55 protein-coding genes (1 of these 55 running past the window's edge) are annotated in these 55,486 nt (G+C 71.7%); 32 read left to right on the forward strand and 23 right to left on the reverse strand.

Going from position 1 to position 55,486, the window contains the following annotated elements:
- Nucleotides 1–50: 50 nt before the first annotated feature.
- Together ACFY1H_RS06730 and ACFY1H_RS06735 are read right to left on the reverse strand one after the other, a co-directional pair.
- A complete protein-coding gene (locus tag ACFY1H_RS06730) occupies nt 51–1,100 on the reverse strand; it encodes an FAD-binding oxidoreductase (RefSeq protein WP_366576674.1) in 1,050 nt (349 codons plus the stop codon).
- 89 nt (nt 1,101–1,189) lie between these two features.
- Nucleotides 1,190–2,827 (reverse strand): aromatic/alkene/methane monooxygenase hydroxylase/oxygenase subunit alpha, encoded by a 1,638-nt coding sequence (locus ACFY1H_RS06735; protein ID WP_285966586.1) that lies wholly within the window; start codon nt 2,825–2,827, stop codon nt 1,190–1,192.
- A gap of 340 nt (nt 2,828–3,167) precedes the next feature.
- Here ACFY1H_RS06735 and ACFY1H_RS06740 point away from each other — a divergent pair, with 340 nt between their 5' ends.
- Nucleotides 3,168–4,886 (forward strand): helix-turn-helix domain-containing protein, encoded by a 1,719-nt coding sequence (locus ACFY1H_RS06740; RefSeq protein WP_366576671.1) that lies wholly within the window; start codon nt 3,168–3,170, stop codon nt 4,884–4,886.
- A 46-nt stretch (nt 4,887–4,932) separates the two neighbouring features.
- Entirely contained in the window at nt 4,933–5,475 is a 543-nt protein-coding gene (locus ACFY1H_RS06745; RefSeq protein ID WP_386945111.1) for an enoyl-CoA hydratase-related protein, read from the forward strand.
- A 21-nt stretch (nt 5,476–5,496) separates the two neighbouring features.
- On the opposite strand, the gene ACFY1H_RS06750 is transcribed toward ACFY1H_RS06745, so the two are convergent.
- Nucleotides 5,497–6,528, reverse strand: coding sequence for an LLM class flavin-dependent oxidoreductase (locus tag ACFY1H_RS06750; protein ID WP_366576667.1), 1,032 nt, complete (start codon nt 6,526–6,528; stop codon nt 5,497–5,499).
- A gap of 147 nt (nt 6,529–6,675) precedes the next feature.
- On the opposite strand from ACFY1H_RS06750, the gene ACFY1H_RS06755 reads away from it, so the two are divergent.
- Nucleotides 6,676–7,200 carry a L,D-transpeptidase gene (locus ACFY1H_RS06755; RefSeq protein WP_386945113.1) on the forward strand — a complete coding sequence of 175 codons (525 nt, stop codon included), beginning with the start codon at nt 6,676–6,678 and terminating at the stop codon, nt 7,198–7,200.
- A 16-nt stretch (nt 7,201–7,216) separates the two neighbouring features.
- Here the strand turns inward: ACFY1H_RS06755 and ACFY1H_RS06760 are convergent, their stop codons facing one another.
- The 4 genes from ACFY1H_RS06760 to ACFY1H_RS06775 form a co-directional block, all read right to left on the reverse strand.
- Nucleotides 7,217–8,512: an NAD(P)/FAD-dependent oxidoreductase gene (locus tag ACFY1H_RS06760; protein ID WP_386945115.1), complete on the reverse strand. Its 1,296-nt coding sequence runs from the start codon at nt 8,510–8,512 to the stop codon at nt 7,217–7,219.
- 87 nt (nt 8,513–8,599) lie between these two features.
- Entirely contained in the window at nt 8,600–9,013 is a 414-nt protein-coding gene (locus ACFY1H_RS06765; RefSeq protein WP_386945117.1) for a VOC family protein, read from the reverse strand.
- A gap of 188 nt (nt 9,014–9,201) precedes the next feature.
- Nucleotides 9,202–9,987 (reverse strand): SigB/SigF/SigG family RNA polymerase sigma factor, encoded by a 786-nt coding sequence (locus ACFY1H_RS06770; protein WP_366576659.1) that lies wholly within the window; start codon nt 9,985–9,987, stop codon nt 9,202–9,204.
- Nucleotides 9,984–10,436, reverse strand: coding sequence for an ATP-binding protein (locus tag ACFY1H_RS06775; RefSeq protein ID WP_386945119.1), 453 nt, complete (start codon nt 10,434–10,436; stop codon nt 9,984–9,986). Before ACFY1H_RS06775 ends, ACFY1H_RS06770 begins: the two co-directional genes overlap by 4 nt.
- 218 nt (nt 10,437–10,654) lie before the next feature.
- On the opposite strand from ACFY1H_RS06775, the gene ACFY1H_RS06780 reads away from it, so the two are divergent.
- Nucleotides 10,655–11,386 (forward strand): GAF and ANTAR domain-containing protein, encoded by a 732-nt coding sequence (locus ACFY1H_RS06780; protein WP_366576655.1) that lies wholly within the window; start codon nt 10,655–10,657, stop codon nt 11,384–11,386.
- 85 nt (nt 11,387–11,471) lie between these two features.
- Nucleotides 11,472–12,005 (forward strand): bifunctional nuclease family protein, encoded by a 534-nt coding sequence (locus ACFY1H_RS06785; protein WP_366576653.1) that lies wholly within the window; start codon nt 11,472–11,474, stop codon nt 12,003–12,005.
- A 229-nt stretch (nt 12,006–12,234) separates the two neighbouring features.
- On the opposite strand, the gene ACFY1H_RS06790 is transcribed toward ACFY1H_RS06785, so the two are convergent.
- The 6 genes from ACFY1H_RS06790 to ACFY1H_RS06815 all read right to left on the reverse strand — a co-directional run bounded on the left by ACFY1H_RS06790 (nt 12,235) and on the right by ACFY1H_RS06815 (nt 16,162).
- Entirely contained in the window at nt 12,235–12,420 is a 186-nt protein-coding gene (locus ACFY1H_RS06790; protein ID WP_366576651.1) for a hypothetical protein, read from the reverse strand.
- Between the two features lie 55 nt (nt 12,421–12,475).
- Nucleotides 12,476–13,378: a TIGR03619 family F420-dependent LLM class oxidoreductase gene (locus ACFY1H_RS06795; protein WP_366576649.1), complete on the reverse strand. Its 903-nt coding sequence runs from the start codon at nt 13,376–13,378 to the stop codon at nt 12,476–12,478.
- A gap of 85 nt (nt 13,379–13,463) precedes the next feature.
- Nucleotides 13,464–13,889, reverse strand: coding sequence for an STAS domain-containing protein (locus ACFY1H_RS06800; RefSeq protein ID WP_366576647.1), 426 nt, complete (start codon nt 13,887–13,889; stop codon nt 13,464–13,466).
- 179 nt (nt 13,890–14,068) lie between these two features.
- A complete protein-coding gene (locus tag ACFY1H_RS06805) occupies nt 14,069–14,566 on the reverse strand; it encodes a hypothetical protein (RefSeq protein WP_366576645.1) in 498 nt (165 codons plus the stop codon).
- Nucleotides 14,567–14,600: 34 nt separating this feature from the next.
- Nucleotides 14,601–14,972, reverse strand: a complete 372-nt coding sequence (locus tag ACFY1H_RS06810) for an STAS domain-containing protein (RefSeq protein ID WP_366576643.1) — start codon at nt 14,970–14,972, stop codon at nt 14,601–14,603.
- Nucleotides 14,973–15,349: 377 nt separating this feature from the next.
- On the reverse strand, nt 15,350–16,162 hold the full coding sequence (locus tag ACFY1H_RS06815) for an LLM class flavin-dependent oxidoreductase (protein WP_386945122.1): 813 nt from the start codon (nt 16,160–16,162) through the stop codon (nt 15,350–15,352).
- Nucleotides 16,163–16,470: 308 nt separating this feature from the next.
- Between ACFY1H_RS06815 and ACFY1H_RS06820 the strand changes: the two genes are divergently transcribed.
- The 5 genes from ACFY1H_RS06820 to ACFY1H_RS06840 all read left to right on the forward strand — a co-directional run bounded on the left by ACFY1H_RS06820 (nt 16,471) and on the right by ACFY1H_RS06840 (nt 21,704).
- Nucleotides 16,471–17,979 carry a glycoside hydrolase family 30 beta sandwich domain-containing protein gene (locus ACFY1H_RS06820; RefSeq protein ID WP_366576639.1) on the forward strand — a complete coding sequence of 503 codons (1,509 nt, stop codon included), beginning with the start codon at nt 16,471–16,473 and terminating at the stop codon, nt 17,977–17,979.
- Nucleotides 17,980–18,084: 105 nt separating this feature from the next.
- Nucleotides 18,085–19,080 (forward strand): zinc-binding alcohol dehydrogenase family protein, encoded by a 996-nt coding sequence (locus ACFY1H_RS06825; protein WP_386945937.1) that lies wholly within the window; start codon nt 18,085–18,087, stop codon nt 19,078–19,080.
- 71 nt (nt 19,081–19,151) lie between these two features.
- A complete protein-coding gene (locus ACFY1H_RS06830; protein ID WP_366576637.1) occupies nt 19,152–19,679 on the forward strand; it encodes a PadR family transcriptional regulator in 528 nt (175 codons plus the stop codon).
- Entirely contained in the window at nt 19,676–20,890 is a 1,215-nt protein-coding gene (locus ACFY1H_RS06835; protein ID WP_386945125.1) for a cytochrome P450, read from the forward strand. Before ACFY1H_RS06830 ends, ACFY1H_RS06835 begins: the two co-directional genes overlap by 4 nt.
- A 121-nt stretch (nt 20,891–21,011) precedes the next feature.
- Entirely contained in the window at nt 21,012–21,704 is a 693-nt protein-coding gene (locus tag ACFY1H_RS06840) for a TetR/AcrR family transcriptional regulator (protein WP_386945127.1), read from the forward strand.
- 33 nt (nt 21,705–21,737) lie between these two features.
- Here ACFY1H_RS06840 and ACFY1H_RS06845 read toward each other — a convergent pair whose 3' ends face one another.
- From ACFY1H_RS06845 to ACFY1H_RS06855, 3 genes are all read right to left on the reverse strand, one after another.
- On the reverse strand, nt 21,738–22,046 hold the full coding sequence (locus ACFY1H_RS06845) for a helix-turn-helix transcriptional regulator (RefSeq protein WP_220241202.1): 309 nt from the start codon (nt 22,044–22,046) through the stop codon (nt 21,738–21,740).
- A 67-nt stretch (nt 22,047–22,113) separates the two neighbouring features.
- Nucleotides 22,114–24,519, reverse strand: a complete 2,406-nt coding sequence (locus ACFY1H_RS06850; protein WP_386945129.1) for a glycoside hydrolase family 2 protein — start codon at nt 24,517–24,519, stop codon at nt 22,114–22,116.
- A 2-nt stretch (nt 24,520–24,521) separates the two neighbouring features.
- Entirely contained in the window at nt 24,522–24,932 is a 411-nt protein-coding gene (locus ACFY1H_RS06855) for a helix-turn-helix domain-containing protein (protein ID WP_366576629.1), read from the reverse strand.
- A gap of 93 nt (nt 24,933–25,025) precedes the next feature.
- Here ACFY1H_RS06855 and ACFY1H_RS06860 point away from each other — a divergent pair, with 93 nt between their 5' ends.
- Both ACFY1H_RS06860 and ACFY1H_RS06865 read left to right on the forward strand, forming a co-directional pair.
- Entirely contained in the window at nt 25,026–25,844 is an 819-nt protein-coding gene (locus ACFY1H_RS06860) for an NAD(P)H-binding protein (protein WP_386945131.1), read from the forward strand.
- A 13-nt stretch (nt 25,845–25,857) separates the two neighbouring features.
- Nucleotides 25,858–26,718 (forward strand): haloalkane dehalogenase, encoded by an 861-nt coding sequence (locus ACFY1H_RS06865; RefSeq protein ID WP_386945133.1) that lies wholly within the window; start codon nt 25,858–25,860, stop codon nt 26,716–26,718.
- A gap of 7 nt (nt 26,719–26,725) precedes the next feature.
- Here ACFY1H_RS06865 and ACFY1H_RS06870 read toward each other — a convergent pair whose 3' ends face one another.
- Both ACFY1H_RS06870 and ACFY1H_RS06875 read right to left on the reverse strand, forming a co-directional pair.
- Nucleotides 26,726–27,625 (reverse strand): NAD-dependent protein deacetylase, encoded by a 900-nt coding sequence (locus ACFY1H_RS06870; protein ID WP_366576623.1) that lies wholly within the window; start codon nt 27,623–27,625, stop codon nt 26,726–26,728.
- Nucleotides 27,626–27,634: 9 nt separating this feature from the next.
- Complete coding sequence (locus tag ACFY1H_RS06875; RefSeq protein ID WP_366576621.1) at nt 27,635–28,993, reverse strand: sugar porter family MFS transporter; 1,359 nt, start codon at nt 28,991–28,993, stop codon at nt 27,635–27,637.
- Between the two features lie 127 nt (nt 28,994–29,120).
- Here ACFY1H_RS06875 and ACFY1H_RS06880 point away from each other — a divergent pair, with 127 nt between their 5' ends.
- The gene (locus ACFY1H_RS06880) at nt 29,121–29,333 is read left to right on the forward strand and encodes a hypothetical protein (RefSeq protein ID WP_386945135.1); all 213 of its coding nucleotides are present in this window, start codon (nt 29,121–29,123) and stop codon (nt 29,331–29,333) included.
- A 183-nt stretch (nt 29,334–29,516) separates the two neighbouring features.
- Here the strand turns inward: ACFY1H_RS06880 and ACFY1H_RS06885 are convergent, their stop codons facing one another.
- Entirely contained in the window at nt 29,517–30,914 is a 1,398-nt protein-coding gene (locus ACFY1H_RS06885; RefSeq protein WP_386945137.1) for a hypothetical protein, read from the reverse strand.
- A 79-nt stretch (nt 30,915–30,993) separates the two neighbouring features.
- Here ACFY1H_RS06885 and ACFY1H_RS06890 point away from each other — a divergent pair, with 79 nt between their 5' ends.
- The 7 genes from ACFY1H_RS06890 (at nt 30,994) to ACFY1H_RS06920 (ending at nt 37,594) form a co-directional block, all read left to right on the forward strand.
- Nucleotides 30,994–31,743 carry a nucleotidyltransferase domain-containing protein gene (locus ACFY1H_RS06890; protein WP_386945139.1) on the forward strand — a complete coding sequence of 250 codons (750 nt, stop codon included), beginning with the start codon at nt 30,994–30,996 and terminating at the stop codon, nt 31,741–31,743.
- 310 nt (nt 31,744–32,053) lie between these two features.
- Nucleotides 32,054–33,007, forward strand: coding sequence for an ABC transporter ATP-binding protein (locus tag ACFY1H_RS06895; RefSeq protein WP_366576613.1), 954 nt, complete (start codon nt 32,054–32,056; stop codon nt 33,005–33,007).
- A gap of 37 nt (nt 33,008–33,044) precedes the next feature.
- Nucleotides 33,045–33,749 (forward strand): ABC transporter permease, encoded by a 705-nt coding sequence (locus tag ACFY1H_RS06900; protein WP_386945141.1) that lies wholly within the window; start codon nt 33,045–33,047, stop codon nt 33,747–33,749.
- Entirely contained in the window at nt 33,746–34,729 is a 984-nt protein-coding gene (locus tag ACFY1H_RS06905) for an ABC transporter substrate-binding protein (RefSeq protein ID WP_366576609.1), read from the forward strand. Before ACFY1H_RS06900 ends, ACFY1H_RS06905 begins: the two co-directional genes overlap by 4 nt.
- A complete protein-coding gene (locus tag ACFY1H_RS06910) occupies nt 34,726–35,457 on the forward strand; it encodes a cysteine hydrolase family protein (protein WP_386945144.1) in 732 nt (243 codons plus the stop codon). The genes ACFY1H_RS06905 and ACFY1H_RS06910 overlap by 4 nt, the downstream gene beginning before the upstream one ends.
- Nucleotides 35,454–36,890 (forward strand): UbiD family decarboxylase, encoded by a 1,437-nt coding sequence (locus tag ACFY1H_RS06915; RefSeq protein WP_366576605.1) that lies wholly within the window; start codon nt 35,454–35,456, stop codon nt 36,888–36,890. The genes ACFY1H_RS06910 and ACFY1H_RS06915 overlap by 4 nt, the downstream gene beginning before the upstream one ends.
- Nucleotides 36,890–37,594 carry a GntR family transcriptional regulator gene (locus ACFY1H_RS06920; protein ID WP_220241180.1) on the forward strand — a complete coding sequence of 235 codons (705 nt, stop codon included), beginning with the start codon at nt 36,890–36,892 and terminating at the stop codon, nt 37,592–37,594. Before ACFY1H_RS06915 ends, ACFY1H_RS06920 begins: the two co-directional genes overlap by 1 nt.
- 115 nt (nt 37,595–37,709) lie before the next feature.
- Here the strand turns inward: ACFY1H_RS06920 and ACFY1H_RS06925 are convergent, their stop codons facing one another.
- From ACFY1H_RS06925 to ACFY1H_RS06935, 3 genes are read right to left on the reverse strand one after another with little or no spacing between them, the layout of a single operon-like run.
- Nucleotides 37,710–38,456, reverse strand: a complete 747-nt coding sequence (locus ACFY1H_RS06925) for a GntR family transcriptional regulator (RefSeq protein ID WP_366576603.1) — start codon at nt 38,454–38,456, stop codon at nt 37,710–37,712.
- Nucleotides 38,453–39,361, reverse strand: coding sequence for a LysR family transcriptional regulator (locus ACFY1H_RS06930; protein ID WP_366576601.1), 909 nt, complete (start codon nt 39,359–39,361; stop codon nt 38,453–38,455). The genes ACFY1H_RS06925 and ACFY1H_RS06930 overlap by 4 nt, the downstream gene beginning before the upstream one ends.
- A 36-nt stretch (nt 39,362–39,397) precedes the next feature.
- Nucleotides 39,398–40,018 (reverse strand): UbiX family flavin prenyltransferase, encoded by a 621-nt coding sequence (locus ACFY1H_RS06935; protein ID WP_366576599.1) that lies wholly within the window; start codon nt 40,016–40,018, stop codon nt 39,398–39,400.
- Between the two features lie 200 nt (nt 40,019–40,218).
- Between ACFY1H_RS06935 and ACFY1H_RS06940 the strand changes: the two genes are divergently transcribed.
- From ACFY1H_RS06940 to ACFY1H_RS06970, 7 genes are all read left to right on the forward strand, one after another.
- The gene (locus tag ACFY1H_RS06940) at nt 40,219–41,253 is read left to right on the forward strand and encodes an amidohydrolase family protein (RefSeq protein WP_386945147.1); all 1,035 of its coding nucleotides are present in this window, start codon (nt 40,219–40,221) and stop codon (nt 41,251–41,253) included.
- Complete coding sequence (locus tag ACFY1H_RS06945; RefSeq protein WP_366576595.1) at nt 41,250–42,044, forward strand: alpha/beta fold hydrolase; 795 nt, start codon at nt 41,250–41,252, stop codon at nt 42,042–42,044. The genes ACFY1H_RS06940 and ACFY1H_RS06945 overlap by 4 nt, the downstream gene beginning before the upstream one ends.
- Nucleotides 42,041–42,922 carry an FAD binding domain-containing protein gene (locus ACFY1H_RS06950; protein ID WP_386945149.1) on the forward strand — a complete coding sequence of 294 codons (882 nt, stop codon included), beginning with the start codon at nt 42,041–42,043 and terminating at the stop codon, nt 42,920–42,922. Before ACFY1H_RS06945 ends, ACFY1H_RS06950 begins: the two co-directional genes overlap by 4 nt.
- Nucleotides 42,915–43,433 (forward strand): (2Fe-2S)-binding protein, encoded by a 519-nt coding sequence (locus ACFY1H_RS06955; protein ID WP_386945151.1) that lies wholly within the window; start codon nt 42,915–42,917, stop codon nt 43,431–43,433. The genes ACFY1H_RS06950 and ACFY1H_RS06955 overlap by 8 nt, the downstream gene beginning before the upstream one ends.
- Nucleotides 43,430–45,778 (forward strand): xanthine dehydrogenase family protein molybdopterin-binding subunit, encoded by a 2,349-nt coding sequence (locus ACFY1H_RS06960; protein WP_366576591.1) that lies wholly within the window; start codon nt 43,430–43,432, stop codon nt 45,776–45,778. The genes ACFY1H_RS06955 and ACFY1H_RS06960 overlap by 4 nt, the downstream gene beginning before the upstream one ends.
- Nucleotides 45,779–45,788: 10 nt before the next feature.
- Nucleotides 45,789–46,469, forward strand: coding sequence for an SRPBCC family protein (locus ACFY1H_RS06965; RefSeq protein WP_386945153.1), 681 nt, complete (start codon nt 45,789–45,791; stop codon nt 46,467–46,469).
- Between the two features lie 91 nt (nt 46,470–46,560).
- Nucleotides 46,561–47,928, forward strand: coding sequence for a uracil-xanthine permease family protein (locus ACFY1H_RS06970; RefSeq protein ID WP_386945155.1), 1,368 nt, complete (start codon nt 46,561–46,563; stop codon nt 47,926–47,928).
- A 7-nt stretch (nt 47,929–47,935) separates the two neighbouring features.
- On the opposite strand, the gene ACFY1H_RS06975 is transcribed toward ACFY1H_RS06970, so the two are convergent.
- Nucleotides 47,936–49,285 carry a tannase/feruloyl esterase family alpha/beta hydrolase gene (locus ACFY1H_RS06975; RefSeq protein ID WP_386945157.1) on the reverse strand — a complete coding sequence of 450 codons (1,350 nt, stop codon included), beginning with the start codon at nt 49,283–49,285 and terminating at the stop codon, nt 47,936–47,938.
- Between the two features lie 155 nt (nt 49,286–49,440).
- Between ACFY1H_RS06975 and ACFY1H_RS06980 the strand changes: the two genes are divergently transcribed.
- The 5 genes from ACFY1H_RS06980 to ACFY1H_RS07000 form a co-directional block, all read left to right on the forward strand.
- A complete protein-coding gene (locus tag ACFY1H_RS06980) occupies nt 49,441–50,394 on the forward strand; it encodes an alpha/beta hydrolase family esterase (RefSeq protein ID WP_386945159.1) in 954 nt (317 codons plus the stop codon).
- Between the two features lie 121 nt (nt 50,395–50,515).
- Nucleotides 50,516–51,241 (forward strand): IclR family transcriptional regulator, encoded by a 726-nt coding sequence (locus tag ACFY1H_RS06985; RefSeq protein WP_386945161.1) that lies wholly within the window; start codon nt 50,516–50,518, stop codon nt 51,239–51,241.
- Between the two features lie 84 nt (nt 51,242–51,325).
- Nucleotides 51,326–52,930 (forward strand): thiamine pyrophosphate-dependent enzyme, encoded by a 1,605-nt coding sequence (locus ACFY1H_RS06990; RefSeq protein WP_386945163.1) that lies wholly within the window; start codon nt 51,326–51,328, stop codon nt 52,928–52,930.
- Nucleotides 52,927–54,405 (forward strand): aldehyde dehydrogenase family protein, encoded by a 1,479-nt coding sequence (locus ACFY1H_RS06995; protein WP_386945165.1) that lies wholly within the window; start codon nt 52,927–52,929, stop codon nt 54,403–54,405. Before ACFY1H_RS06990 ends, ACFY1H_RS06995 begins: the two co-directional genes overlap by 4 nt.
- Nucleotides 54,406–54,447: 42 nt before the next feature.
- Nucleotides 54,448–55,486, forward strand: the 5' portion of a protein-coding gene (locus ACFY1H_RS07000; protein ID WP_386945167.1) for an MFS transporter. 239 nt of this gene lie beyond the right edge of the window; 1,039 of the gene's 1,278 nt are visible here — the first part of the coding sequence; the start codon lies at nt 54,448–54,450; the stop codon falls past the right edge of the window.

Raw genomic sequence — 55,486 nt, forward strand, 5'->3', positions numbered from 1 at the left:
CACCTCTCTGTGTGTGGTGGCCTGCTTCGGGTGGGATCGGCGCGCGGTGGTCAGTCCTCCGCCGCGGCCGTGATCGTGAACTTGTCGTAGAAGACCTGATCTGACGGCACGCCCAGGCTTTCCAGCAGGGGCAGGGCCGCGTCGATCATCGGCGGCGGGCCGCACAGGTACACGTCGCACTCGGCGAGGTTGTCCTCCCGCCGTTCGAGCACCTGGGTCACGAGCCCGAGCTCGCCTTCGCCGTCACCCGGCCAGCCTTCGGGAGCGGTGTCGGACAGGCACGGCACGAACCGGAACTTCGGCAGCTGCCGGGCGAGCTCCGCCATCTCTTCGAGGTGGAAGAGGTCCCGCTCGGTGCGGGCGCCGTAGTAGTACACGACGTCGCGCTCGTTGCCGCTTTCCGCCATCTGCCGCAGCAGCGCCAGGATGGGGGACATCCCGGCCCCGCCGCCGACGAAGACCAGCCGCCGGTCGGAGCTGACCCGCAGCGTGAACGTGCCGTACGGCCCGGTCACCTCCAGCGGGTCGCCGGCGGACAGGGATCCTTCGAGCAGTGAGGAGAACTTGCCGCCGGGGTAGCGCTTGATGATGAACTCGAGGATCCCGTCGGCCACCGTGACGTTGGCCATGGAGAACGAACGGTGCTCGTCCGTTCCCGGGATCTTGATGTCCACGTACTGCCCCGGGTGGAACCGGATGCCCGCGTCCTCGTCCACCTTCAGGCGGACGAGCGAGATGTCGTGGGTCAGGTCGGTGATGGACTCCACCGTGGTTCCCGCCGTGACGACCGGCAGGCCGGACCGGATCATGTCCTCGTCGTAGTTGGTCAGCTCGATCTCGAGGTCGGAGTACGCGTGCCCTCGGCAGAGCAGCACGAACCCTTCTTCGCTTTCGTAGTCGGCCAACGCGAACGTGGAGTACCGGTCCATCTGCAGGTCGCCCTCGAGCAAGAAGGACTTGCACGCCGAGCACTGCCCCTCCTTGCAGCCGTGCATGAGCATGACGCCCTGCCGGAAGGCCGCATCGAGGATGGTCTCGTCCTCGTCGGCCTCGATGTCGATGCCGACCGGTTCGAACCGGATCTTGTGCTTGTCGCCCATGGACGCCGCTCCTGGGGATGGGGGCACCCACCGGGGCACCCGGGATTCGAACCCGGGCACCCCGGCGGGAACCGTTTCGGGGTGCGGCCTCAGGCCACCGTGACGTTCGGGTTCGCCTTGTACGCGGCGATGTGCGCCTCGCGCTCGGCGTCCGACATCTTGTTGAGGGCGATGTTCGGGCTGCCGAAGGTGATCCCGCGGACGTCGTTGAGGGTCCACAGCTTCTTCGGGTCGTCGAGGTCGAGGTGCGGCTGCGGGATGAGGGTCTTCCCGTCGTCGCGGACGTAGCCGAGGTCGGAGATGATGTCGGCGAGGTCCATGCCGTCGTAGAGCGTCTCCCACTCGCGCTTGCCCGTGAGCCGGCCCATGTTCGGGGTCTCGCGGCCTTCGTACTCGCCGCGGAACGCCGTGGTGTCGGTCCAGGCGCAGGTCTCCGAGCAGTAGGTGCGCCACTGGCCGTCGACCTTCTCGGTCACCATGTCCTCGCGGATGAGGGCGGGGACCATGCAGGTCCAGCAGCGGTGCGGGTACTCGTAGCCCACGTTCTCGAACGCGATCGGCTTGTTCTTGCCCGGGTAGCGCAGGCGGTTGTACGCCTCCCACCACTTGCCGAACTGGTTGTACCAGCCCGGGTACTTCGACTCGAACCACTCGAAGTCGGTGTCGGTCATCGGGTCGATGCGCCAGTAGTTCACTGGCCAGCCGGTGGCGAAGAACTGGGCCACGCGGTGCACGTAGTGCTTGTTGATGATCCGGTTCCAGGCCTCTTCGACGAGGTCGTGGGGGATCTTCAGGCCGTACTTCTCGAGCGGGATGAGGTAGCTGCGGTAATAGTCGTCGTAGATCCACCGGCGCCACATCTCCGCGTAGCTGTCGCGGTCCTTGCGGCGGTCCTTCGTGCCGTACTCGATGAAGGTGCCGATGGCCGCGTCGACCACGCAGTGGTTGTTCCACCACGCGTAACGCAGGTCGCGCTCGAGCAGCTGCCGGTTGTCCTCGTCCGCCAGCGCCATCAGCAGGATGGAGTAGCCGTTGCTGATGTGGCGGGACTCGTCGGACTGCACGGAGTGGAACACCGTGGGCAGCAGGTAGTCGCCGTTGGCCGCCGCCTCCGAGGGCATGGCGACGAACAGGGTGTTCGTGAATGCGGTCTCGGCCACCACCGTGAGGTAGATGTTCGCCGCGGTGATCGCGTCACCGGTGATGAAGCCCTCGCCGAACTGCCGGCCGATGGTGCCGGCGTAGTTGTTGGAGAACGCCTTCTCCGTGATGTCGAACCCGGCGGGGTCGATGTAGTGGTTCATGTAGAGACGCTTGAGGTTCATCTGGATCGTCGAGTGGCGAACCTCGTCGATCATCTGCACCGCGAGGCCGTTGTGCACCTCGGGGTTCGGCACCGCGTCGATCGCCATCGGCATCGCGCGGGCGGCCGAGATCTCCGGGAACGGGATGATGGACAGGAACAGCTTCTGCCACTCCATCCAGCGTTCCTGGACCTGGCGGAACATGTTGCCGCGGATGGCGCCGTCCATGGCACCGAACACGCGGTTGTCCTTTTCCTCCTCCATCGGGAAGTAGGACCGAAGGATCTGCTTGAGCGGGTCCTTCTTGGGGGCCTTGTCGAACTTGTAGTCGGTCCCGAAGCGCTTCGCGGGGGTCGCGAAGGTCGGTTCCCACGACAGTTCCGTGATCTTCTTGTGCGCCTTGCTCAGACTTTGTCGACTCACGCCGTGTACCTCCACCTGATCGGTCGTCGGCAGTTCCTGGCTCGGCTTGGTTCGCGCCGCTCGCGGGTGATGATCCGGTTCCCGGCCGCCTGGCCGCCGGGCACCGGATGCAGCTCGCACGTCGCCGTCCGGATGCAGGGAATGACACCGCGAGTACCCTGTGATGGTGGTCTCAATATGAGACAGGCAGTGGTCGACGCTGCGGTTATGGTGACTGGCACACGACGTCGTGTGCCTGGCCGGGGCGCACGACGCCCTACTGCCGGGAGGTGAGGCTTTGACCGACGCAGGCGCCTCCATTTCGTCGCCGGACAGGCTGGCGAACGCCAGGGAGCAGTTCTTGTCCACGGAGGAGGTCGACGCGGAAAGCGTCCGCAAGACGATCCTCGCTTCGTGGTGGCGGTCCCGGACGCACCGGGTGGCCGCCGACCACGTGAGAACTCCGTACGTGGCGGATCCCGACCTCGAGACGCCCCTGCTGCAGAGCGCGGGCGCGGTGCTCGACGCCCTGGAGGACAAGCTCAGCGACCTCGCGGTGAGCGTGGTGCTCACCGACGACCAGGCGCTGGTGCTCGACCGCCGGACCGAAGACCGCGCGCTCGAGCGGTACCTCGACGGGGTGCAGCTCGCGCGCGGGTTCAGCTACGCCGAGGAGTTCGTCGGCACGAACGGGATCGGCACGGCACTCGAAGGCAGGCAGCCGACCGCGGTGTTCGGTCACGAGCACTACGCGGAGAACCTCGACACGCTCGCGTGCGCCGGCGTGCCCATCCGCCACCCGATCTCGGGCCAGGTCCTCGGGCTGCTGGACCTCACGTGCTGGAAGAAGGACGCCGGCCCGCTGCTGCTGGCCCTGGCCAAGGCGACCGCGCACGACATCGAGACGGAGCTGACCAACCAGGTCGGCCTGCGCGAGCTGAGCCTGTTCTCGGCGTACCTGCGGGCGTGCCGGCGTGGGCAGGGCATCGTTCTCGCGGTCAACAACGACCTCGTGATGCTCAACGACCACGCCCGCCAGCTGCTCGTGCCCGAGGACCAGGCCGCGCTGCTGGCCCGCGCCGTGGAGGCGCTGAGCTCGCAGTCGGACCGCTCGCTGTCGATGGACCTGCCCAGCGGTGCCCGCGCGCGGTTGTCCTACACGCCGGTCTCCAGCGACGTCGGCCCGGCCGGCGGCGTCGTGCGGGCCCGGCTGCTGCAGGAGCCCGAGGTCGTGTCGGCGCGCACCGACACACGCCAGCCCGTGCTGCCCGGAATCGTCGGCACGGGGGCGTTGTGGGTGCGGGCGTGTCACTCGGTCGGCCGCTTCGCGCGCGACCGCAAGTGGACCGTGGTCGAGGGCGAACCCGGCAGCGGCAAGCTCGCCATGGCCCGCGCCGCGCACTCCGGCTCGACGGCGAGCGCGCCGTGCGAGGTCGTGGAGCTCGACGGCGTCAAGGCGGGGGAGTGGGAGGCCCCGGTGCGGCGGGCGCTGCGCAAGGGCCCGGGCACCGTGGTGTTCCGCCACCTGGACAAGCTTTCGCGGGACGAGCAGCGCGCGCTCGCCGCGGTGCTGGACGACGCGCGGCTCGACGCGCGCGTGTGGGGCGTCGCGACGGTGTCGGAGGGGGAGCAGGACGGACTCGACACCGACCTGATGCGCCACTTCCCGACGTCGGTCACGGTGCCGCCGCTGCGGCACCACATCGAGGACGTGCGCGTGCTCGTGCCGTTCCTGCTCGCGCAGCTGGGCAAGGGCCCGCTGCTGCACTGCTCGCCGGCCGCGCTGCAGCTGCTGCTGCGCAACGAGTGGCCGGGCAACGTCGCGCAGCTGCGGCAGGTGCTGCGCAAGGTCGTGCACACCCGCCGCGCGGGCGTGATCGAGCCCGAGGACCTGCCGCCGGAGTGCCGGACGGTGGTCAAGCGCGTGCTCAACCCGCTGGAGTCGCTGGAGCGCGACGCGATCGTGCGCAGCCTCCTGGACGCCGACGGGAACAAGTCCCGCGCGGCCCACTCCCTCGGCATGTCGAGGGCCACGATCTACCGCAAGATCCGCGACTACGGCATCGACATCCCGTCGTGAGCCGTCTCGCGCGGGACGCTGCGATCGGGTGCGGGGAGGACGGCGCATGATCGACCTGGAGCACGACCACGGCGTCGCGGTGGTCCGGATGTACGAGAACCCTTGCGGGAGCATGGTTCCCGAGACGCTGGACCGGATCACCGCCGCGCTGGGTTACATCGGCGGCTCCTACGCGGTCGTCCTCACCGGCGGGGACGACGTGTTCGCCCGCGGCTTCGCCGGCGCGGCCGACCGGCTGGAGCGGGCCGTGCTCGCGATCGCCAACCACCCGAGCCCGGTCGTCGCCGCGATCGGCGGAGACGCGCTGGGTGCCGGTTACGCGCTGGCGGCCGCCGCCGACCTGCGCGTGATGGCGCAGGGGCGGCTCGGGCTCGGCGCGGCCGCGCACGTGCCGCCCGCCGTCGAGACGGTGCTGCGCCGCCACGCCGGCCCGGTCTGGCGCACGGTCCGCTCGGGCGAGCGCACGTTCACGGCGGAGGCGGCCCTCGTCGCCGGTCTGGTGGAAACGTGTTGCGCCCCCAGCGATCTGCTGCACGTGGCGGTGGAGCGGGCGGCGCGGCTGGCCGGCGGGGCGAAGCAGTTCTGCTGAGCCTTCACGCCCGCCCGGGCGTCAGCCGAACTCCTTGCGGATCTGCGGGAGCACCTCGGTGCCCAGCAGCTCGATCGCCTTCATCACCTTCGCGTGCGGCACGCCCGACCAGTCCATCTGCATGGCGTAGCGGTCGGCGCCGGTCAGCTTGCCGACGGTGATGATGCGCTCGGCGACCTCGTCCGGGCTGCCGACGAACAGCGCGCGGGCGCCCTCGGTGTACTGGTCGTACTCCCGGCGCGTGGGCACGGCCCAGCCGCGCGAGCGCGCGCCCCACTTCATCGTCTCGAGCCAGTACGGGTAGAAGGTTTCCTTGGCGTCCTGGGACTTCTCGGCGATGAAGCCGATCGCGCCCATGGTCACGTCGTGCTCGTCGTCGGTGTGCTCGCCGGCCGCCGCCGCGCGGCGGTAGAGGTCCACCAGCGGCGCGAACCGCTCCGGCTCACCGCCGATCACGGCGTAGACCACGGGCAGGCCGAGCAGCCCGGCGCGGATCGAGGACTCCGGGTTGCCACCGGTTCCGACGGAGATGCGCAGGCGCCGGCCGTACGGGCGCGGGTAGATGTGCGCGTCGGTCAGCGGCGGGCGGAAGCGGCCCGACCACGTGATCGGGTCCTCGCGGTCGATGCGCAGCAGGAGGGCGAGCTTCTCCTCGAACAGCTCGTCGTAGTCGCCGAGGTCGGCGCCGAAGAGCGGGAACGACTCGGTGAACGACCCGCGCCCGGCGAGCAGCTCCGCGCGGCCGCGGCTGAGCTGGTCGAGCGTGGTGAACTGCTGGTACACGCGCACCGGGTCCTCGGTGGAGAGCACCGTGACCGCGCTCGCGAGCGTGATGTGCTCGGTGACGCTCGCCGCCGCGGCCAGCACGGTGGCGGGGTTCGAGATGGCGTAGTGCTCCAGGTGGTGCTCGCCCAGGCCGTAGAACCCGAGCCCGAGCTCGTCGGCGAGCTTGATGCGCTCCACCGTCTCGGCGAGCCGCTGCGCCACCGACACCTGTTCACCGGTCACCGGGTCGGGCGTCCGGTCGCCGAAGCTGTAGATACCGAGTTCCATGTCCACTTCCTCGCGAGGTCCTGGCGTCGAACCTACCAGGCTTTGCTGACACGTCAACATTCCCTGCCGGTAGTGTCGGCGGTCACGGACTCAACCTTCCCGTCCGCTCACCCGTTGATCACGGGGACCGGACGACAGGAGTTGTCGATGCAGGCGAAGACCTTCGCGACGGGAGTGCTCGTGGCCGCCGCGGCCACACTGACGGCGTGCGCCGCACCGCAGGCGGCCACCACCACCCCCACGCCGCTGGCCGAGACGTCGCACCTCACGCCCACCACCACCGGGACCCCGCCGGCGCCGACCACCCCGCCGCCGCCTCCGCCCCCGCCGTGCGCGGTGACGACCGGCGCGTGCGCGAGCCTGTCGCTGCGGCTCGCGTGGCTGCTCAAGGACGGCGTCGTCGTACGCGGCCCGGTCGCGATGGAGTCGGGCGACGCGAGCCAGCCGACGCCCGTGGGCAGCTTCAAGGTGGCGTGGAAGGACAAGGTGCACACGAGCAGTGAGTACGGCGACCCGATGCCGAACTCGGTGTTCTTCGCGGCCGGCGGGATCGCGTTCCACGCGGGGCCGTTGGACAAGCCCTCCCACGGCTGCATCCACCTGACCGACGCCGACTCGGAGGCGTTCTTCGCCGGGCTGCCGGTGGGCGCGGCGGTCGAGGTGAAGGCCTGATCAGTCCACAATGGACTCAGGTGCGGCGGTGTGGTACCTCCGGGGAATCCGTGTCCAGTGGCACGGACGAGCCCCGGACGAGTCCCAATTGGACGGTCGGGCGGCGGCTCACCGTCGCGAGGCCCCAGCCGGTGGCGGTGCGCAGGCGGTTGCCCGGCATCGCCAGCAGGTGGTAGGCGCGGGTCACGATCTTCGCGGGCAAGCCCGAAAGCGGCACGTGCAGCGGGTTGGCCGCGGCGCGGCCCGCGCCCAGGTCGACCACGAACCCGAGGTCGTGGTGGCGATAGGTGCCGGGGGTGCCGTACCCGAGTGACGCGGCGACGTTGGTCCCCGCGAGCTTGCCCTGGCGTTCCGCGTGCTGCGCGGTCATGGCCGTGTACTCACCCGGCCGCGTCAGGTCGGGCACGGCCGCGACGTCGCCGCACGCGAAGACGTCCGGGTAGCCCGGCACGCCCAGCCGCGCGGTCACCACGACACGGCCCTTGGCCGTGGGCAGGCCGACGTCGGCGACGAGCGGATCGGGCCGCACCCCGACGCACCACACGAGCGTCCGCGTCGGGACGCGTTCACCGGTGGTGAGCGTGACGGCGTCGGGGGTGGCGTCCTGCACCGACGTCTTCGTCAGCACCTCGACGCCGCGTTCGCGCAGCACCGCGTCGGCAGTCCGGCCCAGGCGTGGCGACAGCTCGGGCAGCACCCGGTCGGCGATGTCGAGCAGCAGCCAGCGCACCGGCTGTCCGCCCAGCTCGGGGTGGCGGGCGACGAGCGCGCCGGTGAACGCCGGGCCCTGCACCGCGACCTCGGTGCCGGTGTAACCGGCGCCCACGACCACGAACGTGCAGCGAGCCGCGCGTTCCTCGGTGTCGTCGGTCGCGGCGGCGAGCTCGATCTGACGGGTGATGTGGTCGCGCAGGTAGAGCGCCTCCGGGACCCCGCGGAACCCGTGGGCGGTCTCCGCGACGCCGGGGATGGGCAGGAGCTTGTTCACGCTGCCGGCGGCGAGCACGAGCCGGTCGTAGGACAGCTCGTGGGCGCGGTCCTCGGGATCGGTGTAGCCCACCGTGTGCCCGTCGAAGTCCACAGTGGTCACCGTGCCGAGCACGAGCCGCACGCCGCGCAGGGTGCCGGGGATGGAGACGGTGATGCTGCGCGGGTCGAGCAGCCCGGCCGAGACCTCCGGCAGCAACGGCAGGTAGAGGAAGTAGTCGGTGGGGTTGACCACCACGACTTCCACGTCGTCGCCCGCGGTTCTGCGCAGCCGCTTGGCCGCGTTGTACCCGGCGAACCCGCCCCCGACGATCACGACCCGCATCACATCTGCTCCCGGTACGGCTGCGCGGACACGCGGTGGTCGCCCAGCGGCGGCGCGCGGCGATCCGCGCGCCGCCGCCGGACGGGCTCAGCTCTGCGGCTGCGTGATGTTGACCATCCAGCCGATGCCGAACTTGTCGACGCACATGCCGAACTCGTCGCCCCACATCTGCTTTTCCAGCGGCACCGCGACGGTGCCGCCGTCGGAGAGCTTGGCCCAGTAGCCGCGCAGCTGGTCGACGTCGTCGCCGCTGAGGCTCACCGAGATGTTCGTGCCGGGGTTGTGGTCCATGCCCGGCGGCGTGTCGGCCGCCATCAACGTGAACCCGTTCCCGGTCTCGAGCTGAGCGTGCATGATGTTGTCAGCCGCGGGGGAGTCGGGCATGCCGGACTCCCCGAACGTGTTGACGGTCAGCGTCCCGCCGAACACGTCCCGGTAGAACTCCATCGCCTGCCGGGCGTCGTCGCGGAAGCTGATGTACGGGTTGAGGATCGAAGCCACCGGACACTCCTTCGTCGTGGACGGGAATGAATCCTTGCAGAAGACGAAGGGGCGGACAACGGGGTCGCTCCGGCGGGTGAAGAAATCGTTTTTCCGTAACGGGTGCGGCTGCGCTGACCGCGGAGATTTCCGTTGCCGCGTGGCGGTTTCAGGCGTGTCCGGTGAAAAGATTTCGATTATTGCCGTGCTCACGGGTCGGTGGTGAGTTTTCCGCGAAGTTGTTCCAGGGTCTGTGACAGCAGGCGCGAGACGTGCATCTGGGAAATGCCCACGCGGTCGGCGATCTGGGTTTGCGTGAGACCGCCGAAGAAGCGCATCACGAGGATCGCGCGTTCGCGCTGGGGCAGTTCGCGCAGCAGCGGTTCCAGCGCCTCGTGGTTTTCGATGTGCTCGAGTTCCGCGTCCTCCTCGCCGAGGGTGTCCGCGAGCGACAGGGGTTCCGCGTCGTCGTGCACGGGCTTGTCGACCGACAGCGTCTGGTAGGCGTTGCCGGCGATGAGACCTTCGTGGACTTCGGTGACATCGAGTCCCAAGTGCTCGGCGAGCTCGGTCGGAGTGGGTGCGCGGCCGAGGGTCTGCGACAGCGCGCTCGAGCCGTGGCTGAGGGACAGGTGCAGTTCCTTCAGCCGGCGCGGCACGCGCACGGACCAGCCCGTGTCGCGGAAGTGGCGGCGGATCTCGCCCATGATCGTGGGCACGGCGAAGGACAGGAAGTCGGGGCCGCGGTCCGGGGTGAACCGGTCGATCGCGTTGATCAGCCCGATCCGGGCCACCTGCACGAGGTCTTCGCGGGGCTCGCCGCGGCCGGTGAAGCGCGTGGCGATGTGCTCGGCGACGGGGAGGAACTCCGTCACGAGCTGTTCGCGCAGGCGCGGGCGGTGCGGATCGTCCGCGTCGAGGGCGGCGAACTCTTCGAACAGCGGCACCGTGTGGGCGTACTCGTCACGGCGCCGGGTGACCGGCGGCTTGTTCACCGGGCCGTCCCCGGGGCCAGCTCCAGCTGGATGGCCAGGGTGTTGCCCGCGGTGTCGGCAGCGGGGGTGCTGGTGGCCGACACGGCGGTGGCCAGCGTCGTGAGCACGTGCCAGCCGAAGCTGCGCTCGCTCGGCAGCCGGGCGTGCCCGGTGCGGGTCGCGACGGTGATCGCGATGCCCTCGGGTGCCACGCGGAAGCGGCACGTCATCGTCTCGCCGAGGTCGGCGAGCTCGACGAGCTGCGCGCAGGCCTCGTCCACGGCCATCTTCGCGTCGGCGATCGCGTCGAGCCCGTAGTCGGCGCGCGCGGCCACGGCCTGGGCCAGCATCCGCACCAGCGGGATCTGCCCGGTCTCGGCGGGCAGGCGCAGCTCGATCACCTCGTCGAGCAGGTGGTCGACCGCCGGCATCCCGTGGCTCGGCGAGCTGCCGGCTGCTTCGTTCTCCATGCCCCCCGCATACCCACTCGGCCGGGCTTCGACACCTCGGTTCTTTTCACCGACCGGGCGGTGCGGAGGGAGCGGCACCGCGTGTCGGACAGGTGATCGGGATGCAGTAATGTCGCCCGAGGACCCGTTAAAGCGCTAGCGGCCAGTGGTGGCGCGCGCCCGGGTCTCGCCTGGTCAGCAGCGCCCTTCAAGTACCCAAGAGAAGGGGCCTGGGAAACATGACCGGCGGCCAGGAACGGCTATCCGCGCGGCTTGACGAAGTCACCGTGGCGATGGAGTCGCTGACCGCGATGCTCGACCACCAGGAACTCGATCTCGGCCAGATGCTGCAGGCGGTCTGCGAGCACGTGGTCGGTGTGGTCGCCGGAGCGGACATGGCCAGCATCACGCTGGTCCGGGACGGCGTCGGGGAGACCGTCGCCAGCACCGACCAGCGCGCGGTGAACTTCGACCGCGAGCAGTACCGCATCGGCGACGGGCCGTGCCTGCGCGCGGCCGAGACCGGCGCGCCCGTGCGGGTCGGGGTGGGCGCCGTGGCCGACCAGTGGCCGCAGTTCGCCTCGGCCGCCGAGGAGCTCGGCGTGGCGAGCTTCCTCGCCGCCCCGCTCACCGTCGACGGCGACATGAGCGGCGCGATGAACCTGTTCGGGTTCGGTGAACACGGGTTCAGCGACCTCGAGGTGAAAATCCTGGAGCTCTACACCGCCACGGTGGTGTTCGGCCTGCGCAGCGCGCGGCGCTACTTCGACGCGCAGGAGCTGGTGGCGCAGCTCAACCGCGCGCTCGAGACGCGAGCCGTGATCGACCAGGCCAAAGGCATCCTGATGGCCGCGCACCGCATCACCGCCGAAGAGGCTTTCCAACGGCTGGTGAAGCGTTCGCAGGACGGAAACCGCAAGCTCTACGACGTGGCGGCCGAGTTCGTGGCCGCCGTGTCCAGTTTTACCTGACCCCACCCCGCGCGGGTACGCGTGCCCGCGCGCGACACTGGGTATGTCCCCGAGGGGGATCTCAGTCCGGAAGCGGGTGAACCACATGGTGCAAGTGCGGGTCCAGGGCCTCGCCGTCGTCGCCCAGGAGGTGGCGCCGGTGGTGCTGCTGCGTGAGGAAACGGGGCAGCGCCGCTGGCTGGCCATCACCATCGGCGCGCCGGAGGCACAGGAACTGGCCGCCGCGCAGGAACAGGTGACCTCCGTCCGGCCGGGCACGGTCGAGCTCATCCTCGAGGTGGTGTCGGCGTTCGGGCGGCACGTGACGAGCGTCGAGGTCACCGAGCTGCGCGACAGCATCTTCCACGCCGACCTGGTGCTCTCGGACGGCGTGCGCGTCTCGGCGCGGCCCAGCGACGCGATCGCGGTGGGGCTGCGCGCCCACGCGCCCATCGACGTCGCCGAGGCCGTGCTGGCCGAGGCCGCGGTGGACGTGACGGTGGCCGGCGGCGAGGACCCGGCCGAAGCGCTCGGCGGAGAGCCGGGCGTGGGTACCGAGGACGAGATCCGCCAGTTCCGCGACCTGCTCGACGAGGTCAGCCCCGACGACTTCCGCGACCCCGGATCCGGGCCCGCCTGAGCGGGAATAGCGATCGCCGCTCGTGATGTTGAACGAGGCGGCCGATGCGCTCGTGTCCGCCGGGCTCACCCCTCGTCGAAGCGGTGCTCGGTCCGGCTGCGGAAGGCATCCGGCCGGCGCCGCGTCGTGCGAACTGCCGAGAGGCGGGCACGGCGCACCGGCCCCGAGACGATGGCCCCCGACCTGGCTCCGGTCGGGGGCCATCCTCGTGCCCGGGGACGATCTTGGCTCAGTCGCGCAGCTGCGGCGGCTCACCGTCCACGCCGAGGTCGACCTCCGCGTCGAAAGCGTTGTGGTCGTGCCCGGCCACCGGCTGGGCGATGTCGGTCCCGAGGTCGAAGCCGGCGTGCCGGGCGGCTTCGGCGAGCCCGTCGTTCTCGTCGGACTCGTGCCGGTGGTGGTGGCGCTCGATCATCCCGACATCTTCGACACTCCGGACCCCGGCGGGCAACCAACGGAGGGTGAACGCGTCACGCGGGCTCGTGCGAAGTCTGCCCCAGGATCGTCTCCACCAGCTCCAGCGCGTGGTCGGTGCTGCGCGCGGTGAAGGTGAGGTCCACGAACACGTCGTCCAGGTCGGTGTCCTGGGCGGTGCGCTCGATGGCCGTGACCACGTCGGCCACGCCGGCGTCGGCCCGCGGATAGACGCGCAGGATGGCGCCCAGCTCCGCGGGGTCGCGGCCGGCGTCGGCGGCCAGCTGCCGCAGGTTGGCCAGCGGAGCGAGGATCGCGGTCGCCGGGTCGTACTCGGCCGGCGGCGTGATCACCGGGAGCCAGCCGGCCGCCCGCCGCGCGATCCGGCGCATCGCGGCCGGTGCGTACCCGGCCAGGTACACCGGCGGCGTGCGGACGGGCTTGAACGAGTCGTGGGTCTCGGGCACGGTCCAGTGCCGGCCGCGGTACTCGGCGGGATCGGTCGTCCACAGCGCTTCGAGGGCGTCGAGGCATTCGTCGAGCCGCGCGCCGCGTTCGGTCATCGGCACGTTCACGGCCTCGTACTCCTCGGGAGACCAGCCCGTGCCGAGCCCCGGGACCAGCCGGCCGCCGCTGAGCGCGTCGATCGTGGTGAGCGAGCGCGCCAGCAGGGCGGGCGGGTACCAGGGCGCGTTGAGCACGTTGGTGCCGAGCCGCACCCGCTCGGTGACCGCGGCCGCGGCGGCCAGCAGTGCGAACGGGTCGAGCCGCACGGAGAACTCCGCCGGGATCGCGTCGGAGCCGCCGTACCCGACCTTCGGGTGCACCGGTGCGAGCAGGCGGTCGCCGACCCAGAGGCTCGCGGCGCCGAGCTCCTCGGCGCGCCGGGCGAAGCGGGTGACGCCCGAGCCGTCTCCGGCGAACGGGCCGAACTGGGGCAGGGTGAAACCGATGCGCATGGTGCTCTCCCGGCGTCCGCGGTGGTGGTCCCCGTGGTGATCTTGCCACCGGGGCCCGGGTTTCGCGGGGTGCGGCGGGAAACCCTCAGGGGGTGAGCCGCCGCTGGCCGGGGACGTCGACCGGCGAGAGGCCCGCGGCGGCGCCCGGGCGTTCGCAGCCGAGCGGCATGAGCTCGAGCAGGCGGCGAGCGGGGTGCGAGTCGCCGGGATCGACGTAGAAGTCGGTGTCGAACAGCTGGGCCAGCAGTTGCATGCGGCGCAGGACCTTGAGGCCGGCGACGGCGAGGAACGTGGTGCGGCTCAGGTCGATGATCACCACGCCGACCGTGCTGCGGATGCGGGCCTCGACGACTTCGGCGAGGTGGGGCGCGGTGCAGAGGTCGACCTCGCCGACCACCTCCACCACGGAAGCTCCGGGGACAGGCCGGTGGACGTGCAGGGTGAGCAGGTGTTTCGGGTCGACGTGGCCGACTCTGACGGACGGGGCTTTCGTGCGGCGTAGGGCGCTCATGGCGGCCCGCCTCTCGTAGGCCGCGCACCCGGGTGACGGCCGACCCGGACCGGAGTTCAGGCTTCCAGCCGATCGGCGCCAACGCTCCCGGAGCGCGGTGAAATCGCGGCGGCTGGTGGCTCAACCGAACACCCAGAATAGTGCACGTGCACTAGAGCCGCCAGCCACCGCCGGAATGGTTACCGCCGAACCTGCCTGCCAGCCGCGATGTAGGCGTTGGAGTCGCCGAGGAACGAGAACACGACGCCGATCACGGCCGCGAGTGCCGAGAGGTAGCTCAGCCAGGTGCCGCCGCTGCCCGCGATGAGCGACAGGACCTGCAGCACCGTGAGCACGGTCAGCACGATCCGCGCCCAGTTGCGCCCGGCCCGCAGTTTCACCGCGAACAGCAGGTACAGCAGCGCGATGATCACCGCGATCACGACCGCCACGATGAGCGCGATGTTCGCGGCCTGGTCGAGCTGGGCCTGGCCGAGGTTCGGGTTGGTGCGGCGCGCGGCGTCGATGAGGTCGTCCTTCTGCCCGAACAGCAGCAGGGCGCCGACGATGCCGATCACGGTCGAGACGACGAACGCCCAGAACGCGACCGTGATGGTGCTGGGCACGGCCGGACGTGGGGGTTCGTTGGAGGGCGGCGGCTGGTTGGGCTCCTCGGGAAATCGTGGCAGATCGCTCATGCGAGGACATTAGGCCCGCCGCGGCGGCCTCGCACTACGACGTGGCCGCCTCCAGGTCCGGGTGGATCTCCAGCACCGAGTCGAGGTGCAGCAGCCCGATCGGCCGCAGCAGGCCGCGCTGCTGCGTCACGATGCGGAACGGGATCCCGGCCTCGGTCGCGCGGCCCCGCACGTCGATCAGCACCGACAGGCCGCTGGAGTCGCAGAACGGCACTTCGGACAGATCCACGACGAGCACGCCGGGGCGCGCTTCGAGGGCCGCGACGAGCTGGTCTCGCAACGCGTCCGACACCGCCGTGTCGATCTCCCCGGCGGCGGTGACCACCGTCGTGCCGCCGGCGGTCGTGGTGGTGATGTCGAGCGTGGGCAGGCGCCGCGCGCCGGCCGCTCTGAGGTCGTCGGTCACGACAGGTTCCCTCCGCGGTCACGGGCCCGCCAGACAGCCGCTGACAGCAGGCCCGGTGCCCGGCCTCGAGCCGGGACACGGTCTGGTGACGGCTGGGTGCTCAACCGTGGTCGTCCCGAAAGTATCAGCCCCGGCCCACCCGGGCAGGCCACGCCCTCACCGGCGTGGCGGCCCGGCGTCGACGACCGCCATCGAGAGGTCGAGAGCGCGGTCGGCTTTGGTGAGAGCGCCAGGTTGCCGGCCGGGGTGCTCGGCGTCGACGACGGTGCGGGGCCCGGGGGCGGCGTGGTGAACGTGCCGGGGTCGATGGTGGCCTCGTTGCGACTGTGGGCCGGGGGCTCCGGTGTCGAATGCGGGGTCGCGTTCGGCTGGAGGTCTCAGCGGCGTGGCGGCCCGGCGTCGACGACCGTCATGGAGAGGTCGAGGGGGTCGAAGTGGATGAGCGATTCGAGCCACCACGTCAGGCCCGCCTCGGTCAGTGCGCCTAGGTCGACCGGTGAGGGGTGGTCCCAGGCGGGGCTGGCGTTGCCGGCCACCGCGACGGCGAAGGGGCGGCCCGGTGGGCGCGTGGCGGTGACCAGGCGGGCCAGCTCGTCCGGTGCCGGCGGGTGGGGGCCGGCGAGGGGGAAGATGCCGTCGCCCCTGGTGGCGCGGGCGAGGACGCGCGGGTGGTCGGTGGACAGGGCGGTCCAGACGGGGATGGGGTGGGGCTCGGGTGCGCCGGCGTCGAGGTCGACGTGGAAGTGGGTGCCGCGGTGGTGCACCTCGGCGCCCGACCAGACGGCGCGCATGATCGCCAAGGCCTCGTCGAACTTCGCCGAGCGGGGGCCGAGGGGCTCGCCGAAGCGGGTGAAGTCGCCGGTCTCGTCGGAGCCGAGGCCGGTCCCCAGGACGAGCCGTCCGCGCGAGAGGCGGCTGACGGTGGAGGCCTGGCGGGCGAGCACCCACGGCCGGCGCCGCGCCGGGGGAGTGACCATCGGGCCGAGCAGGATCGTGCTCGTCGCCTGGGCGATCGCGGCGAGCGTGGTCCACGGGTCCGCGATCGGCGGCTCGCCGGGCACGACGTGGTCCCACAGGAACACCCCGTCCCAGCCGGCGGCCTCGGCTCGGACGGCGAGCTCGACCAGCACCGCCGGGTCGCCGAACGGTCCGAACGGCGGCAGGTACAGGCCGTGGCGAAGGGTGCCCACCGGGGATCTCCTCACGTGAGTGGATTCGGGCCACCGTAACGAGTCCGCGTTCAGCGGGCTGAATTGCCTTGCCCGGCAACGGGAACCGGCGCGGGCGGTTGCCGGTCAGTGGCACGGGAAAGGGCCGGACGTGCGGACAAACCGCCTGAACGAAGGGAAACCGGAGCGGGGATCTTGTCACGGCGCCGGCGGTTTGGTTGTGTCGGTGCGGACCCCCGGTCGCGGCCGCCAACGCGGGCCCGGGTTCCCCGCGGTGCCGATCAGGTGCCGTGTCCGCTGGGTTTTCCCCGTGAAACGAAGGAATCTGCATGCCGCGCTTGCGAAGAGTGCTGTGTTCGGTGACGGCCGCGGCGGCCGCCGTGACCGTGGCGGCCGGGTCGGCGACCGCCGCCTCCGGGCCCGAGATCGCGCCCGCCGCCGCAAACCCGTCCGCGCCGGCCGCCGTGTCGCGGACGGTCCACGAGTGGCTCACGAACCCCGGTGACGCCACGCCCGTCGACACGCAGCTGAGCTGGCAGAGCCCGGCCGCGGCGGCACCCACGACGGTCCGCGTCGACGGCGGCGTCAAGTTCCAGACCGTGTCCGGCTTCGGCGCGGCCATCACCGACTCGTCGGCCCAGGTGCTCTACGGCCTCACCCCGGTCAACCGCGACGAGGTCATGAAGAACCTCTTCGACCCGCGCGCCGGCGCGGGCATCAGCTTCCTGCGCCAGCCCATCGGCGCGTCGGACTTCGCCGTCGGCCAGGACTACAGCTACGACGACCTGCCGGCCGGGCAGACCGACTACGACATGAAGCACTTCTCCATCGCCCACGACGAAGCGCAGATCCTCCCGCTCGTGCGCCAGGCGAAGAAGCTCAACCCGCAGCTGGAAATCGTCGCGAGCCCGTGGAGCATGCCGGGCTGGATGAAGACGTCCGGCTCGATGATCGACGGCAAGCTCATCGACTCGCCGAAGATCTACCGCGCCTACGCGCTGTACCTCGTGAAGTTCCTGCAGGCCTACCGCAACGCCGGCGTGCACGTGGACTACCTGACCGTGCAGAACGAGCCGCAGGCACTGGAGCGCAACAACTACCCGGGCACCGATCTGCCGTGGCAGCAGGAGGCGAAGGTCATCGAGGCGCTCGGCCCCGCCATCCACGCCGCCGGGCTCGACACGAAGATCCTCGGCTTCGACCACAACTGGAGCGAGCACCCCGGCGACATCGCCTCGCACCAGCGGGCCGGTGAGGACCCGCAGCCGGAGTACCCGTACGACCTGCTGTCCACCCCGGCCGCGAAGTGGATGGCGGGCACCGCCTACCACTGCTACTACGGTTCGTCCGACGCCCAGACGCCGCTCAAGGCTTCGTTCCCCGGCAAGGACATCTTCATGACCGAGTGCGAGGGCGGCGACTCGTCGACGATCCTCGGCGTGATGCGCAACTGGGGCCGCAGCTCCATCGACTGGAACATCGCGCTCGACGAGAACCACGGCCCGCACCTGGGCGGCTGCGGCACCTGCAACGGCACCGTCACCGTGAACTCGCAGACGAAGGCCGTGACCTACAACGACCAGTACCGCGACATCGAGCACTTCTCGAAGTTCGTGCCGCCGGGCTCGGTGCGCATCGCGTCGTCCGTGGTCTACACCAGCGGCAGCAGCACGCCGATCGAGGCGGTCGCGTTCACGACCCCCGACCGCTCGACCACCGTGGTCGCGCTGAACACCGCGAAGACCGAGCAGAAGTTCACCGTCGTCTCGGGTGACCGCTCGTTCGACGCGACCGTGGGCCCCGGCGCCACCGTCACCTTCCAGTGGAGCGGCCGCTGACCGACCGGGTGGTGCGGGGCGGGGGAAAGCCCGCCGCCCCGCACCGCGCGCGGTACGTTCGGGTTCCCGGACGAAGGAGCGGCGATGACGGGACTGCCGGCCACCATGCGGTCGTGGCGCGTCACGGCGCCGGGGCCGATCGGCACCGCGCCGCTGACGCCCGCGAACGGACCGGTGCCCGAACCGGCGCCCGGTGAACTGCTCGTGCGGGTGCTCGTGTGCGGCGTGTGCCGCACGGATCTCCACGTGGCGGAAGGGGATCTGCCGGTGCACCGGCCGGCGGTGACCCCCGGGCACGAGGTGGTCGGCGAGGTCGCCGCCCTCGGTGAAAGCGCGAGCGGCACCTTCGCCATCGGTGACCGCGTCGGGATCGCGTGGCTGCGCCACACGTGCGGCACGTGCAAGTTCTGCTTGCAGGGCACGGAAAACCTGTGCCCCGCATCGCTTTACACGGGCTGGGACGCCGACGGCGGCTACGCGGAGTACGCCGTGGTCCCAGCGGACTACGCCCTCCCCCTGCCCGCCGGTTACGGCGACGACGAGCTGGCGCCGCTGCTGTGCGCCGGGCTCATCGGCTACCGCGCGCTGCTGCGGGCCGAAGTGCCCGAAGGCGGGCGCCTCGGCGTGTACGGCTTCGGCGGCAGCGCGCACCTCGCCACGCAGGTGGCTCTCGCGCGGGGCGCGACCGTCCACGTGGTCACGCGCGGCCGCGCGGCGCAGCGGCTCGCGCTCGACCTCGGGGCCGCCTCGGCGGGCGACGAGCCGCCGCCCGAGCCGCTCGACTCGGCGATCCTGTTCGCCCCCGCCGGCGGGCTGGTGCCCGGCGCGCTGGCCGCGCTGGACCGCGGCGGAACGCTTGCGATCGCGGGCATCCACCTTTCCGACGTGCCCGTGCTGAACTACCAGCGGCACCTGTTCCAGGAGCGGCAGCTCCGCAGCGTCACGGCCAACACGCGAGCCGACGCCCGGGAGTTCCTCGCCTTCGCCGGCCGCCACCACCTCGAAGTGACCACGCGTCCGTACGCGCTGGCCCGCGCGGACGAGGCGCTGGCGGACCTCGCGGCGGGCCGGTTCACCGGCGCGGCCGTCCTGCGCGCCTGACGGGGATTTTCCGCCGACGTGACTCGTTCGGCCGTTGGTGGGTCACGATAACCTAGGTTACGGTGACCTAGATGTGGATCGACGTCCTGCTGCTCGCGAGCCTCGCCAAGCAGCCCATGCACGGCTACGAACTGCGCCGGAAGGTCGAGGAGTCCAGCGGCCGGGCGCTGTCCAACAACTCGCTCTACCCGGCGCTGCGCCGCTTCGCCGAAGCCGGTGCCGTCACGCGCAGCGCCGAGACGCAGGAGGGCAAGCCGCCGCGGCACGTCTACACGATCACCGACGTCGGCCGTGAACTGCTGCACGACCTGCTCGCGGATCTGCCGCCCGACCTGGCCGGCGATGCGACCGAGTTCCTCTCGCGGCTCGCCGGGTTCGGCTGGCTCGAGCCCGCGGAACGGCTGCGGGTGCTCGACGCGCGGGAGACCGCGCTCGTGGCTCAGGGCGAGCGGCTGGGGAAGCTCGCCGAGGCGCAGGAGAACCCGTGGAGCCGGCTGGTGCTGGCCGAGGTCGGCCGCCGGGCGGAGCAGGAACTGAGCTGGCTCGCGACGGTGCGTGCGCGGGCCCGGAAACCGTCACCCGAGGAGGAGACCCGATGACCACCACCGAGCGTGCGCCACGGCTGCCGTTCGACCGGCCGAACGTGCTCGAGATCGCGCCCCTGTACCAGGTTCTGCGCCGCGAAGGCCCGATCGCGCGGGTGACGACGCCGGCCGGCGACCCGGCCTGGCTCGTGACGCGGTTCGAGGAGGCCCGCGCGGTGTTCACCGACCCGCGCTTCGGCCGTTCGCACCCGAAGCCGGAGGAGGCCTCGGCGGTGTCCGACGCCGCGTTGCTGAGCGGACCGCGGGGCGACTACGAGACCGAAGAGGCCGAGCACGCACGGCTGCGGCGCCTGCTGGTCCCGGCGTTCTCTGCCAACCGGATGCGCAAGCTCGGCGAGCACGTCCAGGAGCTCGCCGACCGGTGCCTCGACGAGCTCGAGGCCGCGCACGACGCCGCGGGCGGCGAACCCGTGAACCTGCACGACTTCCTGTCGTTCCCCTTGCCGGTGCTGGTGATCTGCGAGCTGCTCGGCGTGCCGTACGCCGACCGGGACAAGTTCCGCGACCTGTCCGACCGCATCGGCGTGCTCGACAGCGGCGGCGACGCGAAGCTCGCGATGGACGAGTTCGCCGCGTACATGGGCGAGCTGGCCGACAAGAAGCGCGCGGAGCCGGCGCAGGACGTCGTGTCCGACCTCGTCGCCGCGCAGGCCGACGATCCGACGTTCACCGACGACGACCTCGGCCGGCTGGCCGCGGGCCTGCTCTTCGCCGGCCACGAGACCACGTCGAACCGCATCGACCTCGGCGTGCTGTTCCTGCTCACCGACCTCGCGCGCCGCGACGCGCTGGCCGCCGACCCCGAGGGCCGCGTGCACAGCACCGTCGAGGAGATCCTGCGGATGTCCGCGCCGGGCGGCCTCGGCCTGCTGCGCTACGCCCACGAGGACGTGGAGATCGGCGGGGTCGCGATCCGGCGGGGCGACGCCGTGATGATCTCGACGTCGTCGGCCAACCGCGACGCCGGCGTGTTCGCCGACCCCGAGGAGTTCGACGCGGACCGCAAACCCAACTCCCACATCGCGTTCGGCTACGGCGGGTTCTTCTGCATCGGCGCGAGCCTCGCGCGCACCGAGCTGCGCGTGGTGTTCAGTGTGCTGTTCCGCCGCTTCCCGAACCTGCGCCTGGCCGTGGACGTCGACGACCTCGACGTCCGCTCCAACCGCGTCACGGGCGGGGTTTCGAGCGTGCCGGTCACCTGGTGACCGCGCCGGGCCGCACTCCTTCCGGGGGTGCGGCCCTATCGTTGATAGGGATGACCCGTAGCGACGCTATGACGTGCGTAACAATGCTACGCGAATGAGTTATCTGAGCTACACTGGCTGCATGGACATCCGCACCCAGATGCTGGAGGCCGCCGAGAAGCTGCTCGACGCCTCGCCCGACCGCGACATCTCCACGCGCGCCGTGTGCGAGGCGGTCGGGGTCGGCGCGCCGATGCTGTACCGCCTGTTCGGCGACAAGAACGGCCTGCTCTCGGCTGTCGTGGACCACGGGTTCGACCGCTACCTGGCCACGAAACGCGCGGCCGAGCCGTCGGCCGACCCGATCGCCGACCTCAAGAACGGCTGGGACACCCACATCGCGTTCGCGCAGGAGCACCCGGCCGTCTACCGGCTGATGTACTCCCCGGCGTTCACCGAGATCCCCAGCGCCGCGCAGGAAGCGCTGCGGCTGCTGCGAGAGGTGCTCGTGCGCTGCGCCGCCATCGGCCGGCTGCGCGTCGACCCGGACGCCGCCGCGCAGCGCGTGATGTCGGCGAACATCGGGGTCGCGCTCAACATGGTCACCCAGCCGCAGGTCTACACCGATCCCGAGCTGTCGCGGCGCGTGCGCGACGCCGTGCACGACAGCCTGCTCACGCCCGAGAACGGCACCGAGGAGGCCGACAGCTCGACCGCCCCGCTGCCCACCGCGGCCCTGCAGCTCGCCGCGCTCCTGCGCACCGAGGACACCACTCTCGGCACCGAGGAGACGCAGCTGCTGCTGAAGTGGCTCGACGGCCTGGCCCGTGACTGAAGAGTCCGAAGTGGACGGATGCCCGGCCGGGCGTCAGGGCTCGGTGAGCACCAGGTCCAGCAGGCCGGGGAAGCGCGCGTCGAACTCGGAGCGGCGCAGCCGGTTGTAGCGGCGGGGTCCGCGGTCGAGCTGTTCGAGCAGCCCCGTGGACCGCAGCACCGCGAAGTGGTGGCTCGCCGTCGCTTTCGACACCGGCAGGTCGAAGGTGCCGCACGCGCGCGAGAAGTCCGGCCCGTCCGAGAGCTCGCGCAGGATCGTGCGGCGCACCGGATCGGTCAGCGCGTCGAGCGCCTGCTGCAACGTCACCTCGGCCGGATCCGTGTGGGTCAGCGTTCGCGCCATGCCGCCTCCCGGCGTTCTCGTGTCACTCCGGCGTCGGGTTCGATCGTACCCGCGTCCGGCGAGTGGCTCAGACCGCGGAGATCGTGGCCGTTCCCGTGTCCAGAAACGGATGCGACGCGGTCACGGTGATCGTCCCCGGCGTGTCGCGCATCGAGCGGATCCACACCGCCGCCGCGCCGCCGAGCGCGCCGAAGTCCAGGAACTGCTCGCCGATCAGGACTCCCGGCCCGTCGACCGCGACGCTGAGCACCCCGCGGGCGTGCGGGCGCGGTGCGCCGTAGCGGTCCACGGACCGCAGCGTGACGCGCGTGGTGTCCTGGCCGTCGGCGGTGATGGCGCCGTCGTCCGCGGCCACGGCCAGCGTGTCGAACGTCGGGTCGGCGCTGAACCTGCGGCGCAGCACCGTCTGCCCCTTCACCCGGCCCTCGATCGTCAGGTCCGGGCGCGCCTTCCCGGTCACGGTCAGGTTCACCACGAACGGCGGGTGCTTCAGGTGTGGGAACCGCGCGTGGTCGGGCTGCACGGTGACCGGCCGCCGGCCCGCGACGGTGACCACGAGCTGGTCGCAGTTCGACCAGATCAGCGCGTTGCGGCCGGGTCCGCCGCGCGGAGAGCCGGGCCCGAAGTCCCAGTAGAACGCGGGCTCGATCACCGCGCCGCGCGACGGGGCCCGTTGCGCGCGGTAGAAACCCGCGCCCAGCTTGGGAATCCGGAAGAAGTCGACCACGCCGGGGTACTTCACCCCGCGCAGCGAGTGGTACCAGCCGGACGGGTAGTCGAAGCCGCACCACGCGATCAGACCGCAGTAGCGCGGGTCGGCCGCCGCGTGCTCATGCACCCACGCGTGGAGCATGCTCTGCTCCCGCTGCACGTCGGCGGCGTCGGTGCGCCGGAAGTACGGCGCGCCCACGAGCGTGCCGACGGCTTCGCTCACCAGGTACGGCACGCCCCGGCGCGGCGGGCGCAGCGGCGGCGGCGCGTTGCGCGAGGGCGGGCGGCTGTAGTCGTTGAACGAGAAGACGCCGCCGTTCTCCTTCACCGGGTACAACGGCGAGACGTAGCCCTTCTGCCCGGCGACCGCGCCGGTGCACGGCCGCATGGGGTCGAGCTCGGCGGCCAGCTGGTCGGTCTTGCCGTAGAGCGTGTACTGGCCCAGCGTCTCGTTCACGCGCGTGCCCCACACGATGATCGACGGGTGGTTGCGGTCGCGCACGATCATGTCGTGCACGTCGCGCACCGCGAGCTCCTGCCACGCCGTGTCGCCCACGTGGTCCCAGCCGGGCAGCTCCTCCCACACGAGGAGGCCGAGCTCGTCGCACGCGTCGAGGAACGCGGGCGACTGCGGGTAGTGCGAGCAGCGCACCATGTTGACGTTGAGCTCGTTCTTGAGGATCTCCGCGTCGCGCCGCTGCACGCGCTCGGGCATCGCGCCGCCGACGAACGGGTACCACTGGTGGCGGTTGAGCCCGAAGAGCTTCAGCGGCCGGCCGTTGAGGCGGAAACCGTCCACAGTGAACTGGGCGTCGCGCAGTCCGGTCCGCACGGGGTAGGTGTGGACCTTGCGCCCGCCGACCGAGAGCGTGACCAGGATGTCGCACATCGCGGGCTCGTCGACGTCCCACAGCTTCACCGCGTCGAGGCCTTCGAGCGTGACGGTGGTGTTCGTCTCGCCCTTGCGCAGACCCGTCATGTCGGTGACCGCGGTGGCGATCTCGGTGCCGGCCTGGCTCAGCGTCGCCGTGAGCCGCACGGGCCCCTTCACCGCCTTCGCCGCGTCGACGGTGCAGTGCACCACCACGGCACGGTTCGGCGTGAGCACGGCGATCTGCTGGGCGTACACATCGGACAGGTAGGCCTGTGGGGTGCCGTAGAGGTTGACCGTGCGGTAGATCCCGGCGGGCTGGTAGAAGTCGATGGCCGTCGGGTTCGGGTATTCGGGCAGGTCCGGGGGAGTGTCCTGCTGCCAGCGGCCGTCGACGGCCACGGCCAGCACGTTGTCCGAGTCGGTGAGCAGCCCGGTGACCTCGCACGTGAGCGGCAGGTACCCGCCGCTCTGCGAGGCGACGCGCCGGCCGTTGAGGAACACGGTGGTGGCGCTGAGAACCCCGTCGAACCGGAGGAACGCGCGGTTCTTGCGCAGCTGCGGCGGCACGAAGAAGTGCTGGCGGTACACCCACAGGTGCTGCCAGTCGTTCGGGTGCCAGCCCTCCCACGACAACGGCGTGACGCAGTGGGGCACCGACACGAGCGTCATGGACCGGTCGTCGAAGTCCACTTCGGTGCAGCCGGGCACGAACGGGCCGAACAGCCAGTCGGCGCCGAACCCGCTCGTCGCTTCCACCGGCTCGGGGTGGTGCAACGCGGCCGACAGCGCGCCGGAGGCGGCGATGGCGGCACCGGCGCCGAGCAGGAACGTGCGCCGGGCGTGACCGGTCCTCGGGACAGCCGTGCCCCCGGGTTCTTCCTCCGCCATGCCTACGCGCTCTGCCGGCCGCCGGACTCGTCGTACCCGGACTGCGTGGCGAGGATGTCGACGGCGTGGTCGCGCAGCCAGGAGAAGAGCGTCGACAGCTGGTCGCCGGTGCCGCGGCCGAGCGGCGTGAGGCCGTAGCTGACCTGCGGCGGCGTGGTGGGCTCGACCCGGCGCCACACGAGGCCGTCGCGCACGAGGGTGCGCAGCGTCTGCGCCAGCATCTTCTCGCTCACGCCTTCGATGCTGCGGCGGAGCTCGAAGAACCGCAGTTCCCGCTCCCGCAAGGCGATCAGCACCCACACGCCCCAGCGGCTGGTGACGTGGTCGAGCACCGTCCGCGCCGGGCAGTCGGTGTGAAACACCTCATACCCGTCACGGGTCGACCGGCCCGCGAACTGCGTCCATTCCTCCATGTCGTGAGCTTACTTAAAGGTGCGTCCTTCCGGCCGGGGGACGCGCACGGCACCTTCGTGACCACTGTGGATCGTAAGATTGGGGTAACGAAGATGATCGTGGTGACGGGGGCGACGGGCAACATCGGCCGTCCGCTGGTGGCGGCACTGGCGGCCGCGGGGGCACCGGTGACGGCGGTGTCGCGGACGGCGCCGGCCGACCTGCCCGACGGCGTGACGCACCAGGTGGCGGACCTGGCCGCGCCCGATTCCCTGCGCGAGGTGCTGGCCGGGGCGCACACGCTGTTCCTGTTCCCGGGCGGGCCGGCTCCGGCGGAGCTGGCCGACGTCGCGAAGGCCGGGGGAGTGCGGCGGCTCGTGCTGCTTTCCTCGCAGGGCGCGGCCACCCGGCCGGAGGCTTACGCGTTTTTCACGGCGTACGAACAGGCCGTGCGCTCGGCGGTGCCGGCGGCGACGATCCTGCGGCCGAGCGGGTTCACGACCAACACCCTGGGATGGGCGCCTTCGGTCCGGGCTTCACGGCTCGTCGAAGCTCCGTTCGGTGACGTGGCGCTCCCGTTCGTCGACCCGGCGGACATCGCGGCGGTCGCCGCCGCGGCGTTGCTGGACGACTCGCACGACGGCGCCGAGTACGACGTGACCGGTCCGGAGGCCCTGACGCCGCGCGAGCGGGCGGCGGCGATCGGCGCCGCGCTCGGCGAGCCCGTCCGGTTCGCCGAGCAGACGCCGGACGAGGCCCGCGCGCGGATGCTGGAGTTCATGCCGCCGCCGATCGTCGAGGCGACGCTGGGTGTACTGGGTTCGCCGCTGCCCGCGGAACGCCGGGTGAGCCCCGACGTGCAGCGGGTGCTGGGCCACCCGGCCCGGACGTTCGCCGAGTGGGTGGCGGGTTCCGTCGCCGCGTTCCGCTGAGGGACGGGCGGACATGCCGACCACTGCTGTGCTGGGTTCGACCGTGTACCACCGCGAAACCGGCCACGGCGCGCCGTCGGTGTTCCTGCACGGCAACCCGACGTCCTCCTATCTCTGGCGGCACGTACTGCCCGCGGCCGGGGGCGGGCGCCTGCTCGCGCCCGACCTGATCGGCATGGGCGATTCGGGAAAACCGCCGCTGGCGTACGGGTTCGACGACCACGCCCGCCACCTCGACGCGTGGTTCGACGCCCTGGGCCTCGACGACGTGGTGCTCGTCGGCCACGACTGGGGCGGCGCGCTCGCGTTCGACTTCGCGGCGCGCCACCCGGGCCGCGTGCGCGGGGTCGCGTTCACCGAGACGATCGTGAAACCCCTGACGTGGGCGGAGTTCCCGGCCGCGGGCCGGGAGCTGTTCCGGGCGCTCAAGACCCCGGGCGAAGGCGAGCGGATGGTGCTCGACGACAACGTGTTCCTGCGCGAGCTGCTGCCCGGCTCGGTGTCCCGCGCGCTCGCGCCGGCGGACTTGCGGGAGTACCTGCGGCCGTATCCGACCCGGGAGAGCCGGCTGCCGCTGCTGCAGTGGCCGCGCGCGATGCCGCTCGACGGCGAACCCGCCGACGTCGTCGCCCGGATCGCGCGCTACGACGAGTGGCTCGCGGCGAGCGCCGATGTGCCGAAGCTGCTCGTGACGTTCGAACCCGGTCCCGGGGTGATGCTGGGGCCGCAGCTGCAGAAGTGGTGTGCCGACACCGTCGCCGGGCTCGACCACGCGCACCACGCGGTCCCGGCGGGCCACCACACGCCGGAGGACCGGCCCGCCGAGCTGGCCGCGTCGATCTCCGCCTGGGCCGGCGCACGCGGGTTGCGGTAGGCCCGCGTCAGGCGAGGCGCGCGGGGCGGCCGACGCGGTCGACCAGGTCGACCAGGTCGGTCAGCGCCTCGCCCAGCGGCAGGTCGACGCGAACCCGCGCGTGGGCGTCGCCGCGGGTCTGGCCGCGGTTGACGATCAGGACGGGTTTGCCGGTTTTCGCGGCGTGGCGGACGAAGCGCAGGCCGGACATGACCGTGAGCGACGAGCCCAGGACGAGCACCGCCGAGGCCTCGTCGACCAGGCGGTAACAGCGCTCGACCCGGGCGCGGGGCACGTTCTCGCCGAAGAACACCACGTCGGGCTTGAGCACGCCGGCGCACGCGGTGCAGCCGACGAGCGTGAACGTGCGCACGGATTCCTCGGCGAGCTCGACGTCGCCGTCGGGGTTGATGCGGGTGGCGGTGCCGCCGAAGTCCGGGTTGGCCGCGCGCAGGCGGTCGTCGAGCTCTTCGCGCGGCGTGGTGCGGCGGCAGCCGAGGCAGATCACGCGGTCGAGGTTGCCATGCAGCTCCACCACGCCGCGCGTGCCCGCCGCGCGGTGCAGGCCGTCGACGTTCTGCGTGATGACGCCGGACAGCAGGCCCGCTTCGCGCAGGGCCGCGACGGCGTGGTGCCCGGAGTTGGGTTCGGCGCGCGCGATGGTGCGCCAGCCCAGGTGGCTGCGGGCCCAGTAGCGGCGGCGGCCCTCGGCGCTGGTCGTGAACTCGTCGTAGGTCATCGGGGTGTGCCGGCGCAGGCTGCCGGACTCGCCGCGATAGTCGGGAATGCCGGACTCGGTGGAGATCCCGGCCCCGCTCAGCACCACCACGCGGCCGCGGGAGACGACCTCGGCCACTTCGGCGACGCTTCCGGTGCGCGGGAGCGGTTCACCCGTGCCGGTCCAGGTCAGGGTCGGTCGTGTCCGCACCCGATCAGCTTACGCACCCACGAGCTCGCGTTCGAGGTCCTCGAGGCTGCGACCCTTCGTCTCTGGCATCAGCCGCCACACGAAGAGGAACGCGAGCGCCGTCATCACGGCGAAGAACAGGAAGTTCAGCCCGGCGCCGAAGGCGTCCAGCAGCGGCGGGAACACGAGCGCGACCGCGAGGTTGAACAGCCAGTTGAAGACCACGCAGACACTCACGGCCGCCGCGCGGATCCGCAACGGGAACAGCTCCGGCAGCGCGACCCACTGCACCGGGCCCCACGACACCGAGAACGACGCGACGTACACCGCGATCCCGGCCAGCGTCAGCCCGAGCAGCAGCGGTCCCTTCGTCATCCCGCCGAGGTTGACCACGGCCAGCAGCACCATCGCCGCGCACATGCCGAGCGCGCCCACGAGCAGCAGCGGCCGCCGGCCCGCGCGGTCGATCAGCCGCATCGCGGGCAGCGTCATGAGCATGTTCACCGCGCCGATGCCCACGTTGGCGAGGATCGCCCCGGACGAGCCGAACCCGACGTTGGTCAGCAGGGTGGGCGCGTAGTAGATGATCGTGTTGATGCCCACGAAGTTCTGGAAGAACACGAGCAGCATCCCGACCGTGAACACCTTCCGCAGCCGGCCGCCCGCGAGCATCCGCAGCCGCAGGGGTTCCGCGCGTTCGGCTTCGTCGCGGGCGCCGGCGCGGATGTCGGCCAGCTCGGCGTCGGCGGCGTCCTCGCTGCCGCGCAGGCGCGTGAGCACCGTGCGGGCCGTGCGTTCGTCGTGCTTGTTGACCGCGAGCCAGCGCGGGCTCTCGGGCTGCGTGTAGATCCCGGCGACGAGCAGCACGGCCGGCACCACGCCCAGCCCGATCATCCACCGCCACGCGCCCCAGCCCGACAGCGCGTAGTCGGCGATGTAGGCGACCAGGATCCCGACGGTGACCAGCAGCTGCATCAGCGAGGTGAGCTTGCCGCGCACTTCCTTCGGCGCGAGCTCCGACAGGTACATCGGCACCACCACCGACGCGATCCCCACGCCGATGCCCATCACGAACCGGAAGGCCACGAGCATCGGCGCCGCGCCCGACAGGGCGGCGCCGACCGTGCCGACGATGAACACCACCCCGGAGCCGAGGATCATCCGGCGCCGGCCCAGCGAGTCGGCCAGCCGGCCCGCGAGGCCCGCGCCCGCCATCGACCCGGCCAGCAGCCCGGAGACGACCATGCCCTGCACGATGGGGCTCAACGGGATGTCGCGGCCGATGTAGAGCAACGCGCCGGAGATGACCCCGGTGTCGTAGCCCCACAGGATCCCGCCCAGTGCGCCGAAGAACCAGATGCCGAAGTTCGCTGCCCGCCGCCCGCTCACCGGTCGATCATGACCCGGGCGGCGAAGATCGGCAGCGTGAACACCGTTTTCCTTGCCCGGTAACGCGAATCCCCCGGACGGGGCAGAAGCCGGTTCGGTCGCGGCGCGGCTGGGTACCTCAGGATGCATGTGGTTCGCGCTGGGTACACCCGTGGTCCTGATGGTCGCCGCCGTGTTGATGGAGCGGTTCGAGCAGCATTGCACGCGGGCCCCGGCGAGAGTCGAGGCGAGCGAACGCGCGCCGGAAAGGCTTGCGCCTGAACGGGCAACGCTTCGCGCGGCCACGGAACGCGAAGTTCCGCGGCCGGCGATGGCGCGGCAGGTGGCGCTGCCGCACTGATTTTCCGCCTTTTCCGCTTGGCGCGGACCACCGGGCAACGCCGGGAACGTGGTGCGGCGCCGGTCACGGCGGGCCGAGACGCCCGCCAGGGACGGTGATCGGCGTGGGCACTTGCGGGGACAGGGCCGGGCTCCCACCGTCGGGGTGCGGGAGCCCGGCCCGTCGCGCGCTTGTGGCGCCCGGCTACTGGGCCGCGCCCGAGGTCAGCGTCTGGTACCACGCGTCCCACGGGTGGTTGGTCGCCGCGTAGTTCGCCGGCGGGTTCGTGGCCAGCCCCGCCGAGTCGAAGTCCCAGCCGCGGACCAGGTGCCCGCTCTGGCGGGCCGAGGTGATGAACGCCGACTCCGTGGCGGGCGCGCCGTAGAACAACGCGTCCTGCTGCAGCTCCGCCGGGTCGCCCTTCTGGTACTCGTCGAAGGCGACCTGCGGGTAGCGCACGCGCTGGCCGCTCACGCGGTCGGTGGCGTAGCGCAGGGTCTGGGCGGGCGTCGGCCCGTCGGCACCGGTCGACACGGTCACCCGCCGGGTGCCCGACGTGCCGGTGGCCTTGGGGAACAGCGCGTCCGAGGTCTTCGCGTTGCCGCTCCAGGTGACCGCGCCGGACGCGTCGAGCGTGCCCTGCCACTGCCAGTTCTGGGTGGAGGACTGGCTGCGGTGGATCTCGCGCACGCCGGTGCCGGTGAAGGCGACGGTGGGGGACACGCCGTTGTCGTACTGCCGGCTGGCCGACCAGGTCAGCTCGCCGTCGGCGCCGAGCTGCGCCGTGTGCGACCAGAGCGTGGTGGCGGTCTGCGACTGGTGGACCTCCACGAGCCGGCCCGAGTCGTCGAGCGCGATCGCCGGGGTCTGCCCGCTGTCGTAGCGGCCGTGGCGGTTCCACGTCACAAGGCCGTCGGCGCCGTAGGTGCCGGTCCAGTACCAGAGCGCGCCGGCGCCGGAGTCGTGCACCTCCACGACCTGGCCGCGGCCGTTGATCGCCACCGCCGGGTGGTAGCCGACGTCGCGGCGGTACTCGGCGCGCGTGCCGCTGTCGCCCGAGAGCAGTGTGAGCACCTTGCCGCGCAAGGAGTCCGTGGTCGCGCCCGCCGGGTAGTCCTTGGCGAGCAGCAGGCGCGGGCCGAAGGCGGTCTGCACCTCCTGGTTCACCGCGGCCAGGTTGCCGGCGGCGAACGACGTGTTGTCGGTGAGGTCGTCCTTGAGGTCGAGCATCACCACGATCGGCGCGGCCGTGGGGTGCGCGGCCGACCAGGTGTTCACCACGGCGAGCCAGTCGCGCAGGTTGTTCGACGCGGGGTTGCCGGCGTGGTCGACGAGGTCGCCCGGGCTGCCGTGCCCGATGCCGTAGTCGTGGGCGGTGGCGTAGCCGTTGTCGTGGATGTCGAACTCGACGAAGCGCACGCCGTGGTCGAGCTGGTAGGTGATCGAGCCCTTCGCGCCGTCCACGTCGCCGGAGTAGCTGTTGTGGGTGGCCTTGAAGATCGTCGAGGCGAACGGCGTGGCGGCCGCGGTGGCGGGTGCGGTGACCAGCGCGAACGCGGTGGCGGCCGCGGCGAGCGCCACGGGCGCGCGGAAGCGGTGCATGTGCGGGGACCCCCAGGTCGAGTGCGGAAAGTGGCGAAATCGTAGCGATCATCCGCCGGGTTCATGGCATGTTCGGACGATGCCGGACAACAACGGGAAAATCTTTGCCGACCAGGTGGCCGACGTGCTGGGCGCACTGCCCGGGGTCGAGGCGGTCGCGCTGGGCGGGTCGCGCGCCCAGGGCAGCGCCGGCCCGGACAGCGACTGGGACGTGGCGGTCTACTACCGCGGTGCCTTCGACCCCGGTGACCTGCGCGCGCTCGGCTATCCCGGCGAGGTGTCGGAGCTCGGCGAGTGGGGCGGTGGCGTGTTCAACGGCGGCGCGTGGCTCACGATCGACGGCCGGCGGGTCGATGTGCACTACCGCGACCTCGGCTCGGTGGAGCACGAGCTGGCCGAGGCGCGGGCCGGGCGGTTCCACTGGGAGCCGCTCGCGTTCCACCTCGCCGGCATCCCGAGCTACCTCGTGGTGGCCGAGCTCGCGATCAACGAGGTGCTGCGCGGTACGCTGCCGCGTCCGGAGTACCCGCCGGCGTTGCGGGAGAGCGCGCCGAAGTTCTGGCGCGCTTCGGCGGAGCAGACGCTCGGCTACGCGAAGAGCGCGCACGTCGAGCGCGGGCACACCACCGAGACGGCGGCGTCGGTCGGCGTCGCGGCGCTGCAGACCGCGCACGCCGTGCTCGCCGCGCAGGGCGAGTGGGTCACGAACGAGAAGACCCTCGTCGAGCGCGCCGGGCTGCGCGGGATCGACGACGTGCTCGGCGGCCTCGTCCACGACCTCGAAGGCGCCTTCGCGACTGCGGTCGCGCTGCTCCGCGCGGCCCGCTGACAGTCGAACGAAGTGGCTAGTGTCGACAGTTGAGGCCTCGCTCGTGATGACACCTCGATAACGGGACGATCCGTACCGAGGGGAATCGACGCGCCGCTTCCCTTGGGTGACCAGGAATTTCCCTTGCCAGGAGAGATCTTTTTCCCGGTGGATGATGGCGACCGTCTCACTGCGACCCTTGACACAGCCCGGGCCGGGGCAGAGACTCTCCCGAAGTGTCGACACCTTGCGAATAGCAGTGCAGCCATCAGCAAGGAGGAGCAGTAGTGAGCAACCCAGAAGTCCGACCGGTTGGGGTGGCGGTCGGCCGATGACCTCGTCGAATGTATGTCTGGACGCGCGTGACCTGCTGCTGGGCCACAAGGCCCGGCGCGGCAACGCGTTCTCCACGGCGGTCCTCGACCTCAACCTCCAGATCATGGACGAGGAGTTCGTGGTCATCGTCGGACCCAGCGGGTGCGGCAAGACCACGTTCCTCGAAGCCGTCGCCGGGCTGGTCCCGGTCGCCGGCGGTGCGCTCGAGGTGGGCGGCAAGGCCGTCAAGGGACCCGGCCCCGAACGATCGCTGGTGTTCCAGCACGCGTCGCTCTACCCCTGGCGCACGGTGCTGGACAACGTCCTCTTCGGACCGCAGGTGCAGGGCCGGCTCACGCCGCAGGTCCGCGCCCGGGCCGAGGAGCTGCTGGAGATCGTGGGCCTGTCCCACGTGACCGGCAAGTACCCGCACGAGCTGTCGGGCGGCATGAAGCAGCGCGTGAACCTCGCGCGGGCGCTGGCCACCGACCCCACCCTGCTGCTGCTCGACGAGCCCTTCGGTGCGCTCGACGCGCAGACGCGCGAGAACCTGCAGGACGAGCTCCTGCGCATCTGGCAGGCGGACACCGTCAGCGCCAAGAAGACGGCGATGTTCGTGACCCACGACGTGAACGAGGCGGTGCTGCTGGCCGACCGCGTGCTCGTGTTCTCCCCGTCGCCGGCCCGGGTCGCCCTCGAGGTCAAGATCGACGCGCCCCGCCCCCGGGACGCGGCCTGGCGGCGCAGCGCCGAGTTCCTCGCCTACGGCGACCGGATCCTCGAGGCGCTGCACCACAAGCCGGCCGAGAAGACCGAAACCCCCGCCCCTGCCCCGGAATCCGCAGCTTCGGAAGACTCAGCGAGGAACCATGACAACGGCGTCAACTCTGACCAGGCCGCCGAGCACGCCCGGGCCGGCCGCGGCAGCGCAACCCAGGGGACTGTCCGCCTGGGTACAGCGCAGGCGTAGCGGCCTGCTCGGCGCGGCCGGGCTCGTCATCGTCCTGGTGCTGTGGCAGGTCTGCACCGCCACCGGGATCGTGGACGTCTCCTTCAGCAGCAGTCCGACGCGCATCATCGGGTCCGAGATCGACCTGTTCGGCTCGGGCGACATCTGGCCCGCGCTCGGCGCGACCGGCCTCGAGCTCCTGTGGGGCCTGCTGATCACGTTCGTGGTCGGCATCCCGGTCGGGCTCGTGCTGGGCCGCAGCAAGATCCTGCACGACATGACCGAGCCGATGGTCAACATCCTCTACTCCGTGCCGTACGTGATGTTCCTGCCGATCATCATCTTCTGGTTCGGCATCGGCGACGTCTCGCGCATCCTGGTGATCATCTGGGCCGCGATCCTGCCGCTCATCATCAACATCACCGCCGGTGTGCGGAACCTCGACAGCGACTACACCCGCGTGGCCACCGTGTTCTGCACGCCGCGGCTGCGGTTCTTCTACGCCATCGCGCTGCCCGCGACGCTGCCGTACATCCTCGCGGGTGTGCGCCTCGCCGTCGGCCGCGCACTGGTCGGCGCGATCGTCGCGGAGCTGTTCCTCGCGAGCCAGGGCCTCGGGTACTTCGTCCAGACCCAGACCTCGAACTTCAACATGGACAACGCCATGGCCGGCATCGTCATCCTCGCCGTCGTCGCGCTGCTGCTCAACGGCGCCGTGCGGATGATCGAACGCCGCTTCACCCACTGGGCAGGTTCGCAGTGAACAAGAAGATCCTCTCGGCGGTCGCGACCGCCGCGGCGCTGGCGCTCGCCCTCACCGGCTGTGCCGCCAAGGGCGGCGGCACCGCTCCCGTCAAAGCCGACGCCAACGGCGCCCTGCCGATCACCATCGGCTACACCGCGCTGGGCGCGGGGTACTCGGACCTGTACGTGGCACAGGACGAAGGCATCTTCGCCAAGCACGGCCTCAAGGTCACGCTCAGCCGGCTCAACGACAGCTCGCAGCTCGTCGCCGCGCTGTCGAGCAACAGCGTGAACATCGGGGTCGGCGTCGCCGCGGACTCCGCTGCCGCGATCATGAAGGGCTCCGACCTCAAGTACGTCGCGATGTCGGAGCCGCACTACAACCTCGAGATGTGGGCCAGCCCCGACATCAAGACGATCAAGGACCTCAAGGGCAAGAAGGTCGCGATCTCCTCGCCGGGGTCGCAGAGCGACTTCGGGCTGACCGACCTGCTCGAGGCCAACGGCATGAAGCGCGAAGACGTGCAGGCGGTGTTCGTGAAGAGCGTGCCCGCCGAGGTCGCGGCGCTCGGCAGTGGCGCGGTGTCCGCGCTGCTGACCCAGCCGCCGAACGGCACGCAGAGCCGCGAGAAGGGCGCGCACCGCCTGGCTTCGCTGGCCGACCTGCAATTCCCGCTCGGCGCGTACACCGTGCAGAACAAGTTCCTGCAGAACAACCGCGAAGCGGTGAAGCGGTTCTACGCCGCGGAAGCCGAGTCGCTGCAGTACTTGCGCTCGCACAAGCCCGAGACCGTGAAGGCGATCAAGAAGTACAGCGGGGTGCAGAGCGACGACCTGGCCAACTACGCGTACGACTTCTTCCTCACCGTGTGGTCGCAGACGCCCGAGGTGGACCCCAAGGTGATCAAGCAGGCGTTCGACGAAGCGGCGCACAACGCGAAGTCGACTCCGCCGGCGGACGTCACGAAGTACATCGACAGCACGCTGGCGGCGGCATGAGTGTGCCCCGGACCGCGGCCGCCGTGTTCGAGGACGGCTGGGCGCCCTACCTGACCGAGCGCGACCGGGCCGTGCTCTCGGCGACGTCGTGGGCCAAGCAGGTGCCGTTCGGTCTCGGCTCGCGCCCGCTCGTGGTCGCCGTCGACCTCTACTACGCGGCGCTCGGCCTGCCGCGCGCCGACATCGTGGAGTCGGTCGCCGACTGGCCCAGCTCGTGCGGCGACGCCGGCTGGGAGGTCGTCGACCGCACGGCGCCGTTCCTGCGGGCGGCCCGGGACGCGGGCGTGCGCGTGGCGTACTTCCACGCCACGCCACCGGAATTCGGGCGCTGGAACCGCAAGCCGGCTCCGGCGCTCGCGCCGAAGCCGCGCGCGGTGGACGGCAACGCCATCGTCGCGGAGGTGGCCCCGGTCGACGGGGACATCGTGCTGCGGAAGATCGGCCCGAGCTGCTTCTTCGAGACCCCGCTCGACACCATCCTCCGGGCGGGGGGCTACGACACGCTGCTCGTGGTCGGCGAGGCCACCAGCGGCTGCGTGCGCTCGACCGTGGTCGACGCGTGCAGCCGCGGCTACCGCGTGGGTGTGGTCGGCGACCTGTGCTTCGACCGGTTCGAGTCGTCGCACTGGATGAGCCTGTTCGACCTCAACCAGAAGTACGCCGACGTGATCACCGCCGACGCGGCCACCGAGTACCTCCAGGCCGACTCGCGACGAGGAGCAGCATGAACGACACCGGTCCCGACCTGCGGCGCTGGCTCGCCGAAGCCGAGCGCGAAGGCGAGGTCCAGCCGATCGAGGGCGCCCACTGGGAGCTGGAGATCGGCGCGCTCTCGCAGGTCAACTACCGGCGCAGCAAGCCGAAGGCGATGCTGTTCGACTCCATCAAGGACTACACCGCGGGCTCGCGGGTGCTGTCCGGCTCGGTCAGCAACCCGCGGCTGCTCGGCTCCGTGCTCGGCCTCGGCTGGGACAACACCGACGAGGACCTCATGGAGACCCTCGCGGTGAAGCCGGGCGAGTGGGCGGCCAACGCGTCCGAGTTCCGTGCGGTCACGGTGACCGACGGCCCGCTGCTGTCCCATGTGGACGACGAGGTGGACCTGCTGAAGTTCCCCGTGCCGCGCTGGCACGAGGGCGACGGCGGGCGCTACATCGGCACGGGCTGCGCCGTGGTCACGCGCGACTACGACACCGGCCGGATCAACCTCGGCGCCTACCGCATGCAGGTGCAGGACGAGGGCCGCTCGGCGACCGTCAACATCGAGGCCGGCAAGCACGGCGCGCAGCACCTGCGCCGCTGGTTCGAGGCCGAGGGCCGCGCGCCCATCGCCGCGTCCCTCGGGCACCACCCGGCCTACCTGGTGGCGGCCGGCGTCGAGGTGCCCGGCGACGTGTCGGAGTACGACTACGTGGGCGCGATGACCGGCTCCCCGGTGCGCACGATCGCGGGCCTGGCCACGGGCCTGCCGCTGCCGCACGACGCGGAGATCGCGATCGAGGGCTGGGTGCGTCCGGCCGACACCCGGCCGGAGGGCCCGTTCGGCGAGTGGACCGGGTACTACTCCGGTTCGAAGGACCCGATCCTCGCGATCGACATCGAGAAGGTCTACTACCGCGACGACCCGATCCTGCTCGGGGCGCCTCCGGGCAAGCCGCCGCACGACTACTCGTACATGCGCACGGTGATGAAGTCCGCGATCATCACCGACTCGCTGCGCAAGACCGGGCTGCCCGGCGTGCGCGGCGTGTGGGCGCACGAGGCCGGCGGCGGGCGTTCGCTGCTGATCGTGGCGATCGAGCAGAAGTACCCGGGGCACGCGCGCCAGGCCGCGTACCTCACGGCGCAGCTGCCGAACGCCGCGTACATGAACCGCTTCACGGTGGTGGTGGACCACGACGTGAACCCGCGCGACCTCGGCGAGGTCGTGTGGGCGATGTGCGGGCGCACCAACCCCGAGCTCGACATCGAGGTCATGAAGCGGACGTGGGGCAGCCGGGTCGACCCGCTCACGCTGCCGGGCGAGATCGCGTTCAACAGCCGCGCGGTGATCGACGCGTGCCGGCCGTTCGAGCGGCTCGCGGACTTCCCGGCGGTGGCCGAGTCGACCGAGGACCTGGTCGCTTCGGTGACCAGGCGCTGGCCCGAGGTGCTCGGCTAGTGACCGACGCGGGCGTCGAGGACCTGCGGAAGGAGCTGTTGTTCAGCGCGTTGCGCGGGTCCGACGGCGACTCGTCGCTCGCGTTCACGATCTTCCGCGAGCTCGCCACGAGCATCGTGGAGGGCAGGCTCCGGCCCGGCCACGAGGTCAACTCGGCCGAGCTGGCCCGGCGGTTCAGCACCTCCCGCACCCCGGTGCGGGAGGCGCTGCTCCTGCTGGAACGGGAGTCGCTGGTGATCGTGCCGCCGCGGCGGCGGCCGTACGTCTCGCCGGTGGACATGCGGCAGGTGCGGGAGATCTACGAGATCCGGGGCAGCCTCTACGGGCTGGTCAGCGAGCTGGTGGTCGCCCGCGCCACGGACGAGGAGATCGACGGCCTGCGGGCCTGGCAGAAGGTGCTGGCCGACGACGCCGAACGCGGCGACGTCCACGGCTACTTCTGGCACAACGTCGGCTTCCGCAACGCCGAGGCGAGCCTCTCGCAGAACGGCGAGCTGCAGCGGCGGCTGAGCTCGCTGGGCCTGCAGATGCACCGCTTCCGGCACCTGAGCCTGTCGCTGCCGGGCCGGCTGCTGCACTCGGTCGCCGACCACGAGCGCCTCGTCAACGCCTACGCCGACCGCGACGCGCCGCTCGCCGCCGCGGTCAGCCGGTCGCTGGTGCTGCGGGGTTACCGGGCGATCGAACGGTCCGGTCAGGTGTGAGGCAGTGCCCGGCTTCCCGGCCGGGCGCGCGTAACCGCCGTCTGTGCGCGCGAGGCCCCGACCCGCGCACAGGCGCCGGTCACCCGCGTCCGGCCGGGACGTCCGGCGGCACGCGTCAGGCGACGGGCCCGGGGGAACGCTCGACCTGCAGGCCGGACCAGCCGGACTCCTCTATCGCCTGCAGCCCGGCCGTGATGATGGACTTCGTCAGCGCCACGGCCAGCGGGGCGTCGCGGTCGCGGTAGGCCTCCAGGAGCCGTTCGTGGTCGTCCACCGAGCGCGTCAGGCGGCCGGGCAGCGACAGGCTGACGTGGCGCAGCTGGAGCGTGCGCAGGCCCAGGGAGCCGAGCAGGCGGGTGAGCTGGTGGTTGCCCGCGACCTCGGCCTCGGCCTGGCGGAACGTGACGTTGTGCCAGAAGTAGGAGTCGACGTCGCCGCGTTCGGCGTCGTCGCGCAGGTGGGCCTGCCACCGGTCCAGCACGTCGAGCGCGCTGTCGGGGGCGTTGCGCACGATCAGCTCGCTGACCAGGCCGTGCAGGCTCGCGCGGATCTCGTACATCTCGCGTGCCTGGCTCAGCGTCACCGGCGCCACGCGCGGGCGCCGGCGGGCGGGGATGTCCACGAGGCCTTCGCGCTGCAGCGTCAGCAGCGCTTCGCGCACGGGCGTGCGGCTGCTGGTGTAGCGGCGGGCGAGTTCGACGGAGTTCACGTCGGCTCCCGGCGGCAGGCGGCCGTCGATGATCTGCACCGCGAGGTCCTCGACGATGCGGTCCACGAGCGAGATCTCGGTGCGCCCGTCGCGCAGGATGCGGCGCAGGACGTCGGTTCCGGGCCGTTCGCCGGTTTCGTCCGGCACGGTCACGGGGTCTCCTCGGGGGTCGTGGCCGCGCGCAGCACGTCGAGCATCTGCTGGGCGGCCGGCGGGTGGCTCGCGTTGAGCAGCCGGACGGCCGCGATGCGCCGGCGCGGCGCGGGACCGGCGATGTCCACGGCGACGACGTCGGGCCGCAGCGCCACCAGCGCGAGCCGCGGCGCCGCGCTGATGCCGACGCCCGCCGCCACCAGGCCCTGTGCCGACAGGTAGTCCTCCGTGGCGAAGCCGATGTCGGCCTCGAACCCGGCGAGCCGGCACAGCGTCGTGAACGCCTCGTCGTACGGCGGGCGGTGGCTGCGCACCACCCAGCTCTCGCCCGCGAGCTCGCGCAGCTCCACTTCGGACTCGCCGGCCACGGGGTGGTCCACCGGCACGAGCACGCACAGCGGGTCGTCGGCCAGGTGGATCCACTCGATGTCGGCGGGCACCGAGCGCGGGTCGAAGTCGTAGTCCCAGGCCAGGCCCAGGTGGATCGAGCCGTCGCGCAGGTTCGCGGGCATGTCGGACGCGTGGGCCGAGCGCAGCACGATCTTCGTGTCCGGGTAGCGCTCCTGGTACGTGCGCACCACGCGCGGGATGAGGTCCGCGCCGGCCGTGGGGAACGCGCCCAGGCGCACGTAGGACTGCTGCGCCTTGAGGTCGGCCATCTCCTGCTCGATGTTCGCGATCGTGCCGAGCAGGCCCGTGCTGCGCTCGGCGAGGATGCGCCCGGAGTCGGTGAGCTCGATGCCGCGCGGGCCGCGGATCATCAGTGTCACGCCCAGCTGCCGTTCCAGCAGCGCCATCTGCTGCGACACGGCGGAATGGGTCATGAACAGGGCTTCGGCCGCCGCGGTGAACGAGCCGCGTTCGGCCACCGCCGAGAAGATCTGCAGTCGCCGAGCTTCGAGCACCCGAGTCCTTTCCCGACCGCTCGCGCGGTCCCGCCGTCAGCCACCTTGGGTGAGAGCGTCTTTGCGCCTGGTCACGTCACCGTCCCACGCCGGGGGCGCGAGCTCCCACAGGCCCACCCGGGCGAGCGCGCGGCGGGCGGTGAAGTCCACCAGGTCGTCGATCGTCTCGGGTCGAGAATAGAAGGCCGGGACCGGGGGCGCGATGATGGCGCCCGCTTCGGCCGCGGCGGTCATCGACTTGAGGTGCCCGAGGTGCAGCGGCGTCTCGCGCACCATCAGCAGCAGCGGCCGGCCCTCCTTGAGGCACACGTCGGCCGCGCGGGCGACCAGGTCGTCGGTGTAGCCGGTGGCGATGGCCGAGAGCGTCTTGATGGAGCACGGGGCGACCACCATGGCCTCCACGGGGAACGACCCCGACGCGATGGTCGCGCCGATCTCGCCCGGCCGGTGCGTGACGTCGGCCAGCTCGCGCACGTCCTCGGCGGACAGGTCGCACTCGTGGCGCAGCGTCACGATCCCGGCCTTCGACAGGATGAGGTGCGTCGAGAAGTCCGGGCGCTCGCGCAGCAGTTGCAGAATGCGCACGCCGTAACACGCACCGCTCGCCCCGGTGATGGCCACGACGACGTTGCGCCGCGGAAGTCCTGTCCCCGTCAACGGGCACCCGCCTTTCGTTCTCACCCGGTGGTGGTGCCGGGCTCCGGTCATCGCATCACGCCGGGCCCCGCTCGCGCGAGGGGGCCGCTGTAAGAACTGCTTACCGGGGCCGACAGCAAAGCGCGCTGGTTGCCCCTGTCCTGGCCACCTAGCGTCGAGCACCAGCGAGTTTTCCCACACGTGGTCTTCGGCACTGAGAGGTGAGTCGGACGGACAGCGACGAGATCGTCCCCTACCCGGTTCTCGACACGCACGCGCACATCGTCCCGCCGTCGCTGCTCGCGGCGCTCGAGAAGGCGCCCGCGTGCGGCTTCAGCGCCCGGCGCACGGAGAAGGGCTGGGTCGTCGACGTGCCCGGCATGGGCGAGACGCGCCCGATCGGCGCGCGGATGAACGAGACCGGCCCGCGGGCCGGCTGGCGCGCGCAGACGGGGGTGGCCACCCAGGTCATCTCGCCGTGGATGGACATCCAGTCGGCGTTCCTCGAACCGCCGGCCGCGCGCGACTGGGCCCGCACGGTCAACGACGCGATGGCCGAGTCCGTGGCCGAGCTGGGCGGCGGCACGACCGCGCTGGCGACCGTGGCCACCGACGACGGCGAGCAGGCCGCCGCGGACCTGCTGGAGGTGTGGAAGCGCCCGGAGTTCACCGGCGTCATGCTGAGCACCGACCCGCTCACCGGCTCGGCGCCGCACGAGGAGAACTTCGAGCCACTGTGGACGGTCGCCGCACGCGAGGAGATCCCGGTGGTGCTGCACCCGCCCACGTACGGGCCCTCGGGCGAGCTCGCCACGCTCGGCACCATGGGCAACGTCCACGGCCGGCTGATCGACAACACCGTCGCCGTGACCGAGCTGATCCTCCACGGCCTGCTCGACCGCCACCCCGGCCTCAAGCTGATCCTCGTCCACGGCGGCGGGTTCCTGCCGTACCAGGCGAGCCGGCTCGACGGCGGCTACCGCACCAAGGAGGCGTTCGCCGGGGAGCTGGAGCGCGACAAGCCGTCGGACTACCTGCGCGACTTCGTCTACGACACCGTCGCGCTGTCCGCGCCCGCCATCCGCTTCCTCACCGGGCTCGTCGGCTCCGACCACGTGGTGCTGGGCAGCGACTACCCGTTCGCGCTGGGCGACCCGCGCCCCGTGCACACCGTGCTGGACGCCGGACTGTCCGAAAGCGACACCGAGTCGATCCTGCGCACCAACGCCGAGAAGATCTTCCGGAGGCCCGCATGATCCCGTCCACCTCGACCGCGGGCCCGCTGGCGGTCCGCCGCTGGGGCGCGGGCGAGCCCGTGGTGCTGCTGCACCCGCTCGCCACCTCCGGCGAGCTGTGGACGCCGCTGGCCGAGGCGCTCGCCGACGAGTTCCAGGTGTTCGCGTTCGACCTGCGCGGCCACGGCGAGTCGGCGTGGGACGGCAAGCCGTTCTCGATCGCCGACCTGGCCGACGACCTCGGCGTCGCGCTCGACTCGCTCGGGCTGGAGACCGTGTCGCTGCTGGGCCTGTCGATGGGCGGCAGCGTCGGCGTGAACTTCGCCGGCCGCTTCCCGGCCCGGGTGCGTTCGCTCGTGCTCGCCGACACCACGGCGTACTACGGCGACGACGCGCCGGAGGTGTGGGCCGAGCGCGCGGAGAAGGCCGTGTCCGTGCCGCGCTCGAAGCAGGTCGCGTTCCAGCTGGACCGCTGGTTCTCCCCGGAGTTCCGCGAGGCGAACCCGAACGAGGCCGACCGGATCGTGAAGATCTTCCTGCGCACCAACAGCGAGGCGCACGCCGCGGCGTCGATCGCGATGGGCGAGATGGACTCCCGCTCGCTGCTGCCGTCGGTCACCGCGAGCACGCTCGTGCTCGTCGGGGAGCACGACTACGCGACGCCGCCGGAGATGGCGGCCGCGCTCGCCGACGGCATCCCCGGTGCCGAGCTGGAGGTCCAGACCGGCCTGCGGCACATGTCCCTGATCGAACGGCCCGCGCTCGCCGAGCGCGTGCGGGCGCACCTGAAGACCGGTTCGGAGAGCCAGTGAAACCCGGAAAGTTCACGTACCACTCGCCGCGCAGCCTCGACGAAGCACTCGCCGCGCTGCAGGTGTACGGCGACGACGCGAAGGTGCTGGCCGGCGGCCAGAGCCTGATGCCGATGCTCAACTTCCGCCTGGCCCGCTTCGAGCACCTGGTGGACGTGAACCGCCTGGGCGCCGAGTACGCCGAGCCGACGTTCGGCGACACGCGCATCACGATCCCGCTGCTCGTGCGGCAGCGCCGCGTCGAGCGCTCGGCCGAGGCCGCCGCCGTGCTGCCCGTGCTCACCGAGGCGCTGGCGCAGGTCGCCCACCCGCAGATCCGCAACCGCGGCACGATCTGCGGCAGCCTCGCCCACGCCGACCCGGCGGCCGAGCTGCCGAGCGTGCTCTCGGTGCTCGACGCGACGTTCACGATCGCCTCGTCGCGCGGGGTGCGCGAGGTGCCGGCAGAAGAGTTCTTCCTCTTCCACCTCACCACCTCGCTCGAACCCGACGAGCTGCTGCTGCAGGTCAGCGTGCCGCGTCCGCCGGCGAACCAGTTCTCGGCGTTCCGCGAGTTCGCGACGCGGCGCGGGGACTTCGCGCTCGCCGGCGTGGCCGCGGTGTGCGAGGTCGACGCCGCCGGCGTCGTCACCACCTGCCGGATCGCCGCGGCGGGTGTCGCGCCCACCCCGCACCGGCTCACCGACGTCGAGGCGCTGGTGACCGGCGCGTCCCTGACCGACGAGCTGTGGCCCGACGTCGAGGCCGCCGCCCGCGCGCAGGTCGACCCGACCGGCGACATCCACGCGAGCGCCGAGTACCGCAGCCGCCTCACCGGCGTCCTGGTCAAGCGCGCGCTCGCCGACATCCGAGGAAAGCAGGAGGCCAGCCGTGCGTGACCACGCGACGGAGTTCCCCGTCCGCACCCAGGACGAGACGCACACCGTGGGGTGCACGGTCAACGGCCGCGAGTACGAGGCCGTCGTCGACCCGCGGATGACGCTCGCCGACTTCCTGCGCGAGAAGCTGCGCCTCACCGGCACGCACCTCGGCTGCGAGCACGGCGTCTGCGGCGCGTGCACCGTGATCGTCGACGGCGCGGCCACGCGCTCGTGCCTCATGCTCGCCGTGCAGGCCGACGGCGCCGAAGTCGAGACCGTGGAGGGCCTGGCCGAAGACGGCGAGCTGTCGCCGCTGCAGTGCGCGTTCAAGCGCAACCACGCCCTGCAGTGCGGGTTCTGCACGCCCGGCTTCCTGATGAGCGTGACGGCCGCGCTGCGCGAGGAGAGCGTGACGACGGAGGAGCAGGCCCGCGAGGTGCTGTCCGGCAACATCTGCCGCTGCACCGGCTACACCGGCCTCGTGAAGTCCGTGCTGGAAGCCTCGGCCGGAAAGGACGGCAACGCATGAGCGACACCCTGGTCCCCGAAGGCACGATGATCGGCCGGCGTGTGGAGCGCCGCGAGGACGAGCGCCTGCTGACCGGCCACGGCGGTTACCTCGACGACCTCGATCTGCCCGACGCGCTCGCGGCCGCGTTCCTGCGCTCGCCCCACGCCCACGCGAAGATCCTCTCCTTCGACGCCACGGAGGCCCTCGCGCTGCCCGGCGTGATCGCGGTGTACTCCGGCGCCGACCTGATGGAGATCCAGAAGCCGCTGGCGCCGAAGGTGCAGCACCCGAAGCTGCGCGACTACCCGCGGCTGCCGATGCCGCCGCACGAACTGCACTACGTCGGGGAGCCGCTCGCCGTCGTCGTCGCCGAGTCGCGGTACCTCGCCGAGGACGCGCTGGAGCTCATCGAGGTCGACTTCGAGGTGCTGCCCGCCGTCGCGTCGACCGCCGTTGCGTTGCAGGAGAACGGTCCGCTGGCCCACTCCGGCGACGAGAGCAACGTCGCCGTGCTGCTCACCCAGAGCGCGGGCGACGCGGCGAAGGCGCTCGCCGACGCGCCGAACGTGCTGTCCGAAGAGTTCTTCGTGATGCGGGGCGGCGGCCACTCGATGGAGACGCGCGGCGTGGCGGCCCGGTTCGAGGCGGCGACCGGCCAGGTCACCATCTGGGACACCACGCAGGCCCCGCACTACGCGCGCCAGCAGCTGTCGGTCATCTACGAGATGGCCGAGGACGACATCCGCGTGATCGCGCCGGCCGACGTCGGCGGCGGCTTCGGCCCGAAGGCGCAGTTCTACGGCGAAGAGGTCGTGATCCCGTGGGTCGCGATGAAGCTGGGCCGCGCGGTGAAGTGGGTCGAGGACCGCCAGGAGAACATGGTCACCTCGATGATGGAGCGCTCGCAGACCCACCGCGTCGACGTCGGGTTCGACGACAACGGGCTGCTGCTCGCGGTCAAGGACGTGATCGAGCACGACCAGGGCGCCTACTGCGCGGGCCTGCAGGTCCCGTCGATCACCACCTCGACCGTGCCCGGCCCGTACCACGTGCCGAACATCGCGATCGAGCTGCGCGCGTGCTACACGAACATGGTGCCGACGTCGTCGGTCCGCGGCGCGGGCCGCCCGCAGGCGGTGTTCGTGATGGAGCGGATGATCGACCGGATCGCCGAGCACCTCGGGCTCGACCCGGCGGAGGTGCGGCGCCGCAACCTGATCCAGGCCGACGAGTTCCCGTACAAGGTCGGCATCATGTTCCGCGACGGCAGCCCGCTCACCTACGACAGCGGCGACTTCCCGACGCTGCTGGAAGGCACGCTCGAACGCATCGGCTACGACGAGGCGCGCGCGCTGCAGGCCAAGCTCCGCCAGGAAGGCCGTTACCTCGGCATCGGCCTCTCGGTGTACATCGAGGGCTGCGGCCTCGGCCCGTACGAGGGCGCGAAGATCCGGCTGACCAACAAGGGCCGCATCCTCGTCACGCTCGCGGCGGCCGGGCAGGGCCAGGGCTACGAGACCGTCTACGCGCAGATCGCCGCCGACGGCATCGGGCTCGACATGGACTACATCGAGGTCAAGACCGGCGATACGGCCCGGATCCCGTTCGGCCAGGGCACGTTCGCCTCGCGCATCACGGCCACCTGCGGGCCGGCCGTGCTGGACGCGGCGAAGCAGATGCGCGAACGGCTGCTCGACACCGCGTCGGTCCTGCTCGGCTGCGATGCGTCCGAAGTGGACTTCGTGGGCGACAAGGCCTGTCTCGGCGGCGACCTGGAGAAGTCCGTTTCCCTGCAACAGCTCGCGCAGACGGCCAACATCGGCAAGCACGGCATCACGATGCCGCGCGGCATCAAGGCCGGCATCGAGACCTCCAGCTACTTCTCGCCGGAGCGCGCCGCCTACGCCAGTGGCGCGCACGCCGCGCTCGTGGAGGTCGACCCGGAGACCGGCGAGATCGAGATCCTCAAGTACGTGATCGGCCACGACTGCGGCAACGTGATCAACCCGCTGCTGGTCGACGGCCAGGTGCTCGGCGGCTTCGCCCACGGCATCGGCAACGCGATGTACGAGGAGCCGGTGTACGACGTCGAAGGCCAGCCGCAGGCTACGAGCTACCTCGACTACGCACTCGTGTCGGCCACCGAGGTGCCGCCGGTCGAGCTGTTCCACATCCAGACCCCCAGCCCGCTCAACCCGCTTGGGGTGAAGGGCGCGGGGGAGGGCGGCACGATCCCGGCGCCCGCCACGATCGCGAACGCCGTGGAGGACGCGCTGCGGCCGCTGCGGGCCCGCGTGACGCGCGCGCCGATCACCCCGGCGCGGATCGCCGAATCCATCGCAGCCGCCGCGGACCAGGACTGAGAGGCACCGCATGCTCATCGAAAACTCCTTCGACGTCGCCGCCGACCCGGACGAGGTCTTCACCTTCCTGCAGGACGCGCACAACGTGGCCGCCTGCTTCCCGGGCGCCGAGCTCGTGGAGGACCTGGGCGACGACTCCTACCGCGGCAAGGTGAAGATCAAGGTCGGCCCGGTCACGGCGGCCTACCAGGGCGTCGCGAAGATCGTCGAGAAGGACGGCGCCGCCCGCGTCGCCGTGCTGGTGGCCGACGGCAAGGACACCCGCGGCGCCGGCACGGCGAAAGCCAAGGCGACCATGCGCGTGACGCCGGCCGACGGGGGAGCGCACGTCGCCCTCGAGACCGACCTGACCATCTCCGGCAAGCTCGCGCAGTTCGGCCGGGGCATCATGTCCGACGTGTCCGGGCGGATGGTCGGTGAGCTGGCTTCGCGGGTGCGGCAGCGGATCGAGGCCGGGGAAGAAGCCCCGGCCCCGGCTGCCGCTCCCACCCCGGCGGTCAACGGTTCGGCCGCTCCGGCCGCGGCGGCTGCGGCTTCCGCCACGACCGCCACGGCGACCGCGACCCCGCCCCGTCCCGCTCCCCGGTTCGACGAAGCACCGCCGATGAAGGCGTCGGTGCTGATCCGCATCGTGCTCGCCGGTTACCTCGAACGGTGGGCCGCGCGCCTGCGCAAGTCCACCGAAGCCTGACCCGTCCCTCGTTCGACCGCTCGCCGCTCCGCTCCCCGTCCCCCCGCTCGATGGCCGTCACCGCCGTCCGTCATCGCTTGGAGCTACCTCCATGGCCGTCACCGCCGCCGCCACGGCTCCTGCTGCCACCCCCGAAACCGAACCCGTGCCGATCTTCGACGTCGGGATCGACGACAAGGTCAAGATCTCGAGTTCGATCGGGCTCGGGGTCCAGAACATCCTCGGCATGGCCGGGCTGCTGATCTTCCCCGCCCTGATCGGCACCGCGTTCAAGCTGTCGGCCACCGACACCGCCTACCTCTACGGCGTCACGTTCATGACGTCCGGGCTCGTGGTGATCCTGCAGTCGGTGTTCCTGCTGCGGCTGCCGATCGTGCAGGGCCCGTACGCGGGTTCGCTGGCCGCGCTGCTGGCCGTGGGCCACGGCAAGGGCGGGCTGGGCGCGGCGTTCGGCTCGATGGTCGTGGCCGGGCTGATCTGGTGTGTGCTCGCCATCCCGATCAAGAAGTACGGGCTGGTCACGTACCTGTCGAAGTTCGTGCGCGACCCGATCATCTGCGGTGTCCTGGTGCTGATCCTCGCCACCCAGCTCACCAGCACCGCGTTGCCGAACGTGCTGGGCACGCCGGGCAGCCCCGGGTTCCCCGGCATGAACCTCGTGTCGGGCCTGGTCACCGCACTGGTCGTCATCCTGCTCACGTTGCTGCCCAAGGGAACCATCCTGCGCCGCGGTGCCGTGCTGGTCGCGGTGGTCGTCGGCACGGTCGTGTACGCGATCTTCGAACCGACGCACTTCGCGGGCGTGGTGCACAACGTGGGCTTCACGGTGCCGCGGATCTTCCCGTTCGGCTTCTCGGTCGACGGCGAGCTCGTGCTGATCTTCTTCATCACGCTGTTCCCGGCGATCGCGGAGAGCATCGCGACCTACGACATCGTCGCCGGCTGGGGCGGCCAGGAGCTGTCCGGCTACCGCGTTTCGCAGGGCGTGTTCGGCGAGGTCCTGGGCAGCACCGTCGGCGCGGTCTTCGGCGGCATGTCCACGCTGGCCTACCCGGACAACATCGGCCTGCTGCGCGTGACCAAGGTCGGCTCCCGCTACGTGACGCTGGCGACCGGCGTCATCCTGCTCGTGCTGGGCGGCCTCGGCCCGTTCGACCACCTGCTGCAGGCCGTGCCGCTCCCGGTGCTCGCCGCGGCCGGCACCGTCCTGTTCGGAGTGCTGTTCGCGAGCGCCATCGACGCCCTCTCGGGCGTGCACTGGTCCCGCGACAACCTCATGCTCGCCGGGTTCCCGTTCATCACCGCGATCGGCGGGCTGTTCGTGCCGCCCGCGACGATGAAGGTGCTGCCGCAGGTGGTGCAGCTGATCCTGCAGCAGCCGCTGATCCTCGGCACGGTGCTGCTGCTCCTGATGAAGGCCGGGTACGGCTTGCGCCGCAAGGAGTCCTCGGCTTCCTGACACCCGGTCAGAGTGAGCAGGCGGTGGCCAGCTCCGCGGGAGTCGCACCTGCGGGGCGGGCCACCGTCGCCGAGACCGGCGGCTGCACCCCGCGCAGCCAGCTCGCGAGCGCGGTGAACGCGGTGCGGAAACACGGGGCCATCGGCCGCAGCCGGTCCGGGAACGTATCGACCAGGCCGTCGACGTGGTTGCCGTCCTCGATACGGTAGTAGCGGTGCAGGGCGCCCCGGCCGGCGTGCTCGACCATGCGGTCGTAGACGTCGGAGTCGCGGCTGATCGGCAGGAGGCTGTCCAGCGTGCCGTGCAGGGTGATCAGCGGCCGGCCGATCCGCCCGGTGAGCGCCACCTTCGCGACCGCCCGGTGGACGGCGGCGGGCCGGGCCGCGTAGTCGTAGTCGGCGTCGCACGCCGGCGTTCCGGTGGGGCAGAACGGGATCCCGGCCGCGAGGGCGCCGTCGAACCCCGGGTCGACCTCGGCGCGGTAGGTGCGCTGGGTCAGATCCCAGTAGACCTGGTCGTGGTAGGGCCACAGGAACTCCGAGCCCGGCGCGAAACCCGCGGCCAGGATCGCCTGGTGCGCCTGGGGATCACCGGCCGCGTAGGCGGGGTAGTTCCGCAGGGCGGGCGGCAGGAACGTGAGCAGGTTCGGTCCGTCGGCCGTCCAGAGCGTGCCCTCCCAGTCGACGCCGCCGTCGTAGAGCCACGGCCGGTTCTCCAGCTGCCAGCGCACGAGGTACCCGCCGTTGGACAGCCCGGCCGCGATCGTCCGTGCGGGCGGGCGGCCGTAGTGCCGCGCGGCGGCGAGCTTCGCGGCGACGGTCAGCTGGGTGACGCGATCGTTCCACTCGGCGAGCGCGTCGCCGGGGTTGCGTCCGTCGGAGTAGAAGTCCGTGCCCATGTTTCCCTTGTCCGTGGCCGCGAACGCGTACCCGGCGGCGAGCACCTGGTCGCCGATCGCGCGGTCGTTGGCGTACTGGCGGCGCGTGCCGGGGGAGCCGGAGACCACGAGACCGCCGTTCCAGCGGTCCGGCAGGCGCAGCACGAACTGCGCGTCGTGGTTCCACCCGTGGTTGGTGTTGGTTGTCGACGTGTCGGGGAAGTAGCCGTCGACCTGGACGCCGGGCACGCCGCTCGGCGCGGGGAGCGCGGCCGAGGTCAGGCCCGCCCAGTCCGCCTGGACGGTGTGGCCGGTGGCGAGGGTGCCGGTGGTGGTCAGGTCGGCGAGGCACGCCTGTTCCTGGTGTGCCGCACCGGGAACACCGACCGGCGTGCACCGGGCCGCGGTCGCCGCAGGCGCCGCGAGGACGGTGCCGGCGAGCAGACCGGCGAGGACAAGGGGGAACCGCCGCGTACGCATGCCGGAACCGTAGGACTGGACCACCGCGGGCGGTATCCGGCGTGACCACACAATCCGGGCGCGAGTTGTGGTGGTCCGCACCGTGGGAACGCGGAGTGCGGAGTTCCTACGCTGAGCGTGACGGTGCTCACCGAGGTCACGAGGAGGTGGTCGGTGTGCGGAAGGTCCTCACCGGGCTGCTGGTGTCGGCTCTGCTGGTGCTGCTGCCCGGGTTCGCGTCGGCGGCGGCGATCAAGGAGGTCACGGGGTTCGGGGCGAACCCGGGTGCGCTGAAGATGTACGAGTACGTACCCGACGGCCTGCCCGCCGGGCGGCCCGTGGTGGTGGCGTTGCACGGCTGCACGCAGAACGCGACCGGCTACGGCCAGGGCGCCGGCTGGGTCGAGCTGGCCGATCGCTGGCGCTTCGCCCTCGTACTGCCGCAGCAGCAGCCCGCGAACAACATCACCGGCTGCTTCAACTGGTTCCAGCCTTCCGACACCACCCGCGGGTCGGGGGAGGCCGAGTCGATCGCGCAGATGGTGCGCCGCGCGGTCGCGGACGCGGGTGCCGACGCGTCACGGGTGTACGTCACCGGCCTGTCCGCGGGCGGGGCGATGACGTCGGTGCTGCTCGCCGCCTACCCGGAGCTGTTCGCCGGTGGTGCGGTGGTGGCCGGTCTGCCGTACGGCTGTGCGTCTTCGGCGCTCGACGCGTACTCGTGCATGTACCCGGGCAAGGACCTCACGCCGGCGCAGTGGGGCGCGAAAGTCCGTGCGGCGTCGGCGTTTTCGGGCCCGCGGCCCACGGTGAGCCTGTGGCAGGGCACGGCGGACTTCACCGTCGCGCCGGTGAACCTGCGTGAGCTCACCGACCAGTGGACGAACGTCGCGGGCGTGGCCGCCACACCGTCCACAACGGACACCGTCGGCGGTTTCCCGCACGCGGTGTACCGGGACGGCTCGGGCCGCGCGGCGGTCGAGACCTACTCGATCACGGGCATGGGCCACGGTCAGCCGGTCGCCCCCGGCACGGGTCCCGACCACTGCGGGCACGCCGGTGCCTACCTCCTCGCCGTGGGCGTGTGCGCGGCGGCGCAGGTCGGGAAGGCGTGGAACCTGGCCTCCTGAGGGGGCACCGGGTCGCCCGCGCTTGCCTCCGGCGCGTCACCGGCGGATGATGGGCGACTCGGTATCCCCGAGGTCAGGGAGGCGCGCGATCGCCGGCAACGCTGCCGAACCCGGGCGCACGGTGCTCAGCCGTGCGTTCGCGATCCTGGACTCGTTCCTCGACGGCCGCCCCGAGCAGACGCACGGTGAGATCACACGGGCCACCGGGTTCGCGCCCGCCACGGTCTACCGGCTGCTCGCGGAGCTCGTCGGCTGGGGCGCGCTCGAACGCACCGGTCGGGGCCGCTACCGCATCGGCCTGCGAATGTGGCAGCTCGGCTCGCAGGCGCCGACCGGGCGGGAGCTGCGCGACGTCGCGCTGCCGTTCCTGCAGGACCTGCTGCAGGTGACCCGCGAGGTCGTGCACCTCGTGGTGCTCGACGAGGGCCGCGCGCTCTACCTCGAAAAACTCGAGGCGCACCCGGACGTGGTGGTCACCTCCCGCGTCGGGAAACGGTTGCCGCTGCACGCGACCGGGCCCGGCAAGGTGCTGCTGGCGCACGCGCCCGCCGAGTGCCTGGACGAGGTGGTGTCGGCCGGCCTGGACCGCCGGGCCAGCGGCACCATCACCGATCCCGCGCAGCTGCGTGGTGTGCTCGCCGAGATCCGCCGTTCCGGCTTCAGCATCTCGCGCGACGAGATGACCGACGGCGCGTCGTCGGTCGCGGCGCCGGTGCGCGGGGTCGCCGACGAGGTCATCGCCGCCATCTCCGTGGTCGTGCCCAGCAGCACGCCGAACCTCTCGCCACTGATCCCGGTGGTCCGGATGGCCGCGCTCGGCGTGTCCCGCGCGATCCAGACGGGGTGAAGTTTTCCGTCCAGTGAGAGCGGGGCTGGGTTTCGCAGGCGGACGTAACGGACACTCCTGAGCCACCCACTCCAGGGAGGTTCCTTGCCCGCCACCGTCCGAGACGCCGCGTTCGACGTCCTGCGCCGCTTCGGCGCGACGACGTTGTTCGCCAACCCCGGCTCGACCGAGATCACGCTGCTCACCGACCTGCCGGGCGACTTCGAGTTCGTGCTGGCGCTGCACGAGGGCTCGGTGGTCGGGATGGCCACGGGCTGGGCGCTCGCCGCGGACCGGCCGGCGGTCGCGATCCTGCACACCACCGCGGGATTGGGCAACGCGGTGGGCGCGCTGGCGACCGCGCGGGTCAACCGGGCGCCCCTGGTCGTCCTCGTGGGGCAGCAGGACCGCCGCCACCTCGCGCTGGAGCCGTTCCTCGCGGGCCACCGGCTCGACGACGTCGCCGCGCCCGCGCCCGTGTGGGTCGGGGAACCCCCGCGGCCGCAGGACGTGCCGGGCGCGCTGGCCCGCGCGTGGCACGAGGCGCGCGACCACCGCGGTCCCGCGCTGGTGATCGTGCCGATGGACGACTGGCTCGCGCCGGCCGCCGACGACGAGCCGCTGCCCGCGCCGGCGCGACTGGTCCGGACCACCGCGGCGGAGCCGGAGGTCGTCGCCGAGCTCGAGAAGTTCCTGGGGCAGGCCGAAAAGCCGGTGCTCGTGGTCGGGGCCGGCGCGGACGACGCGGAGTCGTGGCACGCGCTGGAAGCGCTCGCGCAGCGGCTTCAGTGTCCGGTGTGGCAGGAGGCGTTCGGCGCCCGCGCGGGGTTCCCGCAGGACCACCCGCAGTTCGCCGGGCACCTGCCCGCGGGCCGCGCGGAGCTGCGCAAGGTGCTGGCCGGCCACGACGCCGTGCTCGCCGTGGGCGCGCCGGTGTTCCGGCAATACCCGCGCGAGCCCGGCCGGCTGATCGGCCCGGGCACGCGGATCGCCGTGGTCACCGACGATTCCGACGAGGCCCACCGCAGCCCGGCCGATCTCGCCGTGCTCGCCCGGCCCGCGGCGGTGTGCGGTCCGCTCGCGCAGCGCCTGCCGGCGCGCCCGGCGCCCGCCGAACCACTGGGGCGCACGATCGACCTGCCCGCGCCGCCGACCGTCGGGCTGGCTCCGGAGCACGTGTTCGCCGCGCTGGCCCGGCGGATCCCGCGTGACGCGGTGCTCGTGGAGGAGACGCCGTCGAGCCGGCCGTCGCTGCACGCGCTCGTGCCCGCCCGCGAGCCGCTCGGATTTCTCAGCGCCGCCATGGGCGGCCTCGGTTTCGCGGTGCCCGCGGCGATCGGCGTGCGGATGGCCCGGCCGGACCGTCCGGTGATCGCGGTCGTCGGCGACGGCTCGTCGCTGTACGCGATCCAGGCGCTGTGGAGCGCCGCCCACTACGGAGTCGGCGTGCTCGTGGTGGTGCTCGCGAACGGCCGGTACGCGATCATGGACGAGCTGGCCGCCCGCCACGGCGAACGGTCGGCCGCGCCCGGCGCCGCGCCGTGGCCCGCGTTCGACGAGATCAGCGTGAGCGGTCTCGCGCGCTCGCTCGGGTGTCCCGCCCGGCGGGTCGAGACCCCCGAGGAACTGGAGTCCGTTTTGGACGAAGCACTGCCCGCACTGGCGCGGGCCACCCGGCCGCTCGTGCTCGACGTGGCGGTGGCGCGGTGAGCGCCCCGGCCGGCGCCCTGCTCGGCGCGGTCCGTTGGCAGGGCAGGATCTTCTCGGGCGGCTGGGTGCCCGGCTCCGGCGGCGAGTACGACTCCGTGGAACCGGCGACGGGCCAGGCGCTCGCGCGCGTCGGCGCCGCCTCGGCCGCCGACGTGCCGAAAGCGGCCGAGACCGCCCGGCGCGCGCAGCAGGAGTGGGCCGCGCTGCCCTACGACCGGCGGGCCCGGGTGCTGCGCCGCGCGGCGCGGCTGTTCGAGGATCACGCGGACGAGATCGACGAGTGGCTCGTGCGCGAGTCCGGGGCCACGCGGCCGTTCGCGCGCTTCCAGACGGTGGCGGTCGCGGCCGAGGAGTGCCACGAAGCCGCGGCGCTGGCGGCCCACCCGTACGGCGAGCTGCTGCGCTCCAGCCAGCCGCGGCTGTCGATGGCCCGGCGGGTCCCGGCCGGGGTCGTCGGCGTGATCTCACCGTTCAACGCGCCGGTCATCCTCTCGATCCGCGCGATCGCGCCCGCGCTGGCGCTGGGCAACGCCGTGCTGATGAAGCCCGATCCGCGCACGGCCGTGTGCGGCGGCGTGGTGCTCGCCCGGATCTTCGAGGAGGCGGGCCTGCCGGACGGGCTGTTCCACCTGCTGCCAGGCGGGGCCGACGTCGGCGGCGCTCTCGTGGCGGACCCGCTGGTGCGCGTGATCGCGTTCACCGGCTCCACGCGCGCGGGCCGGCAGATCGCCGCCGCGGCGGGGGAGCGGCTCAAGCGGGTTCACCTGGAACTGGGCGGGAACTCGGCGCTCGTGGTGCTCGACGACGTCGACGTGGAGCAGGCCGTGTCGGTCGGCGCGTTCGGCTCGTTCAACCACTCCGGGCAGATCTGCATGGCCACCAGCCGCCACCTGGTCGCGGAGAAGATCGCCGCCGACTACGCGGCCGCGCTCGCCGAGCACGCCGCCCGCCTGCCCGTGGGCGACCCGGCGCGGGCCGACGTCGCCGTCGGCCCGATCATCGACGCCGGGCAGCGCGACCGCATCCACGAGATCGTGACCAGCAGCGTCGACGCGGGCGCGAAACTGGCCACCGGCGGCACGTTCGAGGGCCTGTTCTACAGCCCGACCGTGCTCACCGATGTCCCGCTCACCGCACCGGCCTACGCCCAGGAGATCTTCGGCCCGGTGGCCCCGGTCGTTCCGTTCTCCACAGTGGACGAAGCGGTCCGCCTGGCCGGTGGTACCGAATACGGGCTGTCACTGGGCATCCTGACCCGGGACGTCACCCAGGGGCTCGCGCTCGCCGAGCGGATCCCGTCCGGGCTCGTGCACATCAACGACCAGACCGTGAACGACGAGGCGCTCGCGCCGTTCGGCGGGGTCGGCGAGTCGGGCACGGGCTCGCGCCACGGCGGTGCGCAGGCCAACCTGGAGGCGTTCACCGAGACGCAGTGGGTCACCGTACGCGGTGATCTGCCGCGATATCCCTTCTGACGCACCGTTTCCCCAGTCCCCTCCGACGACGCAGGTGATGACATGACGGTCTCTTCCCCGACTGACCCCCGGACCCGCTACACGCGCTGGGTGGCCCCGCTCTGCTGGACGGCGGTGGCGCTCGAAGGGTTCGACCTCGTGGTGCTGGGTGTGGTGCTGCCCGCGCTGCTCAAGGTGCCGAGCTGGGGCCTGGATCCCAACTCGGCCTCGCTGATCTCCGTGGTCGGCCTCCTCGGCGTGGCCGTGGGCGCGCTCGCCATCGGCCCCGTGAGCGACCTGTTCGGCCGCCGCGGCACGATGCTGCTCACGGTCACGAGCTTCTCGCTGTTCACGTTGCTGTGCGCGGTGGTCGACGGCCCCTGGCTGTTCGGGCTGGTGCGTTTCCTCGCCGGCCTCGGCCTCGGTGGTGTGCTGCCGACCGCGCTCGCGCTGATCACCGAGTACGCGCGGGTCGGCCGGGGCGGCAGCTCCACCACGGTCCTCATGACCGGCTACCACGTGGGCGCGGTGCTCACCGCGTTGCTCGGGATCCTCGTGGTGCAGCGGTACGGCTGGGAGTGGATGTTCGTGATCGGCGCCGCGCCGGCGGTGATCCTCGTGCCGCTGATGGTGAAGTTCCTGCCGGAGTCGGCCGAGTTCCTCAAGGCGCGCGGCACCCGCGCGGCCCGGCCGCCGCGCGAGCGCAACCCGATCGGCATCCTGTTCCGCCATGGCTACGGGCGCGCGACCATCGCGTTCTGGGTCACGTCGTTCATGGGGCTGCTGCTCGTGTACGGCCTCAACACCTGGCTGCCGCAGATCATGCGGGAGGCCGGCTACGAGCTCGGCGCGGCGCTCGCCCTGCTGCTGGTGCTCAATGTCGGCGCCGTGATCGGCCTGCTGATCGGCGGCCGCGTGGCCGACCGGCTGGGGTACCGGCGGTCCACCATCGTCTGGTTCACCGCGGCGGCCGTGTTCCTCGCGCTGCTGAGCATCAAGCTGCCCGGCTTCAGCGTGTACGTCGGGGTGCTGCTCGCGGGGATCTTCACCTTCAGCGCGCAGGTGCTCGTGTACGTCTACGTCGCCCGCGTCTACCCGGCCG

Source organism: Amycolatopsis sp. NPDC001319 (genome assembly GCF_042896185.1).
In the GTDB taxonomy this organism is placed as follows: domain Bacteria; phylum Actinomycetota; class Actinomycetes; order Mycobacteriales; family Pseudonocardiaceae; genus Amycolatopsis.

Coding starts and splice junctions, on each gene's coding strand:
- ACFY1H_RS06730 (WP_366576674.1), bottom strand. CDS start 1,100: ATGGGCGACAAGCACAAGATCCGGTTCGAACCGGTCGGCATCGACATC.
- ACFY1H_RS06745 (WP_386945111.1), top strand. CDS start 4,933: ATGATCGACCTGGAGCACGACCACGGCGTCGCGGTGGTCCGGATGTAC.
- ACFY1H_RS06750 (WP_366576667.1), bottom strand. CDS start 6,528: ATGGAACTCGGTATCTACAGCTTCGGCGACCGGACGCCCGACCCGGTG.
- ACFY1H_RS06755 (WP_386945113.1), top strand. CDS start 6,676: ATGCAGGCGAAGACCTTCGCGACGGGAGTGCTCGTGGCCGCCGCGGCC.
- ACFY1H_RS06760 (WP_386945115.1), bottom strand. CDS start 8,512: ATGCGGGTCGTGATCGTCGGGGGCGGGTTCGCCGGGTACAACGCGGCC.
- ACFY1H_RS06775 (WP_386945119.1), bottom strand. CDS start 10,436: ATGGAGAACGAAGCAGCCGGCAGCTCGCCGAGCCACGGGATGCCGGCG.
- ACFY1H_RS06780 (WP_366576655.1), top strand. CDS start 10,655: ATGACCGGCGGCCAGGAACGGCTATCCGCGCGGCTTGACGAAGTCACC.
- ACFY1H_RS06785 (WP_366576653.1), top strand. CDS start 11,472: ATGGTGCAAGTGCGGGTCCAGGGCCTCGCCGTCGTCGCCCAGGAGGTG.
- ACFY1H_RS06790 (WP_366576651.1), bottom strand. CDS start 12,420: ATGATCGAGCGCCACCACCACCGGCACGAGTCCGACGAGAACGACGGG.
- ACFY1H_RS06795 (WP_366576649.1), bottom strand. CDS start 13,378: ATGCGCATCGGTTTCACCCTGCCCCAGTTCGGCCCGTTCGCCGGAGAC.
- ACFY1H_RS06800 (WP_366576647.1), bottom strand. CDS start 13,889: ATGAGCGCCCTACGCCGCACGAAAGCCCCGTCCGTCAGAGTCGGCCAC.
- ACFY1H_RS06805 (WP_366576645.1), bottom strand. CDS start 14,566: ATGAGCGATCTGCCACGATTTCCCGAGGAGCCCAACCAGCCGCCGCCC.
- ACFY1H_RS06820 (WP_366576639.1), top strand. CDS start 16,471: ATGCCGCGCTTGCGAAGAGTGCTGTGTTCGGTGACGGCCGCGGCGGCC.
- ACFY1H_RS06825 (WP_386945937.1), top strand. CDS start 18,085: ATGCGGTCGTGGCGCGTCACGGCGCCGGGGCCGATCGGCACCGCGCCG.
- ACFY1H_RS06830 (WP_366576637.1), top strand. CDS start 19,152: ATGTGGATCGACGTCCTGCTGCTCGCGAGCCTCGCCAAGCAGCCCATG.
- ACFY1H_RS06835 (WP_386945125.1), top strand. CDS start 19,676: ATGACCACCACCGAGCGTGCGCCACGGCTGCCGTTCGACCGGCCGAAC.
- ACFY1H_RS06840 (WP_386945127.1), top strand. CDS start 21,012: ATGGACATCCGCACCCAGATGCTGGAGGCCGCCGAGAAGCTGCTCGAC.
- ACFY1H_RS06845 (WP_220241202.1), bottom strand. CDS start 22,046: ATGGCGCGAACGCTGACCCACACGGATCCGGCCGAGGTGACGTTGCAG.
- ACFY1H_RS06850 (WP_386945129.1), bottom strand. CDS start 24,519: ATGGCGGAGGAAGAACCCGGGGGCACGGCTGTCCCGAGGACCGGTCAC.
- ACFY1H_RS06855 (WP_366576629.1), bottom strand. CDS start 24,932: ATGGAGGAATGGACGCAGTTCGCGGGCCGGTCGACCCGTGACGGGTAT.
- ACFY1H_RS06860 (WP_386945131.1), top strand. CDS start 25,026: ATGATCGTGGTGACGGGGGCGACGGGCAACATCGGCCGTCCGCTGGTG.
- ACFY1H_RS06865 (WP_386945133.1), top strand. CDS start 25,858: ATGCCGACCACTGCTGTGCTGGGTTCGACCGTGTACCACCGCGAAACC.
- ACFY1H_RS06880 (WP_386945135.1), top strand. CDS start 29,121: ATGTGGTTCGCGCTGGGTACACCCGTGGTCCTGATGGTCGCCGCCGTG.
- ACFY1H_RS06885 (WP_386945137.1), bottom strand. CDS start 30,914: ATGCACCGCTTCCGCGCGCCCGTGGCGCTCGCCGCGGCCGCCACCGCG.
- ACFY1H_RS06890 (WP_386945139.1), top strand. CDS start 30,994: ATGCCGGACAACAACGGGAAAATCTTTGCCGACCAGGTGGCCGACGTG.
- ACFY1H_RS06895 (WP_366576613.1), top strand. CDS start 32,054: ATGACCTCGTCGAATGTATGTCTGGACGCGCGTGACCTGCTGCTGGGC.
- ACFY1H_RS06910 (WP_386945144.1), top strand. CDS start 34,726: ATGAGTGTGCCCCGGACCGCGGCCGCCGTGTTCGAGGACGGCTGGGCG.
- ACFY1H_RS06915 (WP_366576605.1), top strand. CDS start 35,454: ATGAACGACACCGGTCCCGACCTGCGGCGCTGGCTCGCCGAAGCCGAG.
- ACFY1H_RS06945 (WP_366576595.1), top strand. CDS start 41,250: ATGATCCCGTCCACCTCGACCGCGGGCCCGCTGGCGGTCCGCCGCTGG.
- ACFY1H_RS06960 (WP_366576591.1), top strand. CDS start 43,430: ATGAGCGACACCCTGGTCCCCGAAGGCACGATGATCGGCCGGCGTGTG.
- ACFY1H_RS06965 (WP_386945153.1), top strand. CDS start 45,789: ATGCTCATCGAAAACTCCTTCGACGTCGCCGCCGACCCGGACGAGGTC.
- ACFY1H_RS06970 (WP_386945155.1), top strand. CDS start 46,561: ATGGCCGTCACCGCCGCCGCCACGGCTCCTGCTGCCACCCCCGAAACC.
- ACFY1H_RS06975 (WP_386945157.1), bottom strand. CDS start 49,285: ATGCGTACGCGGCGGTTCCCCCTTGTCCTCGCCGGTCTGCTCGCCGGC.